Here is a 55,037-nt window from a genome sequence, read left to right as displayed (position 1 = left end):
GATCGCCGGTGCCGCGCACCGCGCCGGCACAGCCGGCCAACAGCGCGGCGGCACAGGTGAGCGCGGCGGCGAGGCCGCGCATCAGCGTGCCGGCGGGGCGGTGACTGGCATGACGGGCGGCGGGTCGCCGGCCCGGAGTCGTTCGATCAGCCATAGGGCTTCATCCTGCGTCATGAAGGGTTGCCAGGGCGGCATGGCGGTGCCGGGCCGCCCGTACAGCACGGTGGCGACGAGGCTCTCCGGCGGCTTGCCCGCCAGCGCCTCGCGCGTCAGCGGCGGACCCAGGCCGCCGCGCAGCGTCATGCCGTGGCAGGCGCCGCAGTCGTCGCGCAGCCAGTGCGCCAGTTGCGCCTGCCGCGTGGGCGCAGGCGCAGGCTGTGCCGCCGCCGCGGCAGGTACGGACAGCAACGCCGCAGTCAGCATGGCCACCGTGGCGCCACGCCATGCCCGGGTAATCAGAGCGACAGGATCCATTTGGCCAGCGTATTGGCCTCGGCCTCGCTGACGGCGTTGGCCGGCATCGGCATCGCGCCCCACTGGCCATTGCTGCCCTTCATGATCGACTGGACCATATGCGGCTGCCCGTCTTTCTTGCCGGCGTATTTGGCCTTGACGTCCTTGAAGGCCGGTCCGATCAGCTTCTTGTCGACGCCGTGGCAGGACAGGCAGGCCTTGCTGGCCGCAAGCTGCTGGTTCGCATGGGCCACGCCGGGGACGGCGGCGCCGAACGACAGGACACAGCCGGCGGCTGCGAGCAGCGCGGGCAGGCGCGCAGGCAGTTGGATGGGGTGCTTCATCTTGATTTCTCCGTTTGGGGAATGGAACCGGGCACCGCACCGAGAGCGCGGTGCGGTGCTGCGGGTCTTTAGTAGACGTCGTGCTGCGTGTTGTAGGCGTTGAACTTGCCGGTTGGCGTGATCAGGCGCTTGTCCTTGATCACGGTCTTGAGCGCGCGGGTCTTGTCATCGACCACCACCAGCGCGGACTCGCCGTCCTTGGTGCCCCAGACCGAGAACCAGACCTCGTCGCCGGCCTTGTTGTACTCGGCCTGCACCACGCGCTTGGCGCCCGCACCCTTCAGGCCGGCCCAATCGGCGATCGGCAGCACCTTGAAGCCGTGTTCCAGGTTGCGTGTATCGAACACCGCCACCGACTGGTTCAGCTTGGCATCGGGGTTCAGCGGCGTATCGACCCACAGGTTCGAGGATTTGGGATGCGTCTTGATGAACAGCGAGCCGCCGCCCTGGCCCTTGAGCGTCTGCACCACCTTCCAGGCCTGCGCCGGATGCCCGGCGGGATCGGTGCCGATCAGGCTGATGGTCTCGTCGCCCAGGTGGCTGGTGGCCCAGACCGGGCCGAACTTCGGATGCGTGAAGTTGGCGCCGCGCCCCGGGTGCGGGGTCTTGCCCACCTCGACCAGCGCTGCGAGCTTGTCTTCCTTGGTGTCGACCACGGCGATCTTGTCCGACGCATTGGCCGCGACCAGGAAGTAGCGCCCGGTGGAATCGAAGCCGCCGTCATGCAGGAACTTGGCCGAATCGATGGTGGTGGTCTTCAGGTTGGACAGGTCCGAGTAGTTGACCATCAGGATCTTGCCGGTCTCCTTGGCGTTGATCACGAACTCGGGGTGGTAGTGGCTGGCGACGATCGAGGCGACGCGCGGCTCGGGGTGGTATTCGTTGTCGACGGTCATGCCGCGCGTGGACACCACCTTCAGCGGCTTGAGCGTATCGCCTTCCATGATCACGTACTGCGGCGGCCAGTACGAGCCCGCCACCGCGTACTTGTCTTCATAGCCCTTGTACTTGGAGGTTTCGACCGAGCGCGCCTCCATACCGATCTTGACCTCGGCGACGATGTCGGGCTTGGGCAGCCACAGGTCGATCAGGTCCAGCCGCGCATCGCGCCCGATCACGTACAGGTAGCGGCCCGACGCCGACATGCGCGAGATATGCACCGCATAGCCGGTCTTGACGATGTTGATGATCTGCTTGCTGTCGCCGTCGATCAGCGCGACCTCACCGGCGTCGCGCAGCGTGACCGAGAAGAGGTTGTCCAGGTTGTACTGGTTCATCTTCTGCGTCGGCCGTTGCGCGACGGGCAGGATGTCCTTGCGGCTTTTCTCGATGTCGGCCAGCGAAAACTCCGGCGGCGTCGGCGGATCGAGCTGGATGTAGCGGGCCATCAGGTCGACTTCCTGGTCGGAGAGATCGCCGGAGGTGCCCCAGTTCGGCATGCCGGCCGGGCTGCCGTACTTGATGAAGGTCTTCAGGTATTCGGCGCCGCGCGCGCGGGTGATGTCGGGCGTCAGCGGCTTGCCGGTCGCGCCCTTGCGCAGCACGCCGTGGCAGCCGGCGCAGCGCTCGAAGTAGATCTGCCTGGCGTGGTCGAACTCGGCCGCGGTGAGCGTGGGGATTGCCGCCTTCTGTTCGGCTTTGGCTTCAGGCTTCGGCACGGCCCTGGCGGTGTTGGTGGCTGCCTGGGGAAGACCCAGCCAGAGCGAGAGCGGCAGTGCCGCGAATGCGGGGTAAAGCCATTTTCTTGCTTTCATGGTGCCGTGGTTCAGCGGGTTGTGGAAAACCGTTGTCGCGGTGCTTGTGGGGCGCGAACTGGCACCAGGCGCTTGCAGTGATGATGGGGACACACTGCGAGTAGGGGATTGACTGGCATCAAACCGTGCGGGATGTCATGCAACGGTTTTCTTCTCGGTGTTCGCCGGTTCGCGGGGAGATGATGGATTGCGCTTTGGAGCGTTGTGGTGGGACAAACGTGCCGATCGGGTGCTCCCTCTCCCGCTTGCGGGAGAGGGGAGCGAAGAGCTGCCCTTGCCAGCCCTGCTGGGGTTGCGGGACGCGCTGCTAATCCTTGATCAACAGCACAGGGCAGTGCGCATGGGCCAGGACCCGTCTCGCCACCGACCCCACGATGGCATCCAGGAAGCCGCCGCGGCCATGCGAGCCCATCACGATCAGGCTGGCGCCGATCTGGCTCGCATACTCGACAATGCGGGCCGGCGCGAAGCCTGTGAAGCCATGGCGCTCGAACGGGATCCCGGCTTCGTCGAGGATGGTGGCCACCGAGCCCATTGCCTTGTCGTTCTGTTCGCGATGCCAGTCGTCGAGGGTGCGGCGATCGATGAAGGACTTGATGTCGCCGGGCACATCCGGCTCGCAATGCACCACATGCACGACGAAGTCGCGGCTCAGCAACGGGCTTTGCGCCAGGTAGCGCGCAGCCGCGTCGCTATAGGACGACCCGTCGGTCGCCAGCAGGATCTTGTTCATGGTTTGCTCCTCATGTGCGCCGGTTCCCGGCCCCGCGTCCGCGCGGTGCGCCGCTGCGGCCCGGCTGATCGCCCGCTGCGGCGGCTCGCCTGGTCCTGGCCTGGCTGAACAGGACGGAGACGAACAGCGTCATCGCGACCGCGCCCAGGGACCAGTGCACCGGTACGTGGAACCACGGCTCGATCAGCATCTTGGCGCCGATGAAGGTGAGCACGATGGCGAGGCCGTACTTCAGGTACTGGAAATGCGCCGCCAGGTTGGCGAGCAGGAAATACAGGGCCCGCAGCCCCATGATAGCGAAGATGTTCGAGGTGAAGACGATGAAGGGATCGGTGGTCACTGCAAAGATCGCCGGGATGCTGTCGACGGCAAACACCAGGTCGGTGGCCTCGACCAGCAGCACCACGACGAACATCGGGGTCGCATAGCGCAGGCCGTCGATGCGCACAAAAAAGCGTTCGCCGTGATAGTCCGAGGTGATGCGCATATGGGTGCACAGGAAGCGGACGATGGGATTGCGTGCGAGGTCGGGCGCATGCCGGGACATGAACAGCATCTTGATGCCGGTGATGACGAGGAACACGCCGAACACGTAGAGGATCCAGGCGAACTGGCTGATCAGCCACACCCCCAACAGGATCATGGCGGCGCGCATCAGGATCGCGCCGAGAACGCCGAGCAGCAGCACCCGGCGCTGCAACTCCGGCGGCACGGCGAAATAGCTGAAGATCATCGCGAACACGAACATGTTGTCGACCGACAGCGACAGCTCGATCAGGTAGCCGGTGTAGAACTCCAGTACCTTGCGATAGGCCGCGTCGTGGCCGGCGTCCTCGGCCACCACCCACCAGAGCGCGACGCCGAAGAGCGCGGCCAGGGTCATCCAGGTGAGGGTCCATCCGAGCGCCTCGCGCGTGGAGACACGGTGCGCATGCCGCCCGCCAAGGACAAAGATGTCCACGAGCAGCGTGCCCAGCACCAGGATAAAGAATCCGGCCCACATCGGGGCGGTGGCAAAGGTGTCCATTGCCTTAAGGTATGACGGCCGGAAGGTAGCGCCCGGTCCGCCCGACAGGAGTCATGGCAGCTGCCGCGCGAGCTGGGGTCGCGCGGGCTGGGCCTTCACGCGCAGTGCATCGGGTTCGCCGCAGTAGTGCAGGATCTCGGCGCGGGCCGCGTTGCGCAGCCGCATTGCCGCCGGCCAGTCCTGCCCGTCAGGCGGCAGGGGCCGGCCGATGACGACGCTGATCGGGCCCCGGCGCGGCAGCCACTGGCCGTCGCGCAGCACCGAGCGGGTGCCCCGCAGCGCAATGGGAACTACCGGGGCGCCGGCACGGGCGGCGGCGAGGAAGGCACCCGAGCGGAAACGCTGCAGCCCGGGCTCGCGGCCGAAGGTGCCTTCCGGGAACAGCAGGGCAGACCGCCCGGCGCGCACCGCCGTGACCAGTCGCTCGATCGCTTCGGATTCGCGCACGTTGTCGAAGCGGTCGATGAAGTCGGCCCCGATGCTGGACAGGTAGGCGCCCGGGATGCGTTGTGCTTGCAACTCGCGCTTGGCCACCATGCACACCGGCATGGGCAACGCGGCGAGCAGCACGATGCCGTCCAGGTAGCTGGCATGGTTCGATACCAGCACGCAGGCGCGGTTGCGCGGCAGGTGCTCCAGCCCCTGCACGAACCATGGCACCGCGGCCAGCCGCAGCAGCAGCCGGGCGGCATGGTGGCTGAGCGCCCAGCCCATGGCGGGCCGGTGCATCGCCACCGATGCCAGGCATGTCACCGGCGCCATCGCGGCGAACAACAGCCAGGCGTACAGCGAGTAGGACAGCCCGGCGGCGGCATGCCGGCCGCGCCGCAACTGCGGCAGCAGCGCCTGCCAGCCGAAGCGCGCAATCTGCAGCCATGGCGCGGCGTCACCCAGGCCGGTGCCGCCATGCTCGAACCGCTCGCGGCAGGCGGCGCGCCGGATCTTGCCGCTCGAGGTCTTCAGGATGGTGTGCGGCGGCACCAGCACGACATGGTCCGGCGGCATGCCCAGTACATCGAGCGCGGTCTTCAGCGCCTGCTGTTGCAGCGCGCGGCGCGCCGGTTCGTCCGTCGCAGCGGTCTCCGCCATCACCACGATGTGCTCGGTGCCGCTGTCCGGATCGGGGCTGCCGAACACCGCGACGCAGCCCTTGCGGATGCCGGGAATCGCGCCGATGGCCTGCTCCACTTCGTAAGGATAGAGATTGCGGCCGCCGCGAACGATGGTTTCCTTGGCGCGTCCGGTGATGAAGAGCTCGCCGTCGGCGACATAGGCGTAGTCGCCGGTGTTTAGCCAGCCGCGGTCGAAGAGCTGGCGCGTCTGTGCCGGGTTGCGGAAATAGCCGCTGGTGGCCGAAGGCCCGCGGAACTGCAGCAGGCCCTCCTGCCGCTCGGGCAGCTCGCGGCCGCTGGCGTCGACGATGCGGATATCGTGGCCGGGCAGCGGCCGGCCGCACGAGGGGATCTCCATGGCGTCCCGTTCGCCTGCCGCGTCGGATCCGTCCGCATTGACAGGAACGGCCCGCGACGTGCGGGCGAATGCGGCGCGGTCAATGCGGTCGGCAGTCAGATTTTGTCCTGGCAGCGGGAATGTCAGGCCAACGGATGCTTCAGCCAGCCCATAGACCGGGGCTGCCGCTTGCGCGCGCAGTCCATGGCGGGCGAAGCGCGCCGTGAATTTGCGCATGGTCTGCAGGCTCACCGGCTCGGCACCGTTGAAGGCGAAGCGCCAGCTCGACAGGTCCAGCCCCGGCAGGTCCACCTGGGCCAGCCTGTGCAGGCACAATTCATAGGCGAAGTTGGGCCCGCCCGACAGCGTGCCCCGGTACTTGTGGATCGCCCAAAGCCAACGCTCGGGCCGTGCCAGGAACGTGAGCGGCGACATCACCACCAGCGGGAATGCGTAGTACAGGCTGCCCAGCCAGGCGCCGATCAGGCCCATGTCGTGATACAGCGGCAGCCAGCTGACAAAGACGTCGCGCGAGTCGACCGACAGCGCCGTGCCCATGGCGCGCAGGTTGGCCAGCAGGTTGGCATGCGTCAGCACCACGCCCTTGGGCGAGCCGGTGCTGCCGGAGGTGTATTGCAGCAGCGCAATGTCGTGCGCGCGCAGCATCGCATGGACCGGCGCCGCGGCGGTGTCCTCCACCTCCTGTGGCGTCAGCACGCTTTGCAGCGTGCCGGTGCTGGCCTTGAGCAGGGCGGCCAGCGGCCGTGCCTCGGCCACTGTGATCAGGATGGGTGCCTGCGCGTTGGCCAGGATGCCGGCATGGCGCTGCAAGTGGTCACCTATCTGCGCGAGCCGCGCCGGCGGATAGAGTGGCACGGGGATCCCGCCTGCCAGCAGGATGCCGGTAAAACAGTAGAAATACTCTGCGCCGGTTGGCAGCATCAGCGCCACGGTCGTACCGGCGCGCACACCGCGCGCGGCCAGGCCGGCGGCCACGGCGCAGGCGCGCCGGTGCAGGTGCGCGAATGTGATCGGCGTATCTTCGCCGTCGCCGCTGTGCAGGATGATGTGGGTACGGTCAGGGTGGCGGTGCAGGTGCCAGCGCAGCACGTCCGTCACCGTGGCGGCGTCCTCTGGCGCCTGCGCTGCGGCATCCGCCGGTGCCGGACGGGCCAGTCGCGCGGGCGTATCTTCGGCGCCGGGCGGCAGATCCCTGGCAGCAAGCACGGCGCGCAGCAGCGCGCGCGGGGTGTCCGCCTGGGCCAGTACCTGCTCCGGCAGGCTGACGCCGAAACGTTGCTCGATGCGAGTCAGCAGTTCAGCGCGCGTCAGGCTGTCGAAGCCCAGTTCGGCTTCGAGCGCGCTGTCCATCGAGGGGGTGGCCGCTGCACCGGCTTCGGTCTGCGGCCGCATAGCGGTAGACATCTCCCCCACGATGCCGAGCAAGGCATCCTCGTAGTTCTGCCGTGGGGGCGAGTCCTCGTTCATTCGCTTAGTGCTGTGTCCGGGCAGACGGCGACCGCCGCCTGCCGCGGACGGGCAAGGCGGCAGCACCGACGGCGCCGGTACTGACACCCTAAAGATAGGCGGCTTGCGGAATTTGTCGAGGCGGGTGGCGGCGCCGGCACAAACGCGGTCGCTCCGGTGACGCACAAACGCAGCATCCCGCACATGCCGCCGGGGCTGCCAGGGCTGGCGTCAGGCGGCGACCATGTCCAGCGCCTTGGGGAAGGCACCGGGGTCGAGCGGATCCAGATGGTTCCGCCCGCGCATGGCGAGAATGAATCGCCCCACCTGCGCGGCATCGTCCAGCGGCAGGCATGGCAGCAACGTGTCGAGACGCACATCGGTAGCCACCGCGACGATCGAAGGATCGCAGGGATAGTAGGGTGCACGCCCGTGCGCCGGGCGATACACCTCGATGCGCGGAATATCCTCCCGGCGGAAGCCTTCGACCAGCGTGAGATCCGCGGGCCGCAACCGCGCCACCTGTTCGGCAAGCGTCGGCTCTGCTTCGCCGGCCAGCTCGCGCACGATGGCGTAGCGATAGGGCGACGCCACCATCACCTCCGTCGCACCGGCCGCGCGAAAGCGCGCGCTGTCCTTGCCGGGGGGCTCGAGTTCCAGCGGATGGTGGCTGTGCTTGATCACGTTGACGGTCAGGCCCTGCGCGCGAAACCACGGAAGCAGTGCGGTAATCAGCGTCGTCTTGCCGCTGCCGGAAGTGCCGGTGATGCCGAAGATAAAGGGATTCATGTTGTGACGGATTCAGTTTGTGCGGCGGTAATGGGCAAAGGGCATACCAGCGGCAGGAAGGCATCGGCGCGTTGCGAGTAGGCCAGCAGCGCACCGGCCTGCAAGTCGAAGTACCAGCCGTGCAGCGTCAGCCTTCCTGCTTCCAGCGCGCGCCGCACGAACGGGAAGGTCTGCAGGTTGCGCAGCGAGACCAGGATCGCCGCCTGTTCGCAGGCGCGCTGGCGTTGCGCCGGGGTGGCGTCGGCAAGCGTTTGTTCCACCTGCAGGCGCGCCGGTGCGGCGATGCGCACCCAGGCGCCCAAATAGTCGGCTTCATCGCCTTCGTCGGGCGGATGGTCGCCGGCATCGGCCGGCTGCGCCAGCAACGCGCGGATGCCGCCGCAGCCGCCATGGCCCATCACAATGATGCGGTCGACGTGCAGCTGCTCGACGGCAAACTGGATCGCCGCGGACACGCCGTGCAGGCTGCCTTCATGACGCCCGGTGCAAGGCGGTACCAGGTTGCCGATATTGCGCACGGTGAAGAGATCGCCCGGGTCGCAACCCAGCAACAGGGCCGGGTCCACGCGCGAGTCGCAGCAGCCGATCAGCAGCGTGGGCGGTTGCTGCCCGGTGCGCAACGTATCGAACAGGCTCGGCGCATCGTCGAAATAGCGTTGCTGGAACCGCTCGAAGCCTTTCAGTAGATGTTCGATCTGATGCATGGCGGTTTCCGTGGGTCAGGATGGCGGCGCTACTGCACCAGGGGGCTGTCGGCGCCTCCCATTTCGATGCCTTCGATGCGGGCGCGGCCGATCAGCAGGCTGGCGTATTGCTTCCAGGCGCGGTCCCGCGCCGCCGTGGCCAGCGCACAGGCAATGTCGCCGCGCACGGCGTCGAAGGGCAGGCGGGTGCCGGGGCAGCGCTCCAGGATGCGCACGATATGCAGCCCGAAGCGGGTCTCGACCAGCTGCGGCAGCACGCCCTCCTGTTGTGCGGCAAAGAGCGCGCGCTCGAACTCCGGCGCGGTTTCGCCGCGGAACACGCGGCCCAGGCGGCCGCCGTTGTTGCCGCTCGGGCAGTTCGACAGCGCGCGGGCATGCTGCGCGAAGCTGGACGGATCGCCGCGCACCAGCGCCAGCGTCTGCGCCGCGATTTCGCGCAGCGCGTCCAGCGGCACGCGTGGCGTCACCTGGAACAGGATGTGGTCGGCCTCGACCCACTCGCCGTCGCGGAAGCGCTCCGGACGGCTGTCGTAGTGGCGGCGGCAGCTGGCTTCGTCGGGCTCGGGGGTGCCGGCCTCGCGCTCCAGCAGCGCCATGGCGAGCGCGTCGTCGTCCTGGCCGGGCACACTCAGGCCGATGCGGCCGGCCTCTTCGCGCACCAGCACGCGCAGGATGGCCGAGATCGTCGCCATCTTCGCGGGATTGGCCGCGTCGTGATGATGGTCCAGCTCGCGTTCGATATCGGCGTCGCGCAGTTCCACGCCGTTGACGGTGACAGGCATATCAGTTCTCCCTTGGATGAGCGGTCGGTTCAGCGGCCGCGTACCAGCTGCCACGCGCGGCCGATGTAGCCGACCGAGGCAAAGCCGCTCCACACATGCACCAGCCGCGTGAACGGGAAGATCGCGAACAGCGTGATACCCATGAACAGGTGCGCCTTGAACAGCAGCGGGGCGTCGGCGATATAGCTGGCGGCATCGCCGCGCAGCGTGACGAGGTGCTGGGCCCAGGTCATCAGCTGCACCATCATGTGGCCGTCCATGTGGCTGGCCGATTCAAAGATGGTGGACAGGCCCAGTAGCAGCGTCACCAGCAGCCACAGCAGCAGCACCTTGTCGCCGGTGCGGGTCACCGCGGACACGCGGGCGTTGGTCAGGCGGCGGTGCAGCAGGATCAGCAGGCCGGCCAGGCACATGGTGCCCATCACGCCGCCGGCGGCCATCGCCACGCCTTGCTTGAAGCCGTGCGAGACGCCCAGCGCGTCCCATACCGCCACCGGCGTCAGCAGGCCGAGCAGGTGGCCGAAGAACAGGCCCAGGATGCCGATGTGGAACAGGATGTTGCCCATGCGCAGGTTGCCGCGGTAGAGCACCTGCGAGCTGTCGGTCTTCCAGGTGTACTGCTCGCGCTCGAAGCGGGCCAGGCTGCCGAACAGGAAGATGGCAAGCGCGATGTACGGGTAGATGCCGAAGAGAAATTGGTGGAGGGTTGCCATGGTGTTAGCTCGTTGAGAGGATTGGGCTGCCTTGGCGGCCGTCTATGCCAGCTGTGTTCCCTCTCCCCTCAGGGGAGAGGGCAGGGGGAGGGGTGGTTTAGGCGCTGGTGCTTCGTGGAAGCTCCGGCCCTCTCCCCCGCCCCTCTCCCGCGAGCGGGAGAGGGGAGAACACAGTCGGTCGGCGAAGGCATGTCAGCATGTCGCCGGCACCGGCGCCGTGCCGCGCGGGTAGAATTTCACCGCCTGCGGCCCGGACTGTGGCGCCAGCAGCGGCTCCACGCCATCGGCGCCCGGACCGAAGGTCTCCAGCGCCTCATCCATGTCTCGCACCGGCGGCTCCTGCTGCGGTTGCGGCTGCACGTCGGTCAGTGTGCGCAGCACCGCGAACACGCCGGCGTACGGACTCTGGTTGCGCGCGAGCCGGTCGCCGATCGCGGCCAGTACGTGGATCGCCTCGCCCAGCAACTGCTCGGCGCGCGCTTCCTTGCCATCGGCGCTCAGCGCACCGAGGAACTCCAGGAACAGCGGCACGTAATCCGGCAACTCCGACGCGGCCGGCTCGAAGCCGTCGCGCCGGTATTCGTCGATCAGGTCGACCATCGCCTGGCCGCGATCGCGGCTTTCGCCGTGCACGTGCTCGAACAGGTGCAGCGAGTGCGACGGGTTGCGGTCGAAGGTGGCCACATAGTTTTCCTGCAACGTGATCAGCGTCTCGCCGCGCAGCATGCCGGTCACCGGCGCCAGCATGTCGCGCGCCTGCGGCCATTCGGCCAGGGCGGCGTCGATCTCGGGCAGTGCGTCGAGCAGGTCCTGCTCGGGATAGCCGAGCAGCGCGCTGAGGATGGGATAGAGGGGCATGTTCTTCTCCGGTTGGTTCGCGAGCGCTCAGCTCATCACGGCCTTCTTGCGCGACCTGGGCATGTCGGCGAAATGCACGCTGCCCTGCGGCTTCTTGCCGAACAGCGCGCCATTCGAGGCGCCGCCCGAGCAGCCGTTGCCGAAGGTGAAGCCGCAGCTGGCCTTGTCATTGAAGCTGTCCTCGACCATTTCCTTGTGCGAGGACGGGATCACGAAACGGTCCTCGTAGTTGGCGATGGCCATGGTCTTGTACATGTCCTCGACCTGCGCGGGCGTCAGCCCCACTTGCCTGAGCACGTCCAGGTCCTGCACGCCGTCGACCACCTGCGAGCGCTTGTAGGCGCGCATCGCCAGCATGCGGTCCAGCGCCGACAGCACCGGCATCACGTCGCCCGCGGTCAGCAGGTTGGCCAAGTACTTGACCGGGATGCGCAGGCTCTTGACGTCGGGGATGATGCCGTTCATGCCCATGTGGCCCGCTTCGGCCGCCGACTGGATCGGCGACAGCGGGGGGATGTACCAGACCATCGGCAGCGTGCGGTACTCCGGATGCAGCGGGAAGGCGATCTTCCATTCGCACGCCATCTTGTAGACCGGCGACTTGCGCGCGGCATCGAGCCAGCTTTGCGGGATGCCCTGGCGCAGCGCTTCGGCCTGCACCGCCGGGTCGTGCGGATCGAGAAAGACGTCGAGCTGCGACTGGTACAGGTCGCGCTCATCGGCCACCGACGCGGCCTGCTCGATGCGGTCGGCGTCGTACAGCATCACGCCCAGGTAGCGGATGCGGCCGACGCAGGTCTCGGAGCAGACCGTAGGCTGGCCGGCCTCGATGCGCGGATAGCAGAACAGGCATTTCTCGGCCTTGCCGCTCTGCCAGTTGAAATAGATCTTCTTGTACGGGCAGCCCGAGATGCACATGCGCCAGCCGCGGCACTTGTCCTGGTCGACCAGCACGATGCCGTCGTCCTCGCGCTTGTAGATCGAGCCGGAGGGGCACGAGGCCACGCAGGCCGGGTTCAGGCAGTGCTCGCACAGGCGCGGCAGGTACATCATGAAGGTGTTCTCGAAGGTCGAGTACATCTCCTTCTGCACGTCGTCGAAGAGCTTGTCGCGGCCGCGCGAGCTGAATTCGCCGCCGAGGTCGTCTTCCCAGTTCGGGCCCCACTCGATCTTTTCCATCTTGCGGCCGGTCAGCACGGACACCGGGCGCGCGGTGGGCGGGGTCTGCGACAGCGGCGCCTTCTGCAGGTGCTCGTAGTCGTAGGTGAAGGGCTCGTAGTACTCGTCGATCTGCGGCAGGTTGGGGTTGGCGAACAGGTTCGCCAGGATCTTCAGCTTGCCGCCCTGGCGCGGCTCCAGCGTGCCGTCGGCGTTGCGCTTCCAGCCGCCTTGCCACTTGTCCTGGTTCTCCCATTCCTTGGGATAGCCGATGCCGGGCTTGGTCTCGACGTTGTTGAACCACGCGTACTCGACGCCGTCGCGGCTGGTCCAGACGTTCTTGCAGGTCACGGAGCAGGTATGGCAGCCGATGCACTTGTCGAGGTTCAGCACCATGGCCACCTGGGCACGGATCTTCATTGCGAGGCTCCTTCGTTCTCAATCAACTTCGCAGTCTTTTCCACGAGCGGCCCTTCCAGCCAGTCGACCTTCTTCATCTTGCGCAGGATCACGAACTCGTCGCGGTTGCTGCCCACGGTGCCGTAGTAGTTGAAGCCGTAGGCCAGCTGCGCGTAGCCGCCGATCATGTGCGTGGGCTTGGTCACGGCGCGCGTGACCGAGTTATGGATGCCGCCGCGCATGCCGCTGGTCTCGGCGCCAGGCACGTTCACGATCTTTTCCTGGGCGTGGTACATCAAACACATGCCCTTGGGCACGCGCTGCGACACCACCACGCGCGCGGTCAGCGTCCCGTTGACGTTGAACACTTCGACCCAGTCGTTGTCGCGGATGCCGTTGGCCTGGGCCTCGGCTTCGGAGATCCACACGTGGGGGCCGCCGCGCGACAGCGTCAGCATGCGCAGGTTGTCCGAGTAGGTGGAGTGGATGCCCCACTTCTGGTGCGGCGTGATCCAGTTCAGCACCAGTTCCGGGTTGCCGTTGGGCTTCTTGCCCAGCATCGGCGCCACGGTCTTGGTGTCGATGGCCGGCTTGTACACGCAGGCGCCTTCGCCGAAGTCCAGCATCCAGCGGTGGTCCTGGTAGAACTGCTGGCGGCCGGTCAGCGTGCGCCAGGGGATCAGCTCGTGCACGTTGGTGTAGCCGGCGTTGTAGCTGACCTCTTCCGACTCCAGCCCCGACCACGTCGGCGCGGAGATGATCTTGCGCGGCTGTGCCTGCACGTCGCGGAAGCGGATCTTGTCGTGCTCGCGCCCTTCGGCCAGGTGGGTGTGGTCGCGGCCGGTGATCTTCGACAGCGCTTCCCACGCCTTGACGGCAACGTGGCCGTTGGTTTCGGGCGCGAAGGTCAGGATCATCTCGGCGGCGTCGATTGCTGTTTCCAGCTTCGGGCGGCCCTGGCTGACGCCCGGTTCCGTCACCGTGTGGCTCAGCTCGCCGATTTCCTTCACCTCATGCTGGGTGTTCCAGTTGATGCCCTTGCCGCCGTTGCCGAGCTTGTCCAGCATCGGGCCGATCGAGGTGAATTTCTTGTAGATGTCCGCGTAGTTGCGCTCGACCACTGTCATCGACGGCGCGGTCTTGCCGGGAATCAGGTCGCACTCGCCGGCCTTCCAGTCCTTCGGCTCGAACGGCTGGCCCAGCTCGCCCGGGGTGTCGTGCAGCAGCGGCGTGCAGACGAGATCCTTGCGCGTCCCCAGGTACGGGCCGGCGATCTCGCTGAATTTCTTCGCGATGGCCTTGTAGATCTCCCAGTCGGTCTTGCTCTCCCACAACGGCTGCACGGCTTCGGACAGCGGGTGGATAAAGGGGTGCATGTCGGACGTGTTGAGGTCGTCCTTCTCGTACCAGGTTGCCGTCGGCAGCACGATGTCGCCATACAGGCAGGTGGTGCTCATGCGGAAGTCCAGCACGGTCAGCAGGTCGAGCTTGCCTTCGGCGGCCGGGCGCACGTTGACTTCGCTCGGCGTGATGGCGTCGGCCTCGTCGCCGAACACGGCATTTTGCGTGCCGAGCAGGTACTTCAGGAAATACTCATGTCCCTTGCCCGAGCTGCCCAGGATATTGGAGCGCCACACGAACATGTTGCGCGGGAAGTTGGCGGGATTGTCAGGATCGTCGCAGGCAAACTGCAGCGCGCCCGACTTCAGTTGTTCGACGGTGTAGGCCACCGGGTCCTTGCCGGCTTGCTCGGCTGCGTCGACCACGTCGAGCGGATTGGTGCCAAGCTGCGGCGCCGACGGCAGCCAGCCCATGCGCTCGGACCTGGCGTTCAGGTCCAGCAGCGACAGGCCGTCATAGCGCTTGCGGTCGGCGGTCGGCGACAGGATCTCGTCGACGGCCAGCTTCTCGTGGCGCCACTGGCTGGTGTGGTTGTAGAAGAACGAGGTGCCGTTCATCTGGCGCGGCGGCCGCGACCAGTCCAGGCCGAACGCCAGCGGGGCCCAGCCGAACTGCGGGCGCAACTTTTCCTGTCCGACATAGTGGGCCCAGCCGCCGCCGCTCTTGCCGATGCAGCCGCACATCATCAGCAGGTTGACGATGCCCCGGTAGATCATGTCATTGTGGTACCAGTGGTTCAGCGCGGCACCGACGATCACCATGCTCTTGCCTTGCGTGCGGTCGGCGTTGTCGGCGAACTCGCGCGCCACCTGGGTCACCAGGCGGGCCGGGACGGAGGTGTGCTTTTCCTGCCAGGCGGGGGTGTAGGGCACGTCGTCCTCATACGACGATGCCACGTTGGGGCCGCCCAGGCCCTGGTCGACACCGTAGTTGGCCATCTGCAGGTCGTACACGGTGGCGACCAGCGCGGTGGTGCCATCGGCCAGGGTGATGCGACGCGCCGGCACGCGGCGGCGCAGCAGTTCGTCGTGTTCGCCGCCGAAGTAGGGGAAGCCCACTTCCACCACTTCGTCGCCGTTTCCGACCAGCGACAGGCGCGGCTCCACCGGGCGGCCGCTGCCGCCGTCCTTCATTTCCAGGTTCCAGCGTCCCACCTTCTCGCCGCCGTTGTGCGCGCCTTCCCCCCAGCGGAAGCCGATCGAGCCGTTGGGTGCGACGATCTCGCCGGTGGCGTCGTCGATTTGCAGCGTCTTCCACTCGGGATGATTGGCTTCGCCGAGGTTGTCGGCCAGGTGCGAGGCGCGCAGGAAGTGGTCGGGCACCAGCGTATCGCCGTTGTCCTGGTTCTGGCGCAGCAGCACCAGCATCGGCATGTCGGTGTACTGCTTGATGTAATCGCGGAAGTAGGCGGACTTGCCGCTGGCGTGGAATTCCTTCAGCACCACGTGGCCCATGGCCATCGCCAGCGCGGCATCGGTGCCTTGCTTGGGCGCCAGCCAGATATCGCCGAACTTGACCATCTCGCCGAAGTCGGACGAGACGGCGACGGTCTTGGTGCCCTTGTAGCGGACTTCGGTGTAGAAGTGCGCATCGGGCGTGCGCGTCTGCGGCACGTTGGAGCCCCACACCATCAGGTAGGTCGAGTTGTACCAGTCGGCCGATTCGGGCACGTCGGTCTGTTCGCCCCAGATCTGCGGGCTGGCCGGCGGCAGGTCGCAGTACCAGTCGTAGAACGACAGGCAGGCGCCCCCGAGCAGGCTCAGGTAGCGCGCGCCGGCGGCATACGAGACCATCGACATCGCCGGGATCGGCGAGAAGCCGATCACGCGGTCCGGGCCGAACTTCTTCACGGTGAAGGCGTTGGCCGCGGCGATCATCTCGGTGGCGGTGTTCCAGTCGGCGCGCACGAAGCCGCCCTGGCCGCGCACGCTCTTGTAGCGCGCCGCCTTCTTCGGATCCTGGCTGATCGATTCCCAGGCGGCGATCGGGTCCATGGTCTTGCGAGCCTCGCGCCACATCTCCATCAGGCGGCCGCGGATCATCGGGTACTTGACGCGCTGCGCCGAGTAGACGTACCAGCTGTACGAGGCGCCGCGCGGGCAGCCGCGGGGCTCGTGGTTGGGCAGGTCCGGGCGCGTGCGCGGGTAGTCGGTCTGCTGCGTTTCCCAGGTGATCAGGCCGTTCTTGACATAGACCTTCCAGGAGCAGGAGCCGGTGCAGTTCACGCCGTGGGTGGAGCGCACGATCTTGTCGTGCTGCCAGCGGCTGCGGTAGCCGTCTTCCCACTTGCGGTCTTCATTCACCACCGCGCCGTGGCCGTCCGCATAGGTGGACTTGACGCGCGACATGAACTTCAGTCGATCCAGGAAATGACTCATTTGCTTGTTCTCCGCGAGGCTTTTCTGCGGGGCTCCGGCTGTTGCGGGAGCGTTTGCAGGGACACCTTGAGCTTATGGGGGAGCGGGGCGGCCGCCAATTCGCTGGTGGAACAGCCGCCGCATGGCGATCGGGGGAGGTGCCGGGCGCGGGACTAGTTCCGAAGAACTAGTCCGGCCGGCAAGGCGGTCAGCAGGGCATGGGCGCGTTGCGGCGCGCGTAGTACCACCACGTCACCAGCACGCAGCTGACATAGAAGGCGATGAAGCAGTACAGCGCGGTATCCGGTGCGCCGGTCAGCTCCAGCGAGGTGCCGAAGCTCTTGGGGATGAAGAAGCCGCCGTACGCGCCGATCGCGCCGGAGAAGCCCAGTACCGCGGCGGATTCCTTGCCGGCTTCGTGCAGCGCCTGGCGTTGCGCGGCGTCGCCCTTGCCCTTCGCGGCGCGCTGGCGCTCGGTCAGGAAGATCACGGGGATCATGCGGAAGGTCGAGCCGTTGCCGATGCCGGTCAGCGCGAACAGCGCGATGAAGGCCGCGAGGAAGTTGGTGAAGTTGCCGCCGGCGCCGTCATGCGGCAGCGCTGCCAGCACGGCGAACACCGCCGCGATCATGCCGATGAAGGTCCACAGCGTGACGCGCGCACCGCCAAGCTTGTCGGAGATCCAGCCGCCCACGGGACGCGTCAGCGCGCCGACCAGGGGCCCCAGGAAGGCATAGGCGGTGGGGTTGACGCCCGGGAACTGCGACTTGGTCAGCAGCGCCAGCCCGGCCGAGAAGCCGATGAACGAGCCGAAGGTGCCCACGTACAGCCAGCACATCAGCCAGTTGTGCTTGCGCTTGAAGATCACGGCCTGTTCGGCAAACGATGCCCTGGCGTCGGCGATGTCATGCATGCCGAACCACGCGGCCAGTGCCGACACCACGATGAACGGCACCCAGATAAAGCCCGCGTTCTGCAACCACAGGTTCTGCGTGGCGCCGTTGGCCTGGTATTGCTGCGGCTCGCCACCGAGCGCGCCGAACACCGCCAGCGACACCACCAGCGGCGTGACGAACTGCACCACCGAGACGCCCAGGTTGCCGATGCCGGCATTCAGCCCGGTCGCCAGGCCCTTCTTCGCCTTGGGGAAGAAGAAGCTGATGTTGGCCATCGACGAGCTGAAGTTGGCGCCGCCCAGCCCGCACAGCAGCGCCAGCGCCAGCAGCGTGGGGTAGCCCGTGGACGGGTCGCGCAGTGCAAAGCCCATGCCCAGCGCCGGGATCAGCAGCAGCGCGGTGGAGATCGCGGTGAAGCGGCGCCCGCCGAACACCGGCACCAGGAAGGAATAGAAGATGCGCAGCGTGGCGCCCGACAGCGCCGGCAGCGCGGTCAGCCAGAACAGCTGGTTCTTGGTGAACTGGAAGCCGGCGCGGTCGAGGTTGACCGCGACCACGCTCCACAGCATCCAGACCACGAACGCCAGCATCAGCGCCGGGATCGAGATCCACAGGTTGCGATAGGCGATGCGCTCGCCCTCGCTTTGCCAGAACGCCGCGTTCTCGGGCTCCCAGCGGGTGAGTACGGATGAGGTCATGATTGGTATGCCTTGGTGGAAAGAGCGCGGAGGCGCGCCTGGAAGGTGAGAGATCAGGCTGCCTGCGTGAGCCCGACGGCCTGTGCCTTGCGCTGGCGTTCAGCGCGGTGGCTGTAGTGCATCCACACCAGGCTCACGCATACCGTGCCGTACATCAGCATGAAGCAGCTGCTGCGCACGCCGGTCAGGTCGGCCAGCATGCCGAACAGGATCGGCAGGATGAAGCCGCCCAGGCCGCCGGCGAGGCCGACCACGCCGGAGACGGCGCCGATGTTGTGCGAGAAGTCGTTGGAGATGAACTTGAAGACCGACGCCTTGCCGATGGCAAAGGCGATGCCGACCACAAACAGGAGGATGGTGAACACCGTGGGCGTCAGCGCGATGCGGAATGCCTGCGGGCCGCCGGTGGTCTGGATGACGAAGTCGGTCTGCGGGTAGCTGAGCAGGAAGAAGCCGACCCAGCTCACCCACATCACCCACCAGGTGGTGCGGTGCGCGCCGTAGCGGTCGGAGATCCAGCCGCCGATGGCGCGCAGCACGCCGCCAGGCAGCGAGAAGCAGGCCGCCAGGAAGGCGGCGGTCTTGATGTCGAAACCGTATTCGCCGATGTAGTACTTGGTCATCCACAGCGACAGGCCGACATAGCCGCCAAACACCACCGAGTAGTACTGCGAATAGCGCCACACGCGCGGGTCGCGCATCACTGCCAGCTGTTCGCGCCAACCCACGCTGGACTTGACCATGTGCGCCGGGTTGCTGCGCGAGAACACCCAGAACAGCAGCGCGGTGACGAGCATCGCCACCGAATACACGCGCGGCACCACGGTCCAAGTGCCCGCCGCCAGGATCATCGCCGGCGCGACGAACTTGGTCAGCGCCGCGCCTGAGTTGCCGGCGCCGAAGATGCCCATCGCCAGGCCCTGGCGCGAGCGCGGGAACCAGCGCGCCACGTAGGGCGTGCCGACCGAGAACGAGCCGCCCGCCAGGCCGACGAACAGGCCCAGCACCAGCAGTTGCCACAGGCTGTGCGCGTAGGAGATCAGCCAGATCGGGATCACCGTGGCCAGCATCAGTACGAAGAAGACGATGCGGCCGCCGAAGCGGTCGGTCCAGATGCCCAGCGGCACGCGGATCAGCGAGCCGCTCAGCACCGGCGTGGCGGCGAGCAGGCCGAATTCCGTGTCGTTGAGGCCGAGTTCCTGCTTGAGCGGGATGCCCAGGACGGCGAACAGCATCCAGACGGCAAAGCAGATGGTGAAGGCGAAAGTACTGGACGCCAGCGTGATTGCCGCGCCGGCCGGAACGGGTTCCGTCGCGCGTGTTTGGGTGGCCATGGCCATGCTCCTGTGTCAACTTTGGCGGGGGTGATGCCAGAGTAGGGGCGGCCACTGGTGCTGCCTATTCGCCGGCAGCACAGCGCGCCACATGGAGCGATCTGTCGTTGGAGGTAGTTCTACCGGCGGAGGTTGGCGGCGCGGCGCTGGTGCTATCGTGATTGCGGCACGCATGGCACCCGTTTGCGTGCTTGCGGCCCGCCTGCGCCAGATCAAGAATCCAGGCACAGGCCGCGTCGATTCTGCCCGCTACACAGTCCCGCTACACAGACCTTTTTCGCCCGCCATGGAAACCATCCCCATCCTTCCCGCCCGGCCGCCGTCCGGCAAGACGCCTGACGGGCCGCCGCCGCGCGGATTCGCGCTGTTCGCGCTGGGGTTCCGGCCGTTCTATCTGGGCGGGGCGGTGTTCGCCGCGCTGGCGGTCGCGGCATGGTCGGCAATGCTCGCGGGGATGCAGTCGGTCGGGCCGGCGCCGGTGCTGCCCGCGATGTTCTGGCACGCGCACGAGATGGTGTTCGGCTTTGCCGCGGCGATCGTGGTGGGCTTCCTGTTCACGGCGGGGCGTGCCTGGACCGGCCAGCCCACGCCGACCGGCGCGGCGCTGGCCGTGCTGTTCCTGCTGTGGCTGGCGGGACGCGTGGGCATGTGGGTGGCGCCGGGCACCATTGCCTTCGCCGTCGAAGGCGCATTCCTGCCGCTGGCGGCGCTGGCCTTCACCCGCACGCTGGCCAGGGCGGGCAACCGGCGCAACTACCCGCTCGCGCTGGCGCTGTGGCTGCTCGCCATGGCCAATATCGCCGCCCTGTCGCTGCAGGCCGGCGGACATGATGCCGCGGCGCTGCGGGCCTGCCACGCCGGCGTGGCGCTGGTGACGCTGTTCGTGGTGGTGATCGGCGGCCGCGTGATCCCGATGTTCACCACCAACGCGATTCCCGGTTTTCGCCTGCGCCAGGTCAAGCAGGTCGATCGCATGGTGATCCCGGCAACGGTGCTGGGGCTTGCGTCGGCATTGCTGCCCATGCCGGGATGGCTGACCGCGGCGCTGTCCCTGCTCGCCGCCGGCGTGCTGGCGGTGCGCGTGGCGGGATGGCGCGGCTATGCGGTTGGCAACCGGCCGTTGCTGTGGGTGCTGCACCTCGCCTATGCGTGGCTGCCGGTGGCGTTGCTGCTGCAGGCACTGGGTGCGCTGGGCCTGGTGATGGCCGGGCTGGCGACTCATGCGTTCACGGTGGGCGCGCTCGGCGTGGCCATCATCGCCATGATCACGCGCACCGCGCTGGGCCATACCGGCCGCATGCTGGTGGCCGGCCGCGCGGAAACGGTGGCGTACTGGCTGATTGCCATGGCCGCGGTCTTGCGCGTGTTCGGTCCGATGGCGTGGCCCGCCGGCTACCTGCACTGGATCTGGGGCGCCGGGGTGTGCTGGGTGGCGGGGTTTGGCCTCTATGCACTGACCTATGCGCCGCCGCTTGCGCGCCCACGGGTAGACGGCAAGCCGGGTTGAGCTACCGGGCTGAGGGAGCGAGTCGAGCGGGTCAGGGGCAAGCTTGCGCCACCGGTGCGACGGCACCGCGGCCCTGCTCGAGCCTGACGCTGAGCCAGGCCACCGCCAGCGCTGCCAGCGGCGCCAGTGCCGCGATCCACGGCAAGGCTGTCAGCCCGGGACCGTGGTCGGTCACCATGCCACCCATCCACGCACCAATCCCGTTGCCGAGGTTGAACGCCGCGATATTGAAGCTCGATGCCAGGTTCTCGCCAGCGCCACTGGCATGCCGCAGCACGCGCAACTGCAGCGGCGACACGGTGGAGAATGCGGCAATGCCCAGGATGCCGACGAACGCCACCACCATCACCTGGTTGTGGATGGCCAGCGTCATTGCCGCCAGCACCAGTGTCAGCGTGGCGAGCGAGCCGAGCAATGCGCGCGCCGGCGCGCGGTCGGCGAGGCGGCCGCCGAGGATATTGCCGATGATCATGCCGCCGCCGAACAGCAGCAGGATCGGCGACACTGCCCCCTCGCCAAAGTCCGAGACGCGTGTCAGCAACGGTTGCACGTAGGTAATCACGGCAAAGGTGCCCATCGACTGCAGCACCGTCATCAGCAGGCCCAGCAGCACCTGCGGGCGCACGACGGTGGCCAGTTCGTCGCGCAGCGCCACCGGGGCGCGCTGGTCGCGGCTCCTCTGCACCAGCAGCGCGATGACTGCCAGCGACACCAGGCCGATCAGCGTCATCGCCCAGAACGTTGCGCGCCAGCCCAGGTGCAGGCCGAGCCAGGCACCGGCGGGCATGCCCAGCAGCGTGGCCAGCGTCAGGCCGGAAAACATCACCGAGATCGCCGAGGCACGCCGGTGGGGCGGCACCAGTCCGGTCGCCACCACTGCACCCACGCCGAAGAACGTGCCGTGGGTCAGCGAGGTCAGCACGCGCGCAACCATCAGCGTGGTGTAGTCGGGCGCCAGCGCGCAGGCGGCGTTGCCGACGGTGTAGATCACCATCAGCGCCAGCAGCACGGCCTTGCGCGGCATGCGCCGGGTCAGCAGCGTCAGCACCGGCGCGCCGGCGAACACGCCGAGCGCGTAGCCGGACACCAGCATGCCGGCCGCGGCGATGGTCACCTGCAGGTCGGCGGCAACCTGCAGCAGCAGGCCCATGATGACGAATTCGGCACAGCCGATGCCGAAGGAGCCGGCGGTCAGCGCATAGAGAGCCAAGGGCAGGCCGTCGCTCGCGGTGGCAGCGCGGGCAGGGGCAGGAGCAGGAGCGGAAAAGGGGGCGGACATGGTTGGAAGGTCGGGAAAGACGGTGGTGAGGGCGTGGTGAGTGGCGGTGGTGAGCGGATAGGGCGGGAAGGCTGCAGTCTGCGCCTTCCCGCCTTTTGCAAAAACCGGCATGATCCATAATCAGTTTCAATGGAATCTTGATAATCATGGATCGCATCGGGGATATTGGCTTGTTCCTGCGCGTACTCGACCTGGGTTCGATCAGCGCCGCGGCGCGCAGCCTGGGCTTGTCGGTGGCCGTCGCCAGCCAGCGCCTCCAGCGGCTGGAGCGCGACCTCGGCGTGCGCCTGCTGCACCGGACCACGCGGCGGCTGCATGCCACGCCCGAGGGCGCGGTGCTGGCCGAGCAGGGGCGTGCGCTGGTCGACGACCTGGAAGCGCTGGGGGCGTCGCTGCGACAGGCCAGCACCGGGATCTCAGGCACGTTGCGGGTGACCACGTCGTCATCGTTCGGCCGGCTCTATGTGTCGCCGCTGCTGCCGCGGTTCCTGGAGCAGCATCCCGGGCTATCGGTCAGCGTGAACCTGACCGACAACGTGCTCGACCTCGTCAGCGCCGGCTTCGACCTGGCCATCCGCATCGGGGCGCTCGACGATTCCACGCTGGTGGCGCGCCGCCTCGCCATCAACCGGCGCGTGCTGTGCGCCGCGCCGGATTACCTGCGCCGGCGCGGCACGCCGCGCACGCCGCATGACCTGGTACGGCACGATTGCCTGGTGCTGGTGGGCAGCCAGGGCCGCCAGGACGTCTGGACACTTGGCGATGGCCAGGGCGGGGAAATCGCGGTGCGGGTGCGTGGTCGCATCGAGGCCAATACCGGCGAACTGCTGTCGGATGCGGCGCTGGCCGGCTTCGGCATCGCGCTGCATTCGACCTGGCATGTCGGCGGCGACCTGCGCGCCGGCAGGCTGGTGCAGGTGCTGCCCGACTTCCCGATTGCTGACACCGGCATCTACGCGGTGATGCCGCAACGGCGGCTGGTGCCGCCGCGGGTGCGCGCCTTTGCCGATTACCTGGCGCAAGAGTACGGCGAGAATCCGCCTTGGGACGCGCCGGCCGGCGCATGAAGCCGGCCGGGGAAGGTGAATCGGGCCGTCTGCCCTAACCCGGCGGGTGCGCCGCCGAGCGCCGGTAGTCGCCCGGTGTCATGCCGGTCCAGCGGCGGAAGGCGCGGAAGAATGAATTGGCATCGTCAAAGCCGAGCCGGAAAGCGATTTCTCCCAGCGACATATTGCCCTCGGTCAGGTACCGGCCGGCCAGTTCGCGGCGTACATCTTCGCACAACGCGCGGAAGCCCGTGCCTGCCGCCATCAGCCGGCGCTGCAGCGTGCGTTCGCTGATGTCGAGATGGCGCGCCACGGCGGCCAGGCTCAGTGCGCGCTCGCCGGCCAACTGGTGCAGGGCGGCGCGCACGTCGTCCAGCGATGCCGCCGCGTGCCGCGCGTCGCGCGTGGCGGCGGGCGCTGCCGGACGGCTATGGGCGCGGGCGACCAGGCGCAGCGACAGGTCGCGCCGGCCGAACACAATCGCGTCTTCGGCTTCGCCAAAGCGCACCGGGCAATCGAAGGCTTCGGTATAGCGCAGGTGCCAGTCGGGCTGGCCGATGCGCAGCGAGACCCGCAGCGGATGCAGCGGCTTGCGCGTGAACTGGCGCCCGAAGGCCAGCAGCGAGCACAACTCCATGTCGATGCGCGGGCGGGTGTCAGGCGCCTCCGGTTCGCTCGGGCGGATACAGACCCAGGCCTCTTCGCCCTGCCGGCGCAGTTCGATGCGGTCGCCCATCATCAGCTTCTGGTAGCGCGCGATGCGCCGCAGCGCCGTGCCCAGCGACGGGCCCGCCATGGCCGGCATGCCTGCCAGGCCGAGCAGGTCAGGCTGCATCCGGCTGCCCAGCCACAGGCCGATGGCGGGATCGCCGGTGGCCTGGTAGACCGCGCACAGCAGGTGGCTCGCCTGCTGGGGCCCGGCCTCGGGCGTGTCCGGGGTGGAAAGGGTTTCGGGATCGGAATCCGGAGCAGGCACGAGCGCCGACACATCGTAACCGCCTTCACGCAGCGCGTGCAGCAGGTCACGAGGGAACGGCCTGGCCTGGGTTGGCTCTTGGAGTGGCATTGTTATTGGCTGGCAAATTGGCGCAAGGCGCCTGTGCTAGCCCCCGGTAAGACTGAGATTACGCGGTGGTGGCGGCGCCTTCAAGGGCACGCGGGGGGAGGATGTGTGGCCAAGGCAGCGCAACCAGCGGGTTGGCCGGGGGGCGGGGCGCGGTCCTGCGAGAGGGTATCGACGGAGCTAACGAGAGTCGATGCGCCGGTCGATGCAACGCGTTGCCTAAAATTTGTGCGGTCCGGTGCGTTGCCGCACAGACTAAGGCTTCCGGGGAGAGGGAGGGCAGGATATCCACAGATTCTGTGGATATCACGCCAGGGTTTTCAACATGGGTTTGTGCGGCTGCCGCAATCTGCTGGAAACCGGTATGCTGCACAGCTTTGGGAACAGGACAACACTGCAGCAAGCTGCTACGGTGTCAACGCCGGATACCGTCCATGCCGCTATCGCGCATGATTCGCGCATGATTCGTGGCCTATTTCCATGGAAGTTGCTGCGTTCCTGCTGCCAGCTATCTCGGCTGGCATAACCGCAATGCCAAACTGCCTGCCGCCATGCCTCATGACCGGTCGTTCGCAGTGCCCGCCCGCCTGACCTGCCTAGCCACGTTGGCCGCCACTGCGGCGCTATGCGGCTGCGTGGCGCAATACCGGGTGCCATCGGGAGCCCCCACGGCCGGCGTGCGGCTGCTGACCAATACCGAAGAAATCACCTCGTTCGCAGTGGTCGACCCGGCCAAGTGCCCGGTGCCGGCGCGGCCGCTGGTCCTGGCCGGCACTGGCAAGCAGTTGTCGGCAATGGGCCGGGATCGCGAACTGGGTCTGCCGGGGCGCTCACCCGAGCCGCCGGCACGCACGCGCGAACGGCTGGTCGAGGCAGGCCGGCGCATCTACGTGGCCGTGACGTCGGTCGCCGAGCCGCCGTTGCCGGAGCAGCGTTGCGCGGCGGGCGTGTCGTTCGTTCCCGCGCCGGGGGGCCTCTATGAAATCCGGTACCAGCGCGACGATGCCGCGAGCCAGTGCTCGGCGCAGGTATTGCGAATGCAGCCGCTGGACGGTGGCGGTGCGCGCCTGACAGCGGAGCCAACGCAGAAGGGCTTCCGCGCGCTGCGCAAGGAGTATGTGTGCCAGGCGCTGTGACGGCGCCCTGGGCGGGGGCGGAACAATAGCGCGCCGGGCAGGCCCCGCCTGCCCGATGGGCGCGATTACTGCTCGATCAGGAAGCGCTCGGGGCGCTTGCCCAGCCATGCCGGGGCGCGGCCGCGGCCGGACCAGGTCTTGCCGGTCTTGGGATCCATGTACTTGGGCGGCAGCGCCGAGCCCGAAGCCGCCTTACTGCCGGCGGAACTCGCGGGGCGGCCGCGCTTGCGCCGGGGCATGATGTCTTCCGCGGTCAGGCCATATTCGGTCATCAGTTCGCGGATTTTGTCGATCACGCCGGCGACTTCCGTCGCGCGCACTTCATTCAGCTTGGCTTCCAGCGCTTCCTTCTCAGCCAGGAGTTGCTTGTATGTCGCCATTTATTTCCCCTTTCTGCAATTAGGCCGCTGCATGGTACTAGAACTTCAGGCGTCGGTTGACATAAAAATTTTACAAGAAATAACGGGGATTGCACGGATTGATTGTCATTGCGCACGGCTTCAGAGTTTTACAGCGCGCCATTGCAGTGCCGCCACTGCGCCAAATGACAATGCCACAGTCATTTCCGGCAAGGGAAAAACTGGCGCTGCCGATTTTTGCGCCTAGACTGGTTCTCTGCGTTGCACCACGCTTACCGGAGACGTCATGAACCAGCAGATCTTTGTCAATTTGCCCGTCCGCGACCTGGAAGAATCGATCGCGTTCTTCACCAGTCTTGGCTTTACCTTCAATCCGCAATTCACCGATGACACCGCCACCTGCATGATCGTTGGCGAGAACATTTTCGTGATGCTTCTGACCGAAGCCAAGTTCCGCGGCTTTGCGCCGAATGACATCTGCGATGCGCGCAAATTCACCGAAGTGCTGGTTTGCCTGTCGATGGAAAGCCGTGCGCGCGTCGATGAAATGGTGAATGCCGCGCTGACCGCGGGCGGCAATACCTACAAGCCGCCGATGGACCTGGGATTTATGTACGGGCATGGCTTCCAGGACCTCGATGGCCATGTCTGGGAGCTGGTGTACATGGATATGGCGGCAATGCAGAAGGCGCAGTAAGTCGCGCACCCAGTAAGTCGCGCACCAAAAAAAACAGCCCGGGAAAGCAGGAAGCCCGGGCTTGAAATCCACCTGGATCGCGGTGGAGGAGACAACTTGTCGTGGACGTCCCGGGTCAGTTGCCCGGGACGTGTCAGGCAGGATCAGATTGCCCAGCCGCCGGCATAGAAAGCAGCGAGCACCAGCGCGATGGCGACGGTGCCGACATTGAGCTTGCGCCATTCGCCGGCGATCACGCGGCCGACCACCAGGGTGCAGAAGCCCAGCATGATGCCGGTGACGATATTGCAGGTCAGCACGATAAACACGGCGCAGACCAGGCCGGCCAGCGCATCGACCAGGTCATCCATATGCAGGCGACTGACGCTGGACAGCATCAACAGGCCCACGTACATCAGCGCCGGCGCGGTGGCGTACGACGGCACCAGTGCTGCCAGCGGCGAGAAGAACATCACCGCCACGAACAGCAGGCCCACCACCACGGCAGTCAGGCCGGTCTTGGCGCCCGCGGCCACGCCGACGGTCGATTCGATATAGGCCGCTGCCGGTGCGCCGCCAAAGAAGCCGGAGAAGATCGAGCTGACCGAGTCCGCCGTCAGCGCGCGGCCGCCGTTGTGGATATGGCCGGCGGCGTTGAGCTGCCCGGCTTGCCCGGCCACGGCGCGGATGGTGCCGGTGGCGTCGAACACGGCGGTCATTACCAGCGCCAGCACGCTCGGCAGCACCGCCGCGGTCAGCGCGCCGCGCACGTCCATGGCGCCGATCAGCGAAGCGTGGCCCGGTGCGCTCAGCGACGGCAGCGCGAACACGCCGGTGTACTTCACCGCCGGATCGAAGATGAGGCCCAGCGCCGAGATCGCGATGATCACCAGCAGGATGCCGCCCGGCACCTTGCGCCGCTCCAGGCCGAAAATCGCCGCCAGGCCGAGCACCGACATCACCACCGGGAACGAGGTAATCTTGCCCAGCGCCACCGGCAGGCCGGCATGGGTGTTCTTGACCACCAGGCCGACTTCATTGGAGGCGATCAGCAGCAGGAACAGGCCGATGCCGATGCCCGTGCCATGCGCCACGCCTGCCGGCAGGTTGCGCAGGATCCAGGAGCGCACTCCGGTCACCGAGATCGCGGTGAAGATCAGGCCCATCAGGAACACAGCGCCGAGCGCGACCGCCGGGGACAGGCCCTGGCCCAGCACCAGGCCGAAGGCCATGAACGCGGTCAGTGAAATGGCACAGCCGATCGCGATCGGCAGCTTGGCCCACAGGCCCATCAGCAGCGAGCCGAAGGCGGTGGTCAGGCACACGGCGACAAAGACCGCGCTGCTGTCGAAGCCGGCCTTGCCGAGCATGCCGGGCACGACGAAGACCGCGTAGACCATTGCCATGAAGGTGGTGATGCCCGCCACCACCTCCTTGCGCTGGGTGCTGCCGCGCGCGGTGATCTCGAAATAGGCGTCGAGCCGGTTCCGGACCTCGGGGACGTTGGGGCGTGCCGCATCGGTTTCCGTCGCTGACGACGGATAGGGCTGCTCGATCATGATGAACTGTCTCCTTGCAGGGCGCTGCAACGTCCGTCGTACGGTGCGTCGTCAGGCTTGTCTCACGTGGTTCTGGCTGTTTTGGGCTGGAGGCCTGGGAGGTCTCGCCAACCCGCTGTTATCGGTGTGCCGGTTTGTCGTTGCCTTCTTGGACGGGCGTGATCTTGGCAAGGCTGAAGGCTAGGTGAGTGCGAGGGACTCGTCATAACCGCAGCAGAATGCGCGGCATGCGTCGGCGGGAATACCGAATGTGGAGGATGATTATCTTCGGCGCGAAAGCGCTCACCAGGTGGCGCTTGGGGCGCAGGGCATTATCACGTACAACATATACGGCCTATAGGGACTGACCCGGATGCCCGACGAGGTACTTCGTTATACTAGGGATAACCCTGAAATGCCTCGCGCAACCGGCCGGAATCCGGACAAATATGCCTTGCGAGGCACTTATTGTTCCTCCGCTACGGAAAAGGAAATATTGCCATGCAAGTGCTCGCCGATACGCTTTATCGTCAACCCCGCCAGGCCAAGCCCCAAGCCAGGTCCAGCGTCCATACCGCTGCCGAGCCGGCACGCGAGGTCGACTGCGAGGTCGACTATGACGCCCGCATGGGCAGTGGCCGCTCGTTGTCGGCACGTGTCCGCGGCTACTTCGCGCGCGGCTGGACGCTCTACCTCGACAACGCCCGCGCCGTCGCGCCGCTGACCCACCTGTAAAGGCGCTTCCGTGGCGCCGCCGGCGCTCAGTACATGCCGGTACGTGCCTTGAATGTCTGCAGGGTCCATCCGCGGCCCAGCAGCAGCCGGCGCGTGTGCAGGCCCTCTTGCTCCTGCGGGCTGACCGTTTCGCCCAGCCATGTCAGCGTCTTGTGGCGCAGGTCGACATAGCCGCCGGCGTAATCCACGCCAAGCGCTTGCCATAGCGCGTGCGCGCCTGCCGACTGGCGGGCGCCGCTCAGCAGGCAAAGCCCGCCTGCCAGCGCCCAGTGGTACAGCGCCTTGGCCAGGCCGCGGCGCTGGTAAGCGGGCGCAAACTTCGTATGCGGCGCACGCACCCATGGGTCGGTGCGCCGGCCCACCTCGATCAGGCGGTTGAACACGGTATAGCCGGCCAGCCGACGCTGCGTCACATCCTCCACATACACGTAGTACTCGCCGTCGGCTTCGCGGTAGCGCAGGCGCAGCGAGGGCGTGCCCGCCGGCAGCGCGGGCATGTCGTGCAGGCGGTCGCCGGGCCGGTGGATGCGATCGTGGAGCGAGTCCAGTTCGCGCTCGATCTCGTCCGGGGCGAGTTCCACGTCGATGCGCAAGGCCAGCGGGCGCGGCAGGGCCGGCACCAGGATCGGTACCAGGGCCAACATCGGGCCCAGGGCAGGAAACGGGAGCATGGCTGCGCCTCAGCTTTCGAGGAGCAGGTAAAGGGCGGCAAGCGCCACCATGGCAAGAAGGGTTTGGCGGTAGAGCTGAGGCATGGCTGGCTTTCTCCTGGCTGCATGATCAAGCGGATGCCGGATGGCGATCCGCGCCATGTGCCGTGCGGGGAAGCTCAGGTCTGCTGGAGGGTAGTGTCCCGAGCTGCCCGCACGGCCAGGAAAAGCACGGCGCTGCGGACCGCGCCGTGGGCGGCGTGGTCAATGGCGGTGCCCGGATGCTGCGCGGTCACGGCGAACGCCGCCGCCGGCAGGGCCGGGCAGTTCGATGCGGCGAAGCGGACGATGCGAGACATGGGGAGCAGTGTGTCGAAGATAAGCGTGAACCATGCTTATGCCATATTTGTGGTGCCATGTCCAGCTAACTTGCTGATATCCGCTATTATCTGCTGTTTACCGTTGCGCCGGCTCCGGGGCGCGGCCGCTTCGCAAACGGGGTTCGCGTCAATCTCAATTGTGAACACTGTCTACATGTACTAGACTCGGATGCATCATTCAACGGCCATCCCGCAGGAGCCATGATGACGACGTCCCCCGAAACCGGCCCGGTCACGCTGCTGGTCGCCACCACCAAAGGTGCCTGGTTCCTGACCAGCGACGCCGGCCGCAGCCACTGGCAGGTGGCAGGTCCCACCTTCCTTGGCCACACCATCCACCATATCGTGCAGGATCCCCGCGAGCCGTCGCGGATGCTGATGGCCGCGCGCACCGGCCACCTTGGCCCGACGGTGTTCCGCTCCACCGACGGCGGCAGCAACTGGACTGAGGCCGAGCGCCCGCCCGCCTTCGACAAGGCGCCCGAAGGAGAGACCGGCCGCGTGGTCGACCATGTGTTCTGGCTCACTCCCGGGCACGCCAGTGAACCCGGCGCCTGGTACGCCGGCACTTCGCCGCAGGGGCTGTTCCGCAGCACCGACCACGGCGCCACGTGGGAGCCCGTGTCGGGCTTCAACGACCACCCGATGTGGCGCAACTGGACCGGCGGCGAGCAGGACGGCACCCCCGACGGGCCCAAGATGCATTCCGTGCTGGTCGATCCGCGCGACAAGCGTCATCTCTATATCGGCATGTCCAGCGGCGGCGTATTCGAGAGCACCGACGCGGGTGCCGACTGGAAACCGCTGAACCGCGGCAGCCTGGCCACCTTCCTGCCCGACCCCAACCCGGAATATGGGCAGGACCCGCACTGCATGCTGCAGCACCCGGCCAATCCCGACATCCTCTACCAGCAGAACCACTGCGGCATCTATCGCATGGACCGGCGCGAAGGCGTATGGAAGCGCATCGGCGAGGCGATGCCCGCCGAGGTGGGCGACATCGGCTTCCCGATCGTCGCGCATCCGCGCGATGCGCGCACGGTGTGGGTGTTCCCGATGGACGGCAGCGATGTCTGGCCGCGCGTCAGTCCCGGCGGCCACCCCGCGGCCTATGTCACCCGCGACGCCGGCGAGACCTGGCAGCGCCAGGATCGCGGCCTGCCGCCCGAGCAGGGCTGGTTCACGGTCAAGCGGCAGGCCATGGCCACCGACAGCCATGGGCCGGTGGGCGTGTACTTCGGCACCACCGGTGGCGAGATCTGGGCCAGCGCCGATGAGGGCGAACACTGGCGCTGCATCGCCAGCCACTTGCCGCAGGTCTACGCTGTCAGCGTGGCGCGGCCGGCCTGAGTCGGAGGCAGCCATGCAAGTACGCATTGCCACGCCGCTGTTTTCCTATACCGGCCAGCGCGAGTATGTGGAAGCCCACGGCGCGAGCATCGGCGCGCTGCTGGACGACCTTGACCGCCAGTTTCCGGGGATGCGGTTTCGCATCGTCGATGAGCAGGGGAAGTTGCGCCCGTATATCCGGGTGTTCGTGAATCGGACGCAGTTGATGCGGCTGGATACGCCGCTTCAGGAAACGGACGAGGTGCATATATTGCAGGCGTTGGCGGGGGGCTAACGACCTTTCGCCCCCCTCAACTCTCCAGTTCCCGCGCCGATATCCAGGCATGACCCCTGCCGTCCGCCAGCCGCCGCGGCGGCACGGCAATGCACACACGGCGGCCACAGATCATTCAACGCACGGCACGGGAGCGACGCATGAGCAGTTCCATGAGGGACATCGACGAACGGACTAACCTCACCAACAACAACCAGTTCGAACTGCTCCTGTTCCGGCTGGGCGATGCCGAGCACAGCGGGCAGTCCGAGTTGTTCGGCATCAATGTGTTCAAGGTGCGCGAGATCCTGGTGATGCCGCCGGTGACGACCGTGGTCGGGGCCGACCCGTCGATCCTGGGCATGTCCGATATCCGCGGCCAGGTGATCCCCGTGATTGACCTGCCCAGGCTGGTGGGATGCAAGCCGCGCAACGGGCTCGGCATTCTGCTGGTGACCGAGTACGCCCGCTCGACGCAGGGCTTCGCGGTCGAGGCGGTGGAGGAAATCGTACGTCTCGAGTGGAACCAGGTGCACTCGGCGGAGGCCAGCGTGCGCACCGGCCACGTGACCAGCATCGCCAAGCTGGATGCCGGCACGGACCAGGCGCGTTTGGTGCAGGTGCTGGACGTGGAGCAGATCCTGCGCGACGTGCTGCCGACGCGGCAGCCGGACGTCGAACCGGGCTCGGTTGGCCCGCAGCTGAACCTGCGCCCGGGCCTCAAGGTGATCGCCGCCGACGACTCCGCGCTGGCACGCGGCCTGATCGAGCAGGGGCTGAAGGCGCTGGGCGCGCCGGTGCTGATGACCAAGTCGGGCAAGGAAGCGTGGGAACTGCTCGACCGCATCGCCGCCGAGGCGGCCAGCCACGGCAAGTCGGTGCAGGACGAGGTGGCGCTGGTGCTGACCGACCTGGAAATGCCCGAGATGGACGGCTTCACGCTGACGCGCAAGATCAAGGCCGACAGCCGACTGAAGCAGTTGCCGGTGGTGATTCACTCGTCACTGTCGGGCGAAGCCAGCGAGGAGCATGTGCGCAAGGTGGGCGCGGATGCCTACGTGGCGAAGTTCGTCGCCAAGGAACTGGCCGACACCATCCGCGAGGTACTGACGCGCTGAACGGCTGCCTTGGATCGCTGCCTGGATCGGCTTAGGCAGCACAAGGCACAAAATTCTTCAAGCTGCAAGCATTCCCGTACGTTTACGGTTTGCCTATTAAACGGGCACTCCAGTGCGAGCCAAGGCCGGCGCGCACTTGGCGGTTGTCAAGAGGGGGGATATCCACCGAAGCTGTGGATAGATCCTGTGGACAAGTCAGGCGTCCCGGCCAAATTGCCCGGGACGCCTGCCGGCGGTCCTGCGTGACCTCCACGCCCTGCCGCGCTCCCTTGCTCGCTCTCTCCCTTGTCTGGCCTGGCCCGGTTCCTTCCGGTCCCTTCCGGTCCCCTCTGGTCCGTTACTTGGGCTGCTCCACCGTGCGCAGGTAAGGCTTCAGTGTCTTGAACCCTTGCGGGTATTTTTTCTTCGCATCTTCGTCCGAGACCGATGTCGGGATGATGACGTCCTCACCCGGCTTCCAATTGACCGGCGTGGCCACGGTGTGCTTGGCATTGAGCTGCAGCGAATCCAGCAAGCGTAGCACTTCATCGAAATTGCGCCCCGCGCTCATCGGATACACCAGCATCGCCTTGACATTCTTGTCCGGGCCAATGATGAACACCGAGCGGATGGTGGCGTTGTCCACCGCCGTGCGCGGCCCGGCGCCGCTGGCTTCGGGGTGGATCATGTCGTAGAGCTTGGCCACAGTCAGGTCGGCGTCGCCGATCATCGGATAGTTGACGGTGGCGCCCTGGGTTTCCTCGATGTCCTTGGCCCAGCGCTGGTGGTCGCTGACGGGATCGATGCTCAGGCCGATGATCTTGGTGTTGCGCTTGTCGAATTCGGGCTTGAGCCGCGCCATGTAACCCAGTTCGGTGGTGCATACCGGCGTGAAGTCCTTGGGGTGCGAGAACAGGATCGCCCAGCTGTCGCCGATCCATTCATGGAAGCTGAGCTTGCCTTCCGTGGTGTCTGCGGTGAAGTCCGGGGCTTGTTCGCCCAGTCGAATCGCCATGGTTGCGCTCCTTGCAGTTGGCATGGGGGTGGAATAAGCGCGTTGCCGGCGTGCCGGCCGGCATCGCGCGCGATTGCCTGGCGCCTAGCGCAGGACCAGCACCGGGATCGTGCTGTGCGTCAGGACTTTTTGCGTTTCACTGCCGATCAGCAACGCCTGCAACCCGCGCCGCCCGTGCGACGACATCACGATCAGGTCGCAGCCGCGCTGCTCGGCGCACTGGATGATGGCTTGCCACGGGTGGTCATCGGTGGCGGTGACGGTGTCGCACGGCACGCCGGCCTGGCTGGCAGCACGCGTGACCGCGGCCAGGAAGGTATCGGCATGGCGCGCGGCCTCGGCCGCGAACGAGTCCTTGGTGTCCTGCAGGCTAGTCAGCCGGTATGTCATGACGTGGTACTCGGGAATCACATGCAGGCCGGTCGCGCGGGCGCCGATGCGGCTGGCGAAGGTCATGGCGCGGGCCACCGTCGCTTCGGCGCGTGCGGAGCCGTCGGTGGGGACAAGGAGGTGCTGGAACATGATGGCCTCCGATTGCAGTGAATAGCCGCGTCCGCCGGGCGGTTCCGCCCGGACCGTCCGGACGAGCCACTCCAGTATAGGAATTGGCCGGTGATAGCGACAGGTCGCCGACAGGTCGCCGACAGGGCTTTGCGGCGCCTTGGCGCAGCGCTTTTGCGCCGGTGCCCTTGGTGACGCGATGTCGCGGGCGCAAGCGGCAAGTGTCGGGTCGGCATGTCACTTGCATTAACATGTTGTTATCATCCGATGCACCTGCGCCATTCCCTCCGAGGTTGACCCATTGCAAGGAATTTCCGCATGATCGCGCTGCGCGAAGCATGGCAGGCCGGGCTGTTCCGCCGCGCCAACTGGCTGCCCAACCTTGTGTCTGGTGTGATCGTGGGGGTGGTGGCGCTGCCGCTGGCGATGGCGTTCGCGATTGCATCAGGCGCCAAGCCGGAGCAAGGGCTGTACACGGCTATCGTCGCGGGGCTGGCGGTGTCGATGTTCGGCGGCAGCCGCCTGCAGATCGCCGGACCCACCGGCGCGTTCATCGTGGTGCTGTCCGCCATTACCGCGCGCCATGGGATCGGCGGGCTGCAGCTTGCCACGCTGATGGCCGGGCTGATCCTTTTGGCGCTGGGCCTGGCGCGGCTGGGCGGCGTGATCCGCTACATTCCCGCCCCGGTGATCGTGGGCTTTACCGCTGGCATCGGCGTGATCATCTTCGTCGGGCAATGGCGCGACTTCTTCGGGCTGCCGACGGTAGCCGGCACCCACTTCCATGAAAAGCTCTGGCACCTGCTGCAGGCCCTGCCGCAGTGGCATGCGGCCACGACCGCGCTCGCGCTGGGGAGCCTCCTGCTGGTGCTGGGCGCGCCGCGGGTCCGCTGGCTGCACCGCGTTCCCGGGCCGCTGGTAGCGCTGGTGGTCGCTACCGCGGTGCAGGCGCTGTTCCGCTTCGACGGCGTGGCCACCATCGGCAGCGCCTTCGGCGGCCTGCCGCGCGGGTTGCCGGCGCCGTCGCTGCCGGAGATCTCGCTGGCGCGCATGATCGAGCTGGCAGGACCGGCCTTCACCATCGCCATGCTGGGCGCGATCGAATCGCTGCTGTCCGCGGTGGTGGCCGACGGCATGGCCGGCACCCGGCACGATTCCAATCAGGAGCTGGTGGGGCAAGGCATCGCCAATATCCTGGCGCCGCTGTTCGGCGGGATTGCCGCCACCGGCGCCATCGCCCGCACCGCCACCAATATCCGCAACGGCGGCAACAGCCCGCTGGCCGGCATCGCCCATGCGCTGACGCTGGTGCTGGTGCTGCTGTTCCTGGCACCGCTGGCCGCGAGCGTGCCGCTGGCGACGCTGGCCGCGATCCTGTTCGTGGTGGCATGGAACATGAGCGAGGCGCGCCAGTTTGCGCGCATGGTGCACCGAGCGCCGCGCGCCGACGTGGCGATCCTGCTGATCACCTTCACGCTGACCGTGCTGACCGACCTGGTGGTCGCGGTCAATGTCGGCGTGATCCTGGCCATGCTGCAGTTCCTGCGGCGCATGTCGGCTTCGGTGGAAGTGACGCGGCAGGACGCGACGGGCATTGAGCGCGAACTAAGTGTCGAAGGGGACGCGGCCGATTCCCTGGCGGCCCGGATGCCGCCGGGTGTGCTGGTCTACGCCATTGACGGCCCGTTCTTCTTCGGCGCGGTCGAAGCCTGCGAGCAGGCGCTGGTGCACACCCACACCGAGCCGCGCGTGCTGCTGATCCGCCTGGGCCGGGTGCCGTTCATCGATATGACCGGCTTGCAGACGCTGGAAGCCGTGATCCGCACGCTGCGCCGCCGCGGCGTGGCGGTGGTGCTGACCGAGGCCAATGCGCGCGTGCGGCACAAGCTGGAGCGGGCCGGGGTGCTGGCGGCGCTGGGGCAGGAAAATTTTGCGGATGCGCTGGCGCATGCGGTGCGGCGCTGCGGCGTGTTGGCGGAAGAGGGCGGTATGGAACGGGATCGCGAGGACACGGGCGCCTCGCACTGATCTACTTCTTTTGCCGGCCGCTGCCGGGGGGCCGTGCCTTGGTGGCGTATTCCACGCCGTGCTGGGCCAGGTATTCGCGGATCAGCTGGCGCACCACCTGCGACGGCGTCAGGTCCTGCGCTGCGCACAGGGTTTCGAAGGCCTTCTTCTTGACCGGGTCGATCAGGATGGTCAGGCGGGCGGTCTTGGATTCCATGAGGGAGTGTGTCGGGCGGTCCGGCTGGATCGGTCGCATTATATACAGCGCGAACTTCGCCGAATCCCAATGGTTTGCTCCCCTTTCCCGCCTGCGGGAGAGGGGCAGGGGGAGAGGGCCGTCGGTGGTTATGCTGACGCGCTTGACTTCGTTGAGGCTCCGACCCTCTCCCCCACCCCTCTCCCACTTCGCGGGAGAGCGGAGCGTTCACAACGGGCGGCAGTGTTTGCTGGCGCTTTCCCCGGCGCTCCGCTAAGCCGGCATCTCCAGATCCGCAATCACTGCCGCCAGGAACCGCGCCGCCTCGCCCCCCGTCACCACCCGGTGATCAAACGTCAGGCTGAGCGGCATCACCCGATGCACCGCCGGCGCACCGCCAGCCGCGACCACCTCGTCGCGCACCCGTCCCGCGCCAAGGATGGCCACTGTGGGCGGTACCACGATCGGCGCCGCATAGCGCCCCGCGATCATGCCGAAGTTGGACAGCGTGATGGTATTGCCGCGCATCTCTTCCGGCGCGATGGTGCGCGCCCGGATGTCTGCGCGCATGCGGTCGAGCCCGTGGCGCAGGTCGGCCGCGTCGCGGTTGCCCACGTCGCGCAGCACCGGCACGAACAGTCCTTCGGGCAGGTCGGCGGCAATGCCGACATCGATCTTCCTGAGCACGTGGCGGCGCCCGGTCTGGCCCTCGTACCAGGCGTTCAGGCCCGGCTCCGCGCGGCACCCCGCCACCAGCGCGCGCACCAGGCGGATGGTGACGTCGGCGCCCGCCTGCCAGGCGTGGATATCGGCATCGTCCATCACCGTGGCCGCGGCGACCTCGTTCTGCGCGCGTGCCATGTTCTGCGCCATCGCGCGGCGCACGCCGCGCAGTTCCTCGGGTGCGCCCAGTTCGGCCAGCGTGGCGGCCACGCGTTCGACGTCGGCGGCGGTGACGGTGCCCTCCGGCCCGGATGCGGTGGCCATCGCCAGGTCGACGCCGAGGCGCCGCGCCAGCGCGCGCACCGCGGGCGTGGCCTTGACGCGCGCGGCCATGCCGGCGCCAGGCGCGGCCGCGCCCGGCGGCGCCGCTTCGCTGGCCACGCGCGTGCCGACCTGCACGGCCCCGACCACCGTGCCGGCATCGGCGTCCTCGCCCGCGCCCTCGAAGCCGACCAGCGGCGCGCCCAGGTGCACGATATCGCCAGGCTGCGCATGCAGTCTGGCGATGGTGCCCGCATAGGGCGAAGGGATCTCGACGATGGCCTTGGCGGTCTCCACCGACAGCAACGGCTGGTCCGCGGCGACCGTATCGCCCACCTTGACATGCCAGTTCACGATCTCGGCCTCTTGCAGGCCTTCGCCCAGGTCGGGCAGCTTGAAGACTCTCATCGGCGCTTCCTCGGCTTGGTGTTGCTTGGGGTCGCTCGGTGTCGCTCGGTGTCACCTGGCGTCAGTCACGCGGCCATGGCCTTGCGCGCCGCGTCGGCGATGCGTGCCGCGCTGGGGAGGTAGGTGTACTCCAGCCGCGCCAGCGGCACCACGGTATCGAAGCCGGCCACGCGCTGCACCGGCGCCGCCAGCGAATACAGTCCGGCATCGGCCAGCTCCGCCGCGATCTCGGCGCCGAAGCCGGCGGTGCGTGGCGCCTCGTGCACGATCACGCAGCGCCCGGTGCGCGCCACCGCTTCGAGGATGGTCGGCATGTCGAGCGGCTTGAGCGTGGCGACGTCGATCACGGTCGCGCTCACGCCTTCGGCGGCCAGTTCGTCAGCAGCGGTCAGCGTCTCCTGCACCATCGCGCCCCAGGTCACCAGCGTGATGTCGTTGCCTTCGCGCAGCGTGAAGCAGGTATCGAGAGGCAGTGCCGCGCCGTCATCGGCGACCTCCTGACGGAACAGCCGGTACAGCCGCGTGGGCTCGAGGAAGATCACGGGGTCCGGGTCGGCGATGGCGGCCAGCAGCAGCCCGTAGGCGCGCGCCGGCGACGACGGCACCACCACGCGCAGCCCCGGCATGTGGGCGAACATCGCTTCCGGGCTTTCCGAATGATGCTCGGGCGCGTGAATGCCCGCGCCGCACGGCGAGCGCACCACCAGCGGGCAGCTCAGGCGCCCGCGCGTGCGGTGCCGCATGCGTGCGGCGTGGTTGATGATGTGGTCGATGGCCGGGTAGATAAATCCCGTGAACTGGATCTCGGCCACAGGCTTGAGCCCCATCGCCGCCATGCCGATCGCCGCGCCGACGATGCCGCCCTCGGCCAGCGGCGTATCCATGACCCGCGCCGCGCCGAAGCGCGCCTGCAGTCCCGCGGTCGCGCGGAACACGCCACCGTTGACGCCAATGTCCTCGCCCAGCAGCAGCACGTCGGGATCGCTCTCCAGCGCATGGCCCAGTGCCAGGTTGACTGCTTCGACCAGATTGATTTCCGCCATGGTTTGCTCGCTTTGGTCGTGGAAGGCCAGGAGGACGATGAAAGCGGTTGCGTGGGGCGCTAGCCGTGCTGTGCGGGATAGCGCCGCGCGGTCTCCAGTTGCGCCTGCAGCGCCGGCGGCATGGTGGCGTACAGGCAGTCGAACATCGCCGCGGGATCCGGCGGCGGCAGCGCCAGGTAGGCTTCCACTGCTTGCGCCACCTGCTGCGAGCAGGCCTTGACCAGCGCCTCTTCGCGCGCCGCGTTCCATGCGTTCAGCGACAGCAGATGCGCGCGCAGGCGCAGCAGCGGCTCTTCCTGCCAGTGCGCCTTGACGCTGGCCTCGTCGCGGTAGCGCGAGGCATCGTCGGCGGTGGTGTGGTCGCCCAGCCGGTAGGTGATGGCCTCGATCAGCGCGGGGCCCCCGCCTGAGCGGGCGCGCTCGATGGCCTCGCCCACGCGGTGCCGCACCGCGACCACGTCGTTGCCGTCGACCTGCTCGCCAGGTATGCCCGCCGCGATCGCCTTCTGCGCCAGCGTCTGCGCCGCGGTCTGGCCGCTGCGCGGCATCGAGATCGCCCACTGGTTGTTGTTGATCACGATCACCATCGGCGCGCGCCATGCGCCGGCCATGTTCATGCCCTCATAGAAATCGCCCTTGGAGGTGCCGCCGTCGCCGAGCAGGCACACCGCCACCCTTGGCTCGTTGCGCAACTGGAAGGCATAAGCCGCGCCTGCGGCATGGCAGACCTGCGTGCCGATCGGCACGCAATTGGCAAAGTCATGCGGCGCCGCCGCAAAACCGCTGCCGCGTTCGTCGCCACCCCAATACAGCAGGCTCTCGGTCATCGTGACGCCCCGCACAAACTGCGCCGCGTGGTCGCGGTAAGAGGGCACCAGCACGTCGTCGGGCCGCATCGCAAAGGCCACGCCGACGCCGATGGCTTCCTGCCCGAGGGCCGAGGCAAAGGTGCCGATCTTGCCAGTGCGCTGCAGCGCGATCGCCTTCAGGTCGAACTGGCGCGTCAGCACCATGGCCTGGTACAGGGGCAGCAGCGCATCAGGGTCGCTGGCAAGGGGCGGGGGCGGGGAAGTGGGGGAAGTGGGTTCGCCCGGCGGGGCGAGATAACGCGTATAGCCGATCTCGAAGCTCGCAACCATGGACATGGCAGGTCTCTCGATGCGCGTGTCGTGTTGTGATCCCGGGCGTGCTTTGTGGGCGCGCGCGGCATGTGTAGTCGAGTGTAGGGTATTTGCGGCGCAATGGCGGCGGCAATTGTCTTGCTGCGCACAAGGGGGAGCGGGTCCAGGCAAGACCCACAAAAAAGGGCTCCCGTGCGGGAGCCCCCAGATTGCTGACAAAGGGAGAATTCCAGGTTGTTTGCTCCCATCTCCCGCTTGCGGGAGAGGGGCCGGGGGAGAGGGCAGGCGCATGCCAAGCACCGTGGCGCCTCACTTCGTGGCAACTCCTGCCCTCTCCCCCGCCCCTCTCCCATAAATGGGAGAGGGGAGACAACATTCGCAGCCTTTGACTTTGTCAGCAGTCTAAGGGCCCCATGCGGGAGCCCCTTGGCCAATGATGCGGGCCGGATCAGCGCTGGTACGGCGGTGGCACAAAGCCCGCGAAGCGCTGCTGCGTCACTGCCTTGAACTCGGCCGACTGGTAGGCTTCCTTGATGTCCTTGACGAACGGCTTGTTGACGTCGGCCGTCTTCACCGCCACCAGGTTCATGTAGTAGTCGGGAATCTTTTCCAGCGCCAGCGCGGTGGTCAGCTTCAGCCCCGCGGCCAGCGCGAAGTTGCCGTTGACGAAGGCGTAGTCGACATCGTCGAGCGAACGCGGCAGTTGCGCAGCCTCCAGCTGGATCAGCTTGAGCTTGTGCGGATTGGCGTCGATGTCGCGCTCGCTGGCGCGGATCGGGTCGGTGCCCGGCTTGAGCGTGACCCAGCCCACCTGCTGCAGGATGGCGATGGCGCGCGCCAGGTTGGTCGGGTCGTTCGGCAGCGAGACGGTATTGCCCGGCTTCACCTCTGCCAGCGTCTTGTGCTTGTGGCTGTAGATGCCGATCGGCGCGGTGGGGACCTGGATGATGTCGGTCAGCTGCAGCTTGCGGTCGGCCGAGAACTTCTTCAGGTAGGCCACATGCTGGAAGGCGTTCGCGTCGATGGCGCCGTCGGCCAACGCCAGGTTGGGCTGCACGTAGTCGCTGAATTCGATGATGGTGACCTTGTAGCCGCGCTTTTCCAGCACCGGTTTCACGCCGTAGCGGATCTGGTCGGCGTATGGGCCGGCGGTGGCGCCGAAGCGGATTTCCTTCTTGTCCGGATCGGCGGCGCTCGCGCCCTGCGCCACGCCCAGCGTCAGCACTGCCGCGGCCACCGCGAAGCCGAATTTCCCGTATCGCATCAAGACGCTCCCCTGTTTGTTCGTTGATTGTTCGTTGGAAAGCCCATTGTATGGAAGCCAAGTCATCTGGCGAACGAGTACTTAATCATGCCGATATGCCTGAAGCGCATATAGGCCGCCTGCAGGCAGCGCGGTGCGCTACGCTGAAGGACCCGCAAGCCCATCATTACGGAGGCCGCCATGCCCGAACAACTGACCCGGCATCCCGATGTCACGCTGCAGGTCCTGCGCAGCGCTGGCGCCCGCTGCGGCGAAGGCGCGTCGCAGGAGATCCTCAAGGCCTGTCCGCGTGAGCGCTTCTGCAAGCTGCCCGGCGGCGAAGTCTGCGTGTACGGGCTGGATAACGCCATCACCATGACGCAGATCACAGCCGCCGACTGGCGCGCCCTGGCACAGCAGGCGGGCCCGCCGCCCAATCCCGGCATGCCGCCGCTGACACTGGCCGGCGCGGGCTCGGCGGGGCTGCTGGCCGGGGTGCTGCTGACGGCCCTGGTGGTCCGTCGACGGCGCGGCCGTGGCTGAGCGTCCCATGCGCTGGCATGGTGTTTGCGGCACCCTCTCGGGCCATGACACCGTTGCCGTCCGCCCCCGACAGCATCCGCCTGCTGGAGAACGGAGAAGAGTACTTCCCGCGCGTATTCGAAGCGATCGCGCGCGCGCGCCAAAGCGTGCTACTGGAAACTTTTATCCTGTTCGACGACGAGGCAGGAAAGAAATTGCACGCCGCCCTGCTGGACGCCGCGCGGCGTGGCGTGCGCGTGGCCGTCACCGTGGACGGTTTCGGCTCGCATGACCTGCCCCCTGCATTCGTTACAGAGCTGGTCAAGGCGGGCGTGTACTTCTGCACATTCTCGCCGCGCCGCCGCCTGCTGGGCGTGCGCACGCATATCTTCCGACGCATGCACCGCAAGCTGGTCGCGATCGACGGCGAGGTGGCCTTTGTCGGCGGCATCAATTTCTCGGCGCAGCACCTGTATGGCTACGGGCCACGGGCCAAGCAGGACTATGCCGTCGAGATCGCCGGCCCCGCGGCGCGGCAGGTGCATGACTTCCTGGCGCGGGCCATCCCCGGGACATGCCTGCGGGGCAGGCTGGCACCGCCGCCGCCGGGCAGCACCACGGCACCGCCGGGTCCGGTGCAACTGGTCACGCGCGACAATCATCGCCATCGCAACGACATCGAGTTTGCCTACCTCGATGCGATCCGCGCCGCGCGGCGCGAGGTGGTCATCGCCAACGCATATTTCCTGCCGGGCTACCGGCTGCTGCACGCGCTGTGCGAAGCCGCCGCGCGCGGCGTACAGGTGCGCTTGCTGCTGCAGGGCAAGCCCGACATGCCGTGGGTCGCGCGGGCCGGTGGCCTGCTGTATTGCCACCTGCAGGACGCGGGGGTGCAGATCCTCGAGTACGTCGAGCGGCCGTTCCACGGCAAGGTCGCCGTCGTCGACGGACAATGGGCTACGGTGGGTTCGAGCAATCTCGACCCGCTCAGCCTGTCGCTGAATCTCGAAGCCAACCTGGTGATCCGCGACACCGCCTTCGCGCAGCGGCTGCACGGCCGGCTGCAGGCGCTGATCGCCGAACGCTGCCGCGAGGTGCCGCCGCGCCGGCATGAGCGCTCGCTGCTGGACGCGGCCGGCGCCACGCTGATGTTCCACTTCCTGCGCCGCTTCCCGGCATGGGCCGGCTGGCTGCCCGCGCATACGCCGCGGCTGGTAACGCCGCCAGCCGGCGACCCGCGTGGGCGCGGCCGCGTGTTTGTGCTGGAACGGGAGGCCGAGTGATGGTCGCGCACGCGCTTTCGGCAATCCGGCACCACGCGCGCTGGCCGATGTGGCGGCGCGCGATCGGCATCCTTTTCATCGCGGCAGTGCTTGCACTGATCGCGCGCAAGCTCGGCACCATCGACTGGGACGCGGTGCTCGCCGCGCTGCGCGGCTTCGACCGCCGCACGCTATTGCCCGCCGCGGGGTTCGTGGTGCTGACGGGTTTGCTGTACAGCCAGTTCGACGTGCTGGGGTGCCGCTACGCCGGCCACCCGCTGCCGGTGCATCGGGTGATGGCGATCGCCTACGTCAGCTACACGATGAGCCTGAACCTGGGTGCGACGCTTGGCGGCGCCGGCGTACGCTACCGGCTGTATTCACGCGCCGGCCTGAGCCCGCCGCAGATCTGGAGCGTGTTCGCGGTGGCGGTCACCAGCAACTGGCTTGGCTACGCGCTGCTGGCGGGCGTCATTCTGGCCGGGCAGTTGGTGGTGCTGCCGCCCGAGTGGGGTATCCCGTCCGCGGCGACGCGCCTGATCGGCGTGGCGATGCTGGCCGCGCCGGCTGGCTACCTGGCGGCATGTGCGGCGTGGCAAGGACGGCACCGTACTGTGCGCGACCATGACATCTACGTGCCATCACCGCGCTTCGCGCTGTTGCAGATCCTGGTGTCGGCGGGCAACTGGGCGGCGGTGGCGGCCATCCTGCATGCCTTCCTGCATGCGCATGCGGACTATTACACGGTGCTGGGCGTGTACCTTGCCTCCGGGCTGGCCGGCGTGGTGATCCGCGTGCCGGGTGCGCTGGGGGTTGTCGAGACCGTGTTCCTGACGATGCTGGGTGGACAGGTGCCGCACGGGTTGTTGCTTGCGGCGTTGATTGCGTATCGGGCGTTGTATTACCTGATTCCGCTGGGAGTCGGTACGGTGGGGTATTTCCTGTTGGAGGCGCGTGGGAAGAAGCTGGCGCAGGGCACGGAGTTGGAAGAAGACCAGCGCCGGTAGCGCGGGTAGCGGGCGCACCCCTCCCGCAGACGCCCGCACGCGGGAGAGGGTGCAAACCTGCGCTTATGCAGCCGCTCACGTCGCCGATTACGTAGCCGCCAATGCGCGATCCAGATCCTCGATCAGGTCATCGATATGCTCGATGCCCACCGACAACCTCACCATGTCCTCGCTGACACCAGCCGCCTTCAACTCCCCGGCATCCAGCTGGCGATGCGTGGTCGATGCCGGATGCGTGGCCAGCGACTTGGCATCGCCAATATTGACCAGCCGCATGGCGCCGATGGCCGCATCGTAGATCGACGACTGGTTCTTGCTCGAATAGAGGCATGTTGGTGCCCTTGAACAGCGACACGCGCTTGCCGCGCAGGTCGCCGAGGGTTTTCAGCGGCGAGTCGGGCGGCACCCCGACATAAATATTGGCGCGCACGCCGGTGGCAAGCACCAGCCGCGTCTTCAGCCCGGCGGAGCGGCCGACCAGCGACGGCAGGTCGCCCTGCAGCGCGAAGTCGAACTGGCGGTTGGCCAGCGCCTCGTTGACCGCGGGGCCTGCGCCCTTGAAGAAGAACCATTCGACGCGCGGCCCGATACCGCCAACGTGCCGTGCCGCAGCGGCTGCCCGGGCAAGCCGTGAAGCGCGCGGCGCAATGTACAGACCTGGATATGCGATAAGCGGATAAGCGCCAGCGATTTGATTCGTTGACCGTGCTTGCGCGGGGTCTCTACAGTGCAAGCTTGTACGCGGCATCCGGTGCCGCGCAGGCTTCCCCCGAATTGCCAGAGCTCGCCATGACGACCGCCATCACCACCGCCCGCGCCACCGTTGCGCGCCTGCAGAGCGCAACGCCTTCCGCCGCCATCGATGCCGGCCAGGATTTCGAGATCCGTGCGCTAGACGCGCCGCTGGGCGCAGAGGTGCGCGGCCTCGACCTGTCCCGCCCGTTGTCCGACAGCGATTTCACGCGCATCCATCGCGCCCACCTCGACTACCACGTGGTGGTGTTCCGCGACCAGCGGATCACCCCGGCGCAGCAGATCGACTTCAGCCGCCGCTTCGGTCCGCTGCAGATCCACGTGCTGCACCAGTTCCAGCTGCCCGGCCATGCCGAAGTGCTGGTAGTGTCCAACGTGGTCGAGAACGGCAAGCCGATCGGACTCGGCGATGCCGGCCACTTCTGGCATTCGGACCTGTCGTACAAGGAAAAGCCGAGCCTGGGTTCGCTGCTGCATGCGCGCGAGCTGCCCGCCGAAGGGGGCGATACGCTGTTCGCCAACATGCACCTGGCATGGGACACCTTGCCCGCCGAACTGCGGCGCGCCGTCGACGGCCTGCAGGCCGAGCACACCTACCTGGCGCGCTATGCCGAACTGCAGCAGCGCAGCCCGTGGCGTCCTGACCTGACGCCCGAGCAGATCGCGCAGGTCAGGCCGGTATTGCAGCCGGTGGTGCGCACCCATCCTGAAACTGGCCGCAAGGCCTTGTTCGTCAGCGAGCACTTCACTACGCGCATCGCCGGCCTGCCCGACGACGAGAGCCGCGACCTGCTCGACCGGCTGTTCGCGCACAGCGTCAAGCCCGAACACGTCTATCGCCACCAGTGGCAGCCGCATGACCTGGTGTTCTGGGACAACCGCTCGCTGCTGCATCTGGCCGCAGGCTGTCCGGATCACCTGCGGCGCGTGATGTACCGCACCACCATCGAAGGCGACGTACCGCGCTGACGCGAAAATGGCTTCGCCATGCATCCCGGGCGCACGCAAAACGCGTGCGTCCATTCCCTGAGTTTCCGGAGTTCATTCATGTTCCAACGTCTTTCCCGCAAGCTGGGCCTGCTCGCGCTGAGTGCCGGCCTGGCGATTTCCGGTGGCGTGCACGCCGAAGGCAAACTGCGTATCGCGGAGCAGTTCGGCGTGGTCTACCTGCTGCTCAACGTGGCGCGCGACCAGCAATTGATTGAAAAGCACGGCAAGCAGCAGGGCGTCGACGTCAAGGTTGAATGGACCCAGCTGTCCGGTGGCGCCGCGGTCAATGATGCGCTGCTGTCCGGCGCGATCGATATCGCCGGTGCCGGCGTCGGCCCGCTGCTGACCCTGTGGGACCGCACCCACGGCAAGCAGAACGTGCGCGGCGTCGCCTCGCTGGGCAACTTCCCGTATTACCTGGTGAGCAACAATCCCAAGGTGAAGACCATTGCTGACTTCACTGAGAAGGATCGCATCGCATTGCCGGCAGTGGGTGTGTCAGTGCAGTCGCGCGTGCTGCAGCTGGCAGCGGCCAGGCAATGGGGCGACAAGGAATACAACCGGCTCGACAAGTGGACCGTGGCGGTGCCGCATCCCGATGCCGCTGCCGCGATCATCTCGGGCGGCACGGAAATCACCGGGCATTTCGGCAATCCGCCGTTCCAGGAGCAGGAACTGGCAGGCAATCCGAACGCGCGCATCGTGCTGAACTCGTATGACGTGCTGGGCGGACCGAGTTCGTCGACGGTGCTGTACGCGACCGAGAAGTTCCGCAATGAGAACCCCAGGACCTACCGTGCCTTCGTCGATGCGCTGGCCGAAGCCGCGGCGTTCGCCACCGCCAATCCCGAGGCCGCCGCCGATATCTACCTGCGCCAGACCAAGGCCAGGACTGACCGCGCGCTGCTGGTGCGCGTGCTGAAGAACCCGCAGGTGCAGTTCAAGGTGGCGCCGCAGAATACCTTTGCGCTGGCCTCGTTCATGCACCGCGTGGGCGCGATCCGCAACCAGCCGAAGTCCTGGCAGGATTATTTCTTCCAGGACCCGGTCACCGCGCAGGGGAGCTGACCATGGCCACGCACAGCCTGCGCGTGGTGTCCGACCGCGCCGCGCCGCTGCTCCAGGTCGACGGCTTGTCGCTGGAGTACCGCACGCCCGAGCGCATCGTGCGCGCCACGCACCAGGTCAGCTTTGACGTGCATGCGGGCGACCGCTTCGTGCTGCTGGGGCCGTCGGGCTGCGGCAAATCGACGCTGCTCAAGGCGGTGGCCGGCTTCGTCGCACCCGCCGAGGGCGAGATCCGGCTCGAAGGCCAGCGCGTGCAGCAGCCCGGTCCGGACCGGCTCGTGGTGTTCCAGGAGTTCGACCAGCTGCCGCCGTGGAAGACCGTGGCGCAGAACGTCATGTTCCCGCTGCGGCAGGCGCGCGGCCTGTCGCGTGCCGAGGCGCGCGAGCGCGCGCTGGGCAGCCTGGAGAAGGTGGGCCTGGCCGATTTCGCCGATGCCTACCCGCATACGCTGTCGGGCGGCATGAAGCAGCGCGCGGCGATCGCGCGGGCGCTGGCGATGCGGCCCAAGGTGCTGCTGATGGACGAGCCCTTTGCCGCGCTCGACGCGCTGACGCGCCGGCGCATGCAGGAAGAGCTGCTGGCGCTGTGGGACGACGCGGGTTTCACGCTGCTGTTCGTCACGCATTCGATCGAAGAAGCGCTGGTGGTGGGCAGCCGCATCCTGCTGCTGTCGCCGCACCCGGGCCGCGTGCGCGCCGAACTGAACAGCCACCAGTTCAGCCTGGCCAGCCAGGGTGGCGCGGAATTCCAGGCCGCCGCGCAACGCATCCACACCATGCTGTTCGGCGAGCCCGCCGCCGAGGCACAGCCGCCGCGCGCGCGCAGCGCCGCCGGCCGCTAGCAAGCTGATTGCCGCAACACACAGATCATGACGCAATTCACCCTGGCGCTCCCCGAGTCGCCCGAACTCCGCCCCGACTTCCGGCCGCCGGTGCGCCCGGAATACGAGCGCGACATCGAACCCTTCACCGAAGCGCCGCTGGCGCGCGCGCTGCCGTGGCAGCAACGGCTGTGGCAGCACGGCTGGCTGCGCAAGGCCGTGATCCTGGTGGCGCTGGCACTGGTGTGGGAAATCGTGGCGCGCGTGCAGGACAACGACCTGCTGCTGCCGACGTTCCTGGCGACACTGCGCGCCTTCGTGCAGGACGTGGGCAGCGGCGAATTGCCGGGCAAGGCGGCGGTGTCGCTGTCGGTGCTGCTGCGCGGCTATGCCGCCGGCATCGTGCTCGCGTTCGTGCTGACGTCGCTCGCGGTATCGACGCGCTTCGGCCGCGATCTGCTGGACACGCTTACCGCCATGTTCAACCCGCTGCCGGCGATCGCGCTGCTGCCGCTGGCGCTGCTGTGGTTCGGGCTGGGCACCAAGAGCCTGGTGTTCGTGCTGGTCCACTCGGTGCTGTGGCCGCTGGCGCTGAACATGTACGCCGGCTTCCAGGCGGTGCCGCAGACGCTGCGCATGGCCGGGCGCAACTACGGCCTGCGCGGGCCGCGCTATGTCGCGCTGGTGCTGGTGCCCGCCGCGCTGCCGGCGATCCTGTCGGGGCTGAAGATTGGCTGGGCCTTTGCCTGGCGCACGCTGATCGCGGCCGAGCTGGTGTTCGGCGCGTCGTCGGGCAAGGGCGGGCTGGGCTGGTTCATCTTCCAGAACCGCAACGAGCTCTACACCGACCGCGTGTTCGCGGGCCTGGCGGCGGTGATCCTGATCGGGCTGCTGGTCGAGGGGCTGGTCTTCACCACGCTGGAGCGCCTCACCGTACGCCGCTGGGGCATGCAGCACTAGCCTTGCCCCGCGCAGGCTTCAGGCGTAGCCTACGGCACCGGTAAGCCAACCGGAGCCCGCCATGACCGCCATCCACCAGGCCGCCGCGCAGGGATTCGCCAGCCAGGCAGATATCTACGCCCGCGGACGCCCCGAATATCCCGCAGCCATCGATGACTGGCTCCACGCCACGCTCGGTCTCGGCCCGGGCCGCACGGTGCTGGACCTGGGCGCCGGCACCGGCAAGTTCACGCGCCGGCTGGCCGAAACCGGCGCCGCCGTGATCGCGGTGGAGCCGGTGGCGCAGATGCGCGCGCAGCTGGCCATTGCGCTGCCAGCCGTGCTGGCGCTGGCAGGCAGCGCCGAATCGATCCCCTTGCCCGATGCCAGTGTCGATGCCGTGGTCTGCGCACAGGCGTTCCACTGGTTTGCCAACGACCGCGCCATCGCCGAGATCCGCCGCGTGCTGCGGCCACGCGGCCGGCTGGGGCTGGTCTGGAACGTGCGCCATGAAAGCGTGGACTGGGTCGCGCAGCTGACGGCCATCATGACGCCCTACGAGGGCAACGCGCCGCGCTTCTACAAGGGCGACTGGAAGCAGGTCTTTCCCGCCGAGGGCTTCGGCCCCATCGCGCTGCACAGCCTGCCTCACACGCACGTGGGCCCGCCGCAGCAGGTGATCGCCGACCGGGTGATGTCGGTGAGCTTCATTGCCTCGCTGCCCGGCACGGAGCAGGAGCGCGTGCGCGCCGCGCTGCAGGATGTCATCGACGGCCACCCGGCGCTCGCCGGACGGCAGGAGGCCGCCTTTCCCTATCGCACCGAAGCCTACAGCTGCGAACGTCTGGGCTGAGTCCCGCCGCGCTACATCGTCGCGTGCCGGACCCAGAACGCCGGACCGCGGCGCGCGGTGCAGCTGAACTCCGGCGGCGGCGGGCCGTTGGGGTCGTTGGGGCCGGCGCACGGGCACGGCTCGATCTGTTCCCAGATGCGCAGCATCGCCATGACCTTGGGCAAGGCCTTGACGCCGTTGGGCGTGGGTAGCCAACTGGGGCTGCCCACGCGGAACAGCGGCGTGCCGAGCACGGCCTCGAGGCCGCGGATCTGGTAATGGAGTCTCTGGGGCTGGATGCCCAGCGCTTGCGCGGCGCGGGCGGTGTCGCGGTGCTGCATCAGTGCGACGAAGGCGCGCAACGACAGGAAGCTGACGCGCCTGTTGTTGACAAGGTATGCCATGGGTGTGCCCTTGCCGGGACGGGCACTGGCGGTGCGCTGGGCACCGTTGCGCGGCGGGGAGGCGATGCACCCCGGGTGCGCGGCCTGTTGCCGGCGGATCGAAGTGAATCGATCGTAGCGGCGCGCGCACGGGGGTAGGGCGGTGAAGCTTCCGAGTTTAGGTAGGGAATGGTCTCGGTCAGATGGCGATGCCGGTGCGCTTCAGTGCATCGGCAAATGGCCGATTGCCGTCAGCGCCTGCATTACCTCGGGCGACAGGCGGCGTTCGCGGCAAGGCACGCCGGCGGTCTCCAGCGTGGTCCACAAGTCGGCATCGCCGGTGACGATGCGTTGCCGCAGGTGCGCCAGATATGCGTACTCCGCGGATGTCAGCGGGCGCGGTGCGCTGCGCAGGTCATCCAGGATGGCGCCAAGCGAGAGGGCGGGAACGGTCATACCAGGGTCGGGGATAGCAGGGCGGGACATTGATGCAGTATTGACGCGAGATTCTTGCGCGGTCGGCGCGGTAGGCAACGCATGATTCTATCCAGCCGGTGCAGTGCCTGCTTAACCAAATGCAGCCAACTTTGGCCTCAGTTCCGCTTGCATGCGAGCGAGTGGCGATTGCGTGGTGGCAATGTGGCGCATGCTGGGGCTGGTGGGCCGCGCAAGCCGCTTGCACGTGCACGATTGCGTTAGAGGCATCCTTCAACGCGCGCCTGGGTGTTGCGTAAAAACGCCAGTGCGACAGCGCCGGGCGACGCCGCATAGGAGGCGCCGGCACCACAACTGACCCGTCATGATCGCCCCCGGCTAGACGGGGGTGCCACCTGCCATCGCGCGCGGGCTATCATGCGCGTTTGCCGAGCGCCGGCGGCCTGTCCCGGCGTGTCGTGACCGTCCCTTGGCCCAGTCCCGGCCAGCGGATTGACGGCAAGGCCGACCGCCACCTTGAGGATTCCCGTGCACCTGGACCAGCAGACCATTGCGGTCGTGATGATGGTGTTTTTCTGCAGCACGCTGGTGATCTCGGCGGGGCTGGTGTTCGCGCTGCGTGCGAGCGAGGCGGGGCGCCTGTGGGCATCGGGGCATCTGCTGGCATCCGGTGCGGGCCTGGCCCTGGCGTTGAGTGCGGCCACCGGCACCCTTCATCTTGGCATGCCGGGGGCAGGCGCCTTCGTCATGGGCTGGCTGCTGATCTACCGCGGCGTGCGCGTCTACTACGGCGTACCGGCGCACCCGGGCGCGCTGGCCGGTGCCGGCGCCATCGTGCTGGCCACCCTCGTGATTGCCGGCGGCCTGCCCGACGGGCCTCAGCTGGTGCTGCGCGTGGTCTACGGCGTGCTGGCGCTGGTGTCGCTGGCCACCTTTGCCACGCTGGCGCGCGCCGGGCGCGGGCGGCGCAGCATCGGTGCCCCGCTGGTGCTGGTCGCCAGCCTGGTGCAGCTGGCCACGCAGCTGGCCGGCTTCAGCCATGCCATGCAGCCTGCCGGTGCTGAGGCTTCGCCGGTGATCCTGTTCTTTGCCGGCCCGGCCGGCTCGGCCTGGATGCTGGCGCCGCTGATCGCGACGCTGCTGGGCCTGTTCGGCTTTACCGTGATGGCGATGGAGCAGATCGTCGCGCACAACGAGAGTGGCGCGCGCGTCGATGCGCTGACCGGCCTGCTCAACCGCGGCGCGCTGGAGATGTCGGCGCTGCAGCTGGTGGCGCGCTGGCAGCGCGACGGGCTGCCGCTGTCCTGCCTGGTGATCGACATCGACTACTTCAAGCAGGTCAACGACACCTTCGGCCATCATGCCGGCGATGCGGTGCTGTGCGAAGTGGCGCACGCGCTGGACAACTCGCGCCGCGCCTCTGACGTGGCCGGGCGCTATGGCGGGGAGGAGTTCTGCATCCTGTGCCCGCACACCGACGAGCAGCAGGCGTCGGCGCTGGCCAACCGCATCCTGCGCAAGGTGCGTGGGATCGCGCTGCCCGGCGCGCAGGGCTTTGCCAGCGTCAGCATCGGCGTGGCGCAGCTGCGCGGCGGCGCGGGCAACAAGGAGGGCCTGTGGCGCGCGCTGTTCGCCGACGCCGACCGCGCGCTGTACCACGCCAAGGAGCATGGACGCGACCGCTATGTGCTGGCGTCGTCGATGGCAGCGCCGGTGCCGGGCCACGCCACGGTGATCCTGGAACCTGCCGCCGACCCCGTCGCCTGAAATCGGGGGGCCGCCGCGCGCCTGCCATACAATGGCGCCCCCGCCCGAACTCGCGCCCCACCAGCGCTACCCACGGCCAGTGGCAACTACTGTGGTGTCTTGCAGGAAAAATTGGAATCAATGATGTCAAACGCATGCGGCCTGGACTTCGGCACGTCCAACTCAACCGTCGGCTGGAGCCGCCCCGACCGCCCCGCGGCGCTGCTGCCGCTGGAAGACGGCAAGCCGACCCTGCCGTCGGTGATCTTCTTCCACGCGGAGGATCCGCTGGTCAGCTATGGCCGCGCTGCGCTCGGCGATTACCTGGCCGGCTATGAAGGGCGGCTGATGCGCTCGCTCAAGAGCTTGCTCGGTACGTCGATGATGGACGACAGCACCGAGGTGATGGGGCAGGCGATGCCGTTCCGCAAGCTGCTGGCGCATTTCATCCGTGAACTGAAGGCCCGCGCCGAGCAGGCCGGCGGCACTACCTTTTCGCATGCGGTGCTGGGCCGCCCGGTGTTCTTCATCGACGAAGACCCGGCCGCCGACCGGCTCGCCGAAGAGACGCTGGCCGAGATCGCGCGCGACGCCGGCTTTGCCGAGATTGCGTTCCAGTACGAGCCGATTGCCGCGGCCTTCGACTACGAAGCCGGCATCTCGCGCGAGGAGCTGGTGCTGGTGGCCGATATCGGCGGCGGCACCTCGGACTTCTCGCTGGTGCGCCTGTCGCCGGAGCGGGCCCGCAAGACCGACCGCCGCGAGGACATACTGGCCAACGGCGGCGTGCATATCGGCGGCACCGACCTCGACCGCGCGCTCAGCCTGGCGCGCGCCATGCCGCTGCTGGGGCTGGGCAGCCAGCTGCGCAACGGCAAGGCGATGCCGTCGAGCCAGTATTTCGACCTGGCCAGCTGGCACACCATCAACTACGTCTACACGCGCAAAGCCTGGTCGGTGGTGATGGACAACTACCGCGATGCCGCCGACACCGCCAGCCTCGACCGCCTGGTGCGGCTGATCCGCGAGCGTGCCGGCCACTGGCTGGCGATCCAGGTGGAAGGCGCCAAGATCGCGCTGTCGGATGCGGCCAGCACCGAGCTCGACCTGCACCGGCTGGAGCAGGGACTGACGCTGACGATCACGCGCGACGAGTTCGATGCGTCGATCGACAAGCTGGTCGCCAGGACCGAGAAGACGGTCCGGCAACTGCTGGTTGATGCGGGCGTGGACGGCAGCGGCGTCGATACCATCTTCTTCACCGGCGGTTCCAGCAGCGTACCGTTGCTGCGCCAGCGGCTGGCGGCGCTGCTGCCGCAGGCGCGCTGCGTCGAAGGTGATCGCTTCGGCAGCATCGGCAGCGGGCTGGCGCTGGATGCGGTGAGGAAGTTCGGCTAAGGGAATTCGGCCAAGGAGTTCGGCCAAGGAAGTTCGGCTGAACCGTCATCCTTGCTGCTGCAGCATGTCGCGCAATGCAAAGCCGTCGCCCACGGCCAGCCTGGCCGCGCGCAGCGCGCCGCGTGCCGCCGCGGCGTCGCCCGCCAGCCGCAGCAGCACGGGCAATTGCCACGGCGCGCGCAGCAACCCGCCCAGTACCGCCGCCACATTGGTCTTGCCGCCTTCGCCCATCCCCGCCGCCGCGGCGGCCGGCACCGCGCGGCTCGCCGGGTCGATGACCACGCGGCAAGCCGCGAACGGCAGCCGGCAAGCCGCGGCCATGCGCGCGGCGAGGTGCGATTCCATGTCGACGCACAAGGCACCGCTGGCCTGCCGCAGTGCCTGCTTTGCGCTAACGTCGAGCACCGGTTCATCCGTGCCGGCGATGGGGCCGACCCTGGCATGCGGCAGTGCCGCGTGCAGCGCATGGGTCCAGTCCGGAGCGGTGTCGTAGCGTTCGCCGGGTGCGCGGATTTCATCGGCGATGACGAGGTCGCCCGGCGCCAGCGCCGGATCCAGCCCGCCGGCGACGCCGAAACTGACGATGCCCCGGCACGCGCGGCTCGCCATGGCCGACACTTCCTGCTCCAGCGCGATGCCGCGCAGCCCGTACACCACGCGGCAATACGGGCCGGCGGCGATGCCGGCCTCGAACTCCATGCCGGTGACGACCATGACGAAGGGCGCGAAGGGGGCGTTCATAGGCCCCATGCCACGCGGCCGTCACCGCCGCGTTGCAGGTTGCGGTAGCGGGCCAGCGCCCACAGCGGGAAATAGCGCGCGTAGCCGTGGTAGCGCAGGTAGAACACACGCGGGAAACCCACTGCGGTAAAGCGTGGTTCGTGCCAGAGCCCGCCTTCCTGCGGCGGGCGCTGCGTGCGCAGCAGGTAGCCGATGCCGCGCGCGACTGCCGGGTGCTGCACGGCGCCGGCCGCCATCAGCGCCAGCAATGCCCAGGCAGTCTGCGATGCCACGCTGGGCGCAGCCTCATAGCCGCGGTAGTCGAGCCGGTAGCTGCCGCCGTCTTCGCCCCAGCCGCCGTCGTCGTTCTGGATCCCGGCCAGCCAGTCGGCGGCGCGGCGCACCGCGGGCGCATCGGGCCCCAGGCCGGCCGCGTTCAGCGCGCACAGCGCGCTCCAGGTGCCGTAGATGTAATTGGTGCCCCAGCGGCCGAACCAGCTGCCATCCGGCATCTGCTCGGCCAGCAGGTAGCGCAGCGCGCGCGCGGCGGGCTCGCTGCTGGCGGGCGTGGCGCCGGTCTGGCAAAGCATCGACAGGCAGCGCGCCGAGACGTCCGCGGTGGGCGGGTCGAGCAGCGCGCCATGGTCGGCGAAGGGGATGTTGTTCAGGTACAGGTGCGTGTTCTCGGGTTCGAACGCACCCCAGCCGCCGTTGCCGCCCTGCATGCCGACGATCCATTCGGCCGCGCGCGCCGCCGCTTCGTGGTAGCGGCCCGGCGCGGCGTGCTCGCGCATGTAGCGGTCCATCGCCGCCGCCACCACGGCGGTGTCGTCGACATCCGGGTAATGCGCATTGGCATACTGGAAGGCCCATCCGCCCGGGCGCAAGCGCGGGCGGCGCACGGTCCAGTCGCCGCGCACGTCCAGCACCTGCAGCGGCTTGAGCCAGTCCAGCGCGCGCCCCACGGCCGCGGCCGCGCGCGCCTCGCCGGTCTCGAGCAGCGCATGCGCGGCCAGCGCGGTGTCCCACACCGGCGACAGGCAGGGCTGGCAGTAGGCCTCGTCGCCATGTTCGACCAGCAGCCGCTCGACCGAGCGCCGCGCCACCGCGCGCGCGGGATCGTCGGCCGGCGCGCCCAGCACGTCGAACATCATCACGCTGTTGGCCATCGCCGGGAAGATCGCGCCGAGCCCGTCCTCGCCATTCAGCCGCTCGCGCACGAACCTTTGCGCCGCGGCGATGGCACGCCGGCGCAGCA

Annotated in this window: 52 protein-coding genes and 2 pseudogenes (2 of these 54 cut by a window edge); 19 read left to right on the top strand and 35 right to left on the bottom strand. The window is 67.7% G+C overall.

Annotated elements, in window-relative coordinates:
- The 16 genes from ACIP1U_RS12220 to ACIP1U_RS12145 form a co-directional block, all read right to left on the bottom strand.
- Positions 1-82: the beginning of a cytochrome D1 domain-containing protein gene (locus ACIP1U_RS12220; RefSeq protein WP_400314985.1), read on the bottom strand. It extends 1,088 nt beyond the left edge of the window; only the first 82 of its 1,170 coding nucleotides appear in the window; the start codon lies at positions 80-82; its stop codon lies off the left edge, out of view.
- A complete protein-coding gene (locus ACIP1U_RS12215; RefSeq protein WP_400315437.1) occupies positions 82-423 on the bottom strand; it encodes a c-type cytochrome in 342 nt (113 codons plus the stop codon). The genes ACIP1U_RS12220 and ACIP1U_RS12215 overlap by 1 nt, the downstream gene beginning before the upstream one ends.
- A 32-nt stretch (positions 424-455) precedes the next feature.
- Positions 456-797 (bottom strand): c-type cytochrome, encoded by a 342-nt coding sequence (locus tag ACIP1U_RS12210; RefSeq protein ID WP_400314983.1) that lies wholly within the window; start codon positions 795-797, stop codon positions 456-458.
- Positions 798-865: 68 nt separating this feature from the next.
- Positions 866-2,551, bottom strand: coding sequence for a cytochrome D1 domain-containing protein (locus ACIP1U_RS12205; RefSeq protein WP_400314981.1), 1,686 nt, complete (start codon positions 2,549-2,551; stop codon positions 866-868).
- 307 nt (positions 2,552-2,858) lie between these two features.
- Entirely contained in the window at positions 2,859-3,284 is a 426-nt protein-coding gene (locus tag ACIP1U_RS12200; RefSeq protein WP_400314979.1) for a universal stress protein, read from the bottom strand.
- A gap of 10 nt (positions 3,285-3,294) precedes the next feature.
- Positions 3,295-4,311: a TerC family protein gene (locus ACIP1U_RS12195; protein WP_400314978.1), complete on the bottom strand. Its 1,017-nt coding sequence runs from the start codon at positions 4,309-4,311 to the stop codon at positions 3,295-3,297.
- A 51-nt stretch (positions 4,312-4,362) separates the two neighbouring features.
- Positions 4,363-7,248 (bottom strand): AMP-binding protein, encoded by a 2,886-nt coding sequence (locus ACIP1U_RS12190; protein ID WP_400314977.1) that lies wholly within the window; start codon positions 7,246-7,248, stop codon positions 4,363-4,365.
- A gap of 210 nt (positions 7,249-7,458) precedes the next feature.
- Positions 7,459-8,016 carry a molybdopterin-guanine dinucleotide biosynthesis protein B gene (gene mobB, locus ACIP1U_RS12185; protein ID WP_400314975.1) on the bottom strand — a complete coding sequence of 186 codons (558 nt, stop codon included), beginning with the start codon at positions 8,014-8,016 and terminating at the stop codon, positions 7,459-7,461.
- Complete coding sequence (locus tag ACIP1U_RS12180) at positions 8,013-8,720, bottom strand: carbonic anhydrase (protein WP_400314973.1); 708 nt, start codon at positions 8,718-8,720, stop codon at positions 8,013-8,015. The genes mobB and ACIP1U_RS12180 overlap by 4 nt, the downstream gene beginning before the upstream one ends.
- Positions 8,721-8,749: 29 nt before the next feature.
- Positions 8,750-9,502, bottom strand: a complete 753-nt coding sequence (locus tag ACIP1U_RS12175; protein ID WP_400314972.1) for a peptidylprolyl isomerase — start codon at positions 9,500-9,502, stop codon at positions 8,750-8,752.
- Between the two features lie 29 nt (positions 9,503-9,531).
- Entirely contained in the window at positions 9,532-10,215 is a 684-nt protein-coding gene (gene narI, locus ACIP1U_RS12170; protein WP_400314970.1) for a respiratory nitrate reductase subunit gamma, read from the bottom strand.
- 192 nt (positions 10,216-10,407) lie between these two features.
- Complete coding sequence (gene narJ / locus ACIP1U_RS12165; protein ID WP_400314969.1) at positions 10,408-11,073, bottom strand: nitrate reductase molybdenum cofactor assembly chaperone; 666 nt, start codon at positions 11,071-11,073, stop codon at positions 10,408-10,410.
- Positions 11,074-11,100: 27 nt separating this feature from the next.
- Positions 11,101-12,651 carry a nitrate reductase subunit beta gene (narH, locus tag ACIP1U_RS12160; protein WP_400314967.1) on the bottom strand — a complete coding sequence of 517 codons (1,551 nt, stop codon included), beginning with the start codon at positions 12,649-12,651 and terminating at the stop codon, positions 11,101-11,103.
- Positions 12,648-16,409 (bottom strand): nitrate reductase subunit alpha, encoded by a 3,762-nt coding sequence (locus ACIP1U_RS12155; RefSeq protein WP_400314965.1) that lies wholly within the window; start codon positions 16,407-16,409, stop codon positions 12,648-12,650. Before ACIP1U_RS12155 ends, narH begins: the two co-directional genes overlap by 4 nt.
- A gap of 187 nt (positions 16,410-16,596) precedes the next feature.
- Positions 16,597-17,982, bottom strand: a complete 1,386-nt coding sequence (locus ACIP1U_RS12150) for a NarK family nitrate/nitrite MFS transporter (protein WP_400314964.1) — start codon at positions 17,980-17,982, stop codon at positions 16,597-16,599.
- A gap of 53 nt (positions 17,983-18,035) precedes the next feature.
- A complete protein-coding gene (locus ACIP1U_RS12145) occupies positions 18,036-19,316 on the bottom strand; it encodes a nitrate/nitrite transporter (protein WP_400314963.1) in 1,281 nt (426 codons plus the stop codon).
- Between the two features lie 286 nt (positions 19,317-19,602).
- Here ACIP1U_RS12145 and ACIP1U_RS12140 point away from each other — a divergent pair, with 286 nt between their 5' ends.
- Positions 19,603-20,823, top strand: a complete 1,221-nt coding sequence (locus ACIP1U_RS12140) for an NnrS family protein (RefSeq protein WP_400314962.1) — start codon at positions 19,603-19,605, stop codon at positions 20,821-20,823.
- Positions 20,824-20,854: 31 nt separating this feature from the next.
- Here ACIP1U_RS12140 and ACIP1U_RS12135 read toward each other — a convergent pair whose 3' ends face one another.
- Complete coding sequence (locus tag ACIP1U_RS12135; protein WP_400314961.1) at positions 20,855-22,102, bottom strand: MFS transporter; 1,248 nt, start codon at positions 22,100-22,102, stop codon at positions 20,855-20,857.
- Between the two features lie 146 nt (positions 22,103-22,248).
- On the opposite strand from ACIP1U_RS12135, the gene ACIP1U_RS12130 reads away from it, so the two are divergent.
- Positions 22,249-23,169: a LysR family transcriptional regulator gene (locus tag ACIP1U_RS12130; RefSeq protein ID WP_400314960.1), complete on the top strand. Its 921-nt coding sequence runs from the start codon at positions 22,249-22,251 to the stop codon at positions 23,167-23,169.
- Between the two features lie 34 nt (positions 23,170-23,203).
- Here ACIP1U_RS12130 and ACIP1U_RS12125 read toward each other — a convergent pair whose 3' ends face one another.
- Positions 23,204-24,214, bottom strand: a complete 1,011-nt coding sequence (locus ACIP1U_RS12125) for an AraC family transcriptional regulator ligand-binding domain-containing protein (protein ID WP_400314958.1) — start codon at positions 24,212-24,214, stop codon at positions 23,204-23,206.
- A gap of 548 nt (positions 24,215-24,762) precedes the next feature.
- Here ACIP1U_RS12125 and ACIP1U_RS12120 point away from each other — a divergent pair.
- Positions 24,763-25,347 carry a hypothetical protein gene (locus tag ACIP1U_RS12120; protein WP_400314957.1) on the top strand — a complete coding sequence of 195 codons (585 nt, stop codon included), beginning with the start codon at positions 24,763-24,765 and terminating at the stop codon, positions 25,345-25,347.
- Between the two features lie 65 nt (positions 25,348-25,412).
- Here ACIP1U_RS12120 and ACIP1U_RS12115 read toward each other — a convergent pair whose 3' ends face one another.
- On the bottom strand, positions 25,413-25,727 hold the full coding sequence (locus ACIP1U_RS12115) for an H-NS histone family protein (protein WP_400314956.1): 315 nt from the start codon (positions 25,725-25,727) through the stop codon (positions 25,413-25,415).
- Positions 25,728-25,992: 265 nt separating this feature from the next.
- On the opposite strand from ACIP1U_RS12115, the gene ACIP1U_RS12110 reads away from it, so the two are divergent.
- Positions 25,993-26,403 (top strand): VOC family protein, encoded by a 411-nt coding sequence (locus ACIP1U_RS12110; RefSeq protein ID WP_400314955.1) that lies wholly within the window; start codon positions 25,993-25,995, stop codon positions 26,401-26,403.
- A 143-nt stretch (positions 26,404-26,546) separates the two neighbouring features.
- Here ACIP1U_RS12110 and ACIP1U_RS12105 read toward each other — a convergent pair whose 3' ends face one another.
- Positions 26,547-27,941, bottom strand: coding sequence for an NCS2 family permease (locus ACIP1U_RS12105; RefSeq protein ID WP_400314953.1), 1,395 nt, complete (start codon positions 27,939-27,941; stop codon positions 26,547-26,549).
- A 480-nt stretch (positions 27,942-28,421) separates the two neighbouring features.
- On the opposite strand from ACIP1U_RS12105, the gene ACIP1U_RS12100 reads away from it, so the two are divergent.
- Positions 28,422-28,655 carry a hypothetical protein gene (locus tag ACIP1U_RS12100; protein WP_400314952.1) on the top strand — a complete coding sequence of 78 codons (234 nt, stop codon included), beginning with the start codon at positions 28,422-28,424 and terminating at the stop codon, positions 28,653-28,655.
- A 26-nt stretch (positions 28,656-28,681) separates the two neighbouring features.
- On the opposite strand, the gene ACIP1U_RS12095 is transcribed toward ACIP1U_RS12100, so the two are convergent.
- Complete coding sequence (locus ACIP1U_RS12095) at positions 28,682-29,299, bottom strand: N-acetyltransferase (RefSeq protein WP_400315435.1); 618 nt, start codon at positions 29,297-29,299, stop codon at positions 28,682-28,684.
- A 185-nt stretch (positions 29,300-29,484) separates the two neighbouring features.
- Positions 29,485-29,664, bottom strand: a complete 180-nt coding sequence (locus ACIP1U_RS12090; RefSeq protein WP_400314951.1) for a glycosyl hydrolase — start codon at positions 29,662-29,664, stop codon at positions 29,485-29,487.
- A gap of 222 nt (positions 29,665-29,886) precedes the next feature.
- Here ACIP1U_RS12090 and ACIP1U_RS12085 point away from each other — a divergent pair, with 222 nt between their 5' ends.
- The 3 genes from ACIP1U_RS12085 to ACIP1U_RS12075 all read left to right on the top strand — a co-directional run bounded on the left by ACIP1U_RS12085 (position 29,887) and on the right by ACIP1U_RS12075 (position 32,406).
- On the top strand, positions 29,887-31,035 hold the full coding sequence (locus tag ACIP1U_RS12085; protein ID WP_400314949.1) for a glycosyl hydrolase: 1,149 nt from the start codon (positions 29,887-29,889) through the stop codon (positions 31,033-31,035).
- 13 nt (positions 31,036-31,048) lie between these two features.
- Complete coding sequence (locus tag ACIP1U_RS12080; protein WP_400314948.1) at positions 31,049-31,309, top strand: MoaD/ThiS family protein; 261 nt, start codon at positions 31,049-31,051, stop codon at positions 31,307-31,309.
- A gap of 140 nt (positions 31,310-31,449) precedes the next feature.
- Positions 31,450-32,406, top strand: coding sequence for a chemotaxis protein (locus ACIP1U_RS12075; protein WP_400314946.1), 957 nt, complete (start codon positions 31,450-31,452; stop codon positions 32,404-32,406).
- Positions 32,407-32,743: 337 nt separating this feature from the next.
- Here the strand turns inward: ACIP1U_RS12075 and ACIP1U_RS12070 are convergent, their stop codons facing one another.
- Positions 32,744-33,400: a peroxiredoxin gene (locus tag ACIP1U_RS12070; RefSeq protein ID WP_400314944.1), complete on the bottom strand. Its 657-nt coding sequence runs from the start codon at positions 33,398-33,400 to the stop codon at positions 32,744-32,746.
- 84 nt (positions 33,401-33,484) lie between these two features.
- A complete protein-coding gene (locus ACIP1U_RS12065) occupies positions 33,485-33,922 on the bottom strand; it encodes a universal stress protein (RefSeq protein WP_400314943.1) in 438 nt (145 codons plus the stop codon).
- A gap of 297 nt (positions 33,923-34,219) precedes the next feature.
- Between ACIP1U_RS12065 and ACIP1U_RS12060 the strand changes: the two genes are divergently transcribed.
- On the top strand, positions 34,220-35,929 hold the full coding sequence (locus ACIP1U_RS12060; protein ID WP_400314942.1) for a SulP family inorganic anion transporter: 1,710 nt from the start codon (positions 34,220-34,222) through the stop codon (positions 35,927-35,929).
- A gap of 1 nt (position 35,930) precedes the next feature.
- Here ACIP1U_RS12060 and ACIP1U_RS12055 read toward each other — a convergent pair whose 3' ends face one another.
- From ACIP1U_RS12055 to ACIP1U_RS12035, 5 genes are all read right to left on the bottom strand, one after another.
- Positions 35,931-36,125 carry a CopG family transcriptional regulator gene (locus tag ACIP1U_RS12055; protein ID WP_400314940.1) on the bottom strand — a complete coding sequence of 65 codons (195 nt, stop codon included), beginning with the start codon at positions 36,123-36,125 and terminating at the stop codon, positions 35,931-35,933.
- 252 nt (positions 36,126-36,377) lie between these two features.
- A complete protein-coding gene (locus ACIP1U_RS12050; RefSeq protein ID WP_400314939.1) occupies positions 36,378-37,496 on the bottom strand; it encodes a dihydrolipoamide acetyltransferase family protein in 1,119 nt (372 codons plus the stop codon).
- Positions 37,497-37,561: 65 nt separating this feature from the next.
- Complete coding sequence (locus ACIP1U_RS12045; protein WP_400314938.1) at positions 37,562-38,539, bottom strand: alpha-ketoacid dehydrogenase subunit beta; 978 nt, start codon at positions 38,537-38,539, stop codon at positions 37,562-37,564.
- Positions 38,540-38,598: 59 nt separating this feature from the next.
- Entirely contained in the window at positions 38,599-39,684 is a 1,086-nt protein-coding gene (gene pdhA, locus ACIP1U_RS12040) for a pyruvate dehydrogenase (acetyl-transferring) E1 component subunit alpha (protein WP_400314936.1), read from the bottom strand.
- Positions 39,685-40,108: 424 nt separating this feature from the next.
- Positions 40,109-40,924 (bottom strand): MetQ/NlpA family ABC transporter substrate-binding protein, encoded by an 816-nt coding sequence (locus ACIP1U_RS12035; protein ID WP_400314935.1) that lies wholly within the window; start codon positions 40,922-40,924, stop codon positions 40,109-40,111.
- A gap of 180 nt (positions 40,925-41,104) precedes the next feature.
- Between ACIP1U_RS12035 and ACIP1U_RS12030 the strand changes: the two genes are divergently transcribed.
- The 3 genes from ACIP1U_RS12030 to ACIP1U_RS12020 are packed head-to-tail and all read left to right on the top strand — an operon-like array spanning position 41,105 to position 43,694.
- Positions 41,105-41,446 carry a hypothetical protein gene (locus ACIP1U_RS12030; RefSeq protein ID WP_400314934.1) on the top strand — a complete coding sequence of 114 codons (342 nt, stop codon included), beginning with the start codon at positions 41,105-41,107 and terminating at the stop codon, positions 41,444-41,446.
- 44 nt (positions 41,447-41,490) lie between these two features.
- The gene (clsB, locus tag ACIP1U_RS12025; protein WP_400314933.1) at positions 41,491-42,708 is read left to right on the top strand and encodes a cardiolipin synthase ClsB; all 1,218 of its coding nucleotides are present in this window, start codon (positions 41,491-41,493) and stop codon (positions 42,706-42,708) included.
- On the top strand, positions 42,708-43,694 hold the full coding sequence (locus ACIP1U_RS12020) for a lysylphosphatidylglycerol synthase domain-containing protein (protein WP_400314932.1): 987 nt from the start codon (positions 42,708-42,710) through the stop codon (positions 43,692-43,694). Before clsB ends, ACIP1U_RS12020 begins: the two co-directional genes overlap by 1 nt.
- 87 nt (positions 43,695-43,781) lie before the next feature.
- On the opposite strand, the pseudogene ACIP1U_RS12015 reads toward ACIP1U_RS12020, so the two are convergent.
- Together ACIP1U_RS12015 and ACIP1U_RS12010 are read right to left on the bottom strand one after the other, a co-directional pair.
- A pseudogene (locus tag ACIP1U_RS12015) lies at positions 43,782-43,967 on the bottom strand (PLP-dependent transferase); the annotation flags it as partial.
- A 49-nt stretch (positions 43,968-44,016) separates the two neighbouring features.
- Positions 44,017-44,280: pseudogene (locus ACIP1U_RS12010) on the bottom strand (ABC transporter substrate-binding protein); the annotation flags it as partial.
- 203 nt (positions 44,281-44,483) lie between these two features.
- Between ACIP1U_RS12010 and ACIP1U_RS12005 the strand changes: the two are divergent.
- The 5 genes from ACIP1U_RS12005 to ACIP1U_RS11985 all read left to right on the top strand — a co-directional run bounded on the left by ACIP1U_RS12005 (position 44,484) and on the right by ACIP1U_RS11985 (position 49,118).
- Positions 44,484-45,416, top strand: coding sequence for a TauD/TfdA dioxygenase family protein (locus ACIP1U_RS12005; protein WP_400314931.1), 933 nt, complete (start codon positions 44,484-44,486; stop codon positions 45,414-45,416).
- Between the two features lie 78 nt (positions 45,417-45,494).
- Entirely contained in the window at positions 45,495-46,505 is a 1,011-nt protein-coding gene (locus tag ACIP1U_RS12000) for an ABC transporter substrate-binding protein (RefSeq protein WP_400314930.1), read from the top strand.
- Positions 46,506-46,507: 2 nt separating this feature from the next.
- Entirely contained in the window at positions 46,508-47,347 is an 840-nt protein-coding gene (locus ACIP1U_RS11995; protein WP_400314928.1) for an ABC transporter ATP-binding protein, read from the top strand.
- Positions 47,348-47,374: 27 nt separating this feature from the next.
- Complete coding sequence (locus ACIP1U_RS11990) at positions 47,375-48,286, top strand: ABC transporter permease (protein WP_400314927.1); 912 nt, start codon at positions 47,375-47,377, stop codon at positions 48,284-48,286.
- 61 nt (positions 48,287-48,347) lie between these two features.
- Positions 48,348-49,118 carry a class I SAM-dependent methyltransferase gene (locus tag ACIP1U_RS11985; RefSeq protein ID WP_400314925.1) on the top strand — a complete coding sequence of 257 codons (771 nt, stop codon included), beginning with the start codon at positions 48,348-48,350 and terminating at the stop codon, positions 49,116-49,118.
- Between the two features lie 11 nt (positions 49,119-49,129).
- Here the strand turns inward: ACIP1U_RS11985 and ACIP1U_RS11980 are convergent, their stop codons facing one another.
- Positions 49,130-49,501 (bottom strand): LysR family transcriptional regulator, encoded by a 372-nt coding sequence (locus ACIP1U_RS11980; RefSeq protein WP_400314924.1) that lies wholly within the window; start codon positions 49,499-49,501, stop codon positions 49,130-49,132.
- A gap of 201 nt (positions 49,502-49,702) precedes the next feature.
- Positions 49,703-49,936, bottom strand: coding sequence for an IclR family transcriptional regulator (locus tag ACIP1U_RS11975; RefSeq protein WP_195430021.1), 234 nt, complete (start codon positions 49,934-49,936; stop codon positions 49,703-49,705).
- Between the two features lie 507 nt (positions 49,937-50,443).
- Here ACIP1U_RS11975 and ACIP1U_RS11970 point away from each other — a divergent pair.
- Both ACIP1U_RS11970 and ACIP1U_RS11965 read left to right on the top strand, forming a co-directional pair.
- On the top strand, positions 50,444-51,682 hold the full coding sequence (locus ACIP1U_RS11970; protein WP_400314923.1) for a diguanylate cyclase: 1,239 nt from the start codon (positions 50,444-50,446) through the stop codon (positions 51,680-51,682).
- Positions 51,683-51,802: 120 nt separating this feature from the next.
- Positions 51,803-53,059 (top strand): Hsp70 family protein, encoded by a 1,257-nt coding sequence (locus ACIP1U_RS11965; protein ID WP_400314922.1) that lies wholly within the window; start codon positions 51,803-51,805, stop codon positions 53,057-53,059.
- 45 nt (positions 53,060-53,104) lie between these two features.
- Here ACIP1U_RS11965 and ACIP1U_RS11960 read toward each other — a convergent pair whose 3' ends face one another.
- Both ACIP1U_RS11960 and shc read right to left on the bottom strand, forming a co-directional pair.
- Positions 53,105-53,800 (bottom strand): phosphorylase, encoded by a 696-nt coding sequence (locus tag ACIP1U_RS11960; RefSeq protein WP_400314921.1) that lies wholly within the window; start codon positions 53,798-53,800, stop codon positions 53,105-53,107.
- A protein-coding gene (gene shc / locus ACIP1U_RS11955) for a squalene--hopene cyclase (protein ID WP_400314920.1) crosses the window boundary here: on the bottom strand, positions 53,797-55,037 show its 3' portion. It continues 796 nt past the right edge of the window; the window shows 1,241 of its 2,037 coding nt (coding positions 797-2,037); the start codon falls outside the window, past its right edge — the gene reads right to left on this strand; it ends in the stop codon at positions 53,797-53,799. Before shc ends, ACIP1U_RS11960 begins: the two co-directional genes overlap by 4 nt.

Source organism: Cupriavidus sp. NPDC089707, from assembly GCF_044748965.1.
GTDB lineage: Bacteria > Pseudomonadota > Gammaproteobacteria > Burkholderiales > Burkholderiaceae > Cupriavidus.
The sequence above is the reverse complement of the archived record's forward strand: the minus strand, read 5'-3'. Positions and strand labels throughout refer to the sequence as shown.

Excerpts from the sequence above, each read along its gene's own strand:
- ACIP1U_RS12175 (WP_400314972.1), bottom strand. The coding sequence starts at position 9,502 with ATGCCTGTCACCGTCAACGGCGTGGAACTGCGCGACGCCGATATCGAA.
- ACIP1U_RS12080 (WP_400314948.1), top strand. The coding sequence starts at position 31,049 with ATGCAAGTACGCATTGCCACGCCGCTGTTTTCCTATACCGGCCAGCGC.
- ACIP1U_RS12200 (WP_400314979.1), bottom strand. The coding sequence starts at position 3,284 with ATGAACAAGATCCTGCTGGCGACCGACGGGTCGTCCTATAGCGACGCG.
- ACIP1U_RS12055 (WP_400314940.1), bottom strand. The coding sequence starts at position 36,125 with ATGGAATCCAAGACCGCCCGCCTGACCATCCTGATCGACCCGGTCAAG.
- ACIP1U_RS12155 (WP_400314965.1), bottom strand. The coding sequence starts at position 16,409 with ATGAGTCATTTCCTGGATCGACTGAAGTTCATGTCGCGCGTCAAGTCC.
- ACIP1U_RS11980 (WP_400314924.1), bottom strand. The coding sequence starts at position 49,501 with ATGGCATACCTTGTCAACAACAGGCGCGTCAGCTTCCTGTCGTTGCGC.
- ACIP1U_RS12095 (WP_400315435.1), bottom strand. The coding sequence starts at position 29,299 with ATGTTGGCCCTGGTACCGATCCTGGTGCCGGCCCTGCCGCGCCCGCTG.
- ACIP1U_RS12120 (WP_400314957.1), top strand. The coding sequence starts at position 24,763 with ATGCCTCATGACCGGTCGTTCGCAGTGCCCGCCCGCCTGACCTGCCTA.
- ACIP1U_RS11995 (WP_400314928.1), top strand. The coding sequence starts at position 46,508 with ATGGCCACGCACAGCCTGCGCGTGGTGTCCGACCGCGCCGCGCCGCTG.
- narH (WP_400314967.1), bottom strand. The coding sequence starts at position 12,651 with ATGAAGATCCGTGCCCAGGTGGCCATGGTGCTGAACCTCGACAAGTGC.
- ACIP1U_RS11985 (WP_400314925.1), top strand. The coding sequence starts at position 48,348 with ATGACCGCCATCCACCAGGCCGCCGCGCAGGGATTCGCCAGCCAGGCA.
- ACIP1U_RS12075 (WP_400314946.1), top strand. The coding sequence starts at position 31,450 with ATGAGCAGTTCCATGAGGGACATCGACGAACGGACTAACCTCACCAAC.
- ACIP1U_RS12135 (WP_400314961.1), bottom strand. The coding sequence starts at position 22,102 with ATGTCCGCCCCCTTTTCCGCTCCTGCTCCTGCCCCTGCCCGCGCTGCC.
- ACIP1U_RS12045 (WP_400314938.1), bottom strand. The coding sequence starts at position 38,539 with ATGGCGGAAATCAATCTGGTCGAAGCAGTCAACCTGGCACTGGGCCAT.
- ACIP1U_RS12215 (WP_400315437.1), bottom strand. The coding sequence starts at position 423 with ATGCTGACTGCGGCGTTGCTGTCCGTACCTGCCGCGGCGGCGGCACAG.
- ACIP1U_RS12205 (WP_400314981.1), bottom strand. The coding sequence starts at position 2,551 with ATGAAAGCAAGAAAATGGCTTTACCCCGCATTCGCGGCACTGCCGCTC.
- ACIP1U_RS11990 (WP_400314927.1), top strand. The coding sequence starts at position 47,375 with ATGACGCAATTCACCCTGGCGCTCCCCGAGTCGCCCGAACTCCGCCCC.
- ACIP1U_RS12005 (WP_400314931.1), top strand. The coding sequence starts at position 44,484 with ATGACGACCGCCATCACCACCGCCCGCGCCACCGTTGCGCGCCTGCAG.
- ACIP1U_RS12070 (WP_400314944.1), bottom strand. The coding sequence starts at position 33,400 with ATGGCGATTCGACTGGGCGAACAAGCCCCGGACTTCACCGCAGACACC.
- ACIP1U_RS11965 (WP_400314922.1), top strand. The coding sequence starts at position 51,803 with ATGATGTCAAACGCATGCGGCCTGGACTTCGGCACGTCCAACTCAACC.
- ACIP1U_RS12125 (WP_400314958.1), bottom strand. The coding sequence starts at position 24,214 with ATGCCACTCCAAGAGCCAACCCAGGCCAGGCCGTTCCCTCGTGACCTG.
- narI (WP_400314970.1), bottom strand. The coding sequence starts at position 10,215 with ATGGCAACCCTCCACCAATTTCTCTTCGGCATCTACCCGTACATCGCG.
- mobB (WP_400314975.1), bottom strand. The coding sequence starts at position 8,016 with ATGAATCCCTTTATCTTCGGCATCACCGGCACTTCCGGCAGCGGCAAG.
- ACIP1U_RS12150 (WP_400314964.1), bottom strand. The coding sequence starts at position 17,982 with ATGACCTCATCCGTACTCACCCGCTGGGAGCCCGAGAACGCGGCGTTC.
- ACIP1U_RS12130 (WP_400314960.1), top strand. The coding sequence starts at position 22,249 with ATGGATCGCATCGGGGATATTGGCTTGTTCCTGCGCGTACTCGACCTG.
- ACIP1U_RS12105 (WP_400314953.1), bottom strand. The coding sequence starts at position 27,941 with ATGATCGAGCAGCCCTATCCGTCGTCAGCGACGGAAACCGATGCGGCA.
- ACIP1U_RS12210 (WP_400314983.1), bottom strand. The coding sequence starts at position 797 with ATGAAGCACCCCATCCAACTGCCTGCGCGCCTGCCCGCGCTGCTCGCA.
- ACIP1U_RS12115 (WP_400314956.1), bottom strand. The coding sequence starts at position 25,727 with ATGGCGACATACAAGCAACTCCTGGCTGAGAAGGAAGCGCTGGAAGCC.
- ACIP1U_RS12020 (WP_400314932.1), top strand. The coding sequence starts at position 42,708 with ATGGTCGCGCACGCGCTTTCGGCAATCCGGCACCACGCGCGCTGGCCG.
- ACIP1U_RS12085 (WP_400314949.1), top strand. The coding sequence starts at position 29,887 with ATGATGACGACGTCCCCCGAAACCGGCCCGGTCACGCTGCTGGTCGCC.
- ACIP1U_RS12140 (WP_400314962.1), top strand. The coding sequence starts at position 19,603 with ATGGAAACCATCCCCATCCTTCCCGCCCGGCCGCCGTCCGGCAAGACG.
- ACIP1U_RS12195 (WP_400314978.1), bottom strand. The coding sequence starts at position 4,311 with ATGGACACCTTTGCCACCGCCCCGATGTGGGCCGGATTCTTTATCCTG.
- ACIP1U_RS12050 (WP_400314939.1), bottom strand. The coding sequence starts at position 37,496 with ATGAGAGTCTTCAAGCTGCCCGACCTGGGCGAAGGCCTGCAAGAGGCC.
- ACIP1U_RS12180 (WP_400314973.1), bottom strand. The coding sequence starts at position 8,720 with ATGCATCAGATCGAACATCTACTGAAAGGCTTCGAGCGGTTCCAGCAA.
- ACIP1U_RS12035 (WP_400314935.1), bottom strand. The coding sequence starts at position 40,924 with ATGCGATACGGGAAATTCGGCTTCGCGGTGGCCGCGGCAGTGCTGACG.
- ACIP1U_RS12030 (WP_400314934.1), top strand. The coding sequence starts at position 41,105 with ATGCCCGAACAACTGACCCGGCATCCCGATGTCACGCTGCAGGTCCTG.
- ACIP1U_RS12000 (WP_400314930.1), top strand. The coding sequence starts at position 45,495 with ATGTTCCAACGTCTTTCCCGCAAGCTGGGCCTGCTCGCGCTGAGTGCC.
- ACIP1U_RS12060 (WP_400314942.1), top strand. The coding sequence starts at position 34,220 with ATGATCGCGCTGCGCGAAGCATGGCAGGCCGGGCTGTTCCGCCGCGCC.
- ACIP1U_RS12110 (WP_400314955.1), top strand. The coding sequence starts at position 25,993 with ATGAACCAGCAGATCTTTGTCAATTTGCCCGTCCGCGACCTGGAAGAA.
- ACIP1U_RS12090 (WP_400314951.1), bottom strand. The coding sequence starts at position 29,664 with ATGTCTCGCATCGTCCGCTTCGCCGCATCGAACTGCCCGGCCCTGCCG.
- pdhA (WP_400314936.1), bottom strand. The coding sequence starts at position 39,684 with ATGTCCATGGTTGCGAGCTTCGAGATCGGCTATACGCGTTATCTCGCC.
- ACIP1U_RS12190 (WP_400314977.1), bottom strand. The coding sequence starts at position 7,248 with ATGAACGAGGACTCGCCCCCACGGCAGAACTACGAGGATGCCTTGCTC.
- narJ (WP_400314969.1), bottom strand. The coding sequence starts at position 11,073 with ATGCCCCTCTATCCCATCCTCAGCGCGCTGCTCGGCTATCCCGAGCAG.
- ACIP1U_RS11960 (WP_400314921.1), bottom strand. The coding sequence starts at position 53,800 with ATGAACGCCCCCTTCGCGCCCTTCGTCATGGTCGTCACCGGCATGGAG.
- ACIP1U_RS12100 (WP_400314952.1), top strand. The coding sequence starts at position 28,422 with ATGCAAGTGCTCGCCGATACGCTTTATCGTCAACCCCGCCAGGCCAAG.
- ACIP1U_RS12065 (WP_400314943.1), bottom strand. The coding sequence starts at position 33,922 with ATGTTCCAGCACCTCCTTGTCCCCACCGACGGCTCCGCACGCGCCGAA.
- ACIP1U_RS12145 (WP_400314963.1), bottom strand. The coding sequence starts at position 19,316 with ATGGCCACCCAAACACGCGCGACGGAACCCGTTCCGGCCGGCGCGGCA.
- clsB (WP_400314933.1), top strand. The coding sequence starts at position 41,491 with ATGACACCGTTGCCGTCCGCCCCCGACAGCATCCGCCTGCTGGAGAAC.
- ACIP1U_RS11975 (WP_195430021.1), bottom strand. The coding sequence starts at position 49,936 with ATGACCGTTCCCGCCCTCTCGCTTGGCGCCATCCTGGATGACCTGCGC.